Origin of the sequence: Kitasatospora misakiensis (genome assembly GCF_042656005.1) — a bacterium.
GTDB lineage: Bacteria > Actinomycetota > Actinomycetes > Streptomycetales > Streptomycetaceae > Kitasatospora > Kitasatospora misakiensis.
On sequence record NZ_JBHSOF010000001.1, the window covers coordinates 395,894 to 453,564 of the forward strand.

Consider the following 57,671-nt stretch of genomic DNA (forward strand, 5'->3'; position numbering starts at 1 on the left):
CGGCACGGCCACGCCCTGGCCGGGGGCGGACCGGGTCGGCTTCCACCCGGCACCCGGCGAGCGGACGGCGATGGGCTGGGCCGTCGACCCGTCGGGCCTGCACGAGCTGCTGACCGGACTGGCCCGCCGCCACCCGGGCCTGCCGCTGATGGTCACCGAGAACGGCGCGGCCTACGAGGACGAGGTCGGCGCCGACGGCACCGTCGACGACCCGGAGCGCACCGCCTACCTCCACTCCCACCTGGAGGCCGTCCAGCGCGCGGTGGCCGACGGCGCGGACGTGCGCGGCTACTTCGCCTGGTCCCTGCTGGACAACTTCGAGTGGGCGTACGGCTACGCGAAGCGCTTCGGCCTGGTCCACGTCGACTACGCGACCCTGAACCGCACCCCCAAGTCCAGCGCCCGCTGGTACGCCCAGGTCGCCCGGAGCGGCGAGCTGCACCCGCCGGCCGAAGGCTAGCCCGCCGCGGGGAGACATATAGAGGCGGCCGGTTCCGGGCAGGGTGCCCGGAGCCGGCCGCCTTGGCGTGGAACCGCTTCATGAGTCGCGCGTCATGGACGCAGGGGACGCAGGGGACGCAGGGGACGCACGGGACGCACGGGACGCCGGAGCCCCCGGTGCCGGTCGGCACCGGGGGCTCCGTGCGGTCCCTCACCGCGCGGGAGTGAAGCCTCCCTGGACGGTCGCGGAGCCGTCGGCCGACTTGGCCTCGACCCGGTAGCTGTCGCCCGCGGCGCCGCGGGCTCCCGTCGCGTGGTTGTACTGACCGGCGAACTCGTGCTGGCCGGCCGGTACCGTCTTGCCGGGCTTGAGCACCCAGCGGTAGACCAGCGCCCCGCCGGACTCCTGGACGGTGACGTTGAAGTCGTCGGGCGGCAGGGTCCGCCAGTTGCCGGCGTCCCGCACGTCGCCGGTCTGCGCGACGCGCAGCTCGACGGTGAGCGAGGTGAGCGGCTGGCTGGTCTTGAGGGTGAGGTTGTTCTGTCCCCAGTAGATGGTGCTGTGCGGGTCGATCGATCCCTCCGACCACAGCGGCCCGTTCTGGGTCCGGTTGCTCGCCGTCGGGGACGGGCGCGGACCGGCCGGGCTGGTCGCGGCCGGCGCCGGTGCCGGGGCGGCCGCGCTCGGCGGATCCGCGGGGGTCGGCTCGGGGGCGGTCGTGGTCGTGGTCGCGGGGGCGACCGGAGCGGTGGTGGCGGTGTCCGGCGGCGGGGTCCGGACGATGCCGGCGACCGCGAGACCGCCGGTCGCCAGGATGCCGGCGGTGGCGAGGCCCGCCAGCGCGGCCTTGGGCCACGACCGCAGGCCCGATCGGGTGCGGTGGCGGGCCGGAGGTCCGGCCATGCCGCGCTCGACCCGGGCCAGGATCCGTGCGCGGTCGGGCTGGTGGGCCTCGGCGGCCTCGCGCAGCTGCCAGGTGATGTGCTCGTCGTTCACCGGTTCCTCCTTCCTGTCACCAGTTCGCCGACCGCGTGTGCGCCGAGTGCCTTCTGCAACTCGGCCATTCCCTTCGAGGTCTGGCTCTTCACCGTACCGACCGATATGCCGAGCGCGAGGGCGGTGTCCTTCTCCGACAGGTCGAAGGCGTGGCGCAGTACCACACAGGCCCGCTTGCGGAACGGCAGTCGGTCCAGCGCCGTGCGGACGTCCAGCACGGCGGCCATGTCCGGGCCGTCGGTTCTCTCGGGCGCGCGGGACCAGAACAGCAGGACCCGTCGGCGCTCGCGGATCGCGCTGCGGATCCGGGCCCGGGCCATGTTGGCGACCACCCCGCGCGCGTACGCGAGCGGGTGCTCGGCCGCGCGGAGCCGGTCCCAGCGTTGCCACAGGGCGAGCAGGGCGTCCGCGGCGATGTCGTCGGCCGCGTCCCTCTCACCGGTGAGGAGGTGGGCGAGACGGGCGAGTTCGGCGTGGTGGCGTTCGAAGAAGTCGTGGAACTCCACGGACGCGTCATCGAGGAGCATTTCCCCCGGTCGCCCTCTCCCTGTGTGAGCGTTAACAAGAGGCACGAGCGTATCAGTGCCCTTCGGCGGGCCCGTGAGGTGGCCGCGCCGGCCGGAGAACGCCGTCGGCCGGCGGGTGAGCGGCGCACTCAATGCCGCGCGAACTGGACGCGGGTGGCTTGCACGGCGTCCGGTTTCACCGCGAGCCCGTCGACGGTCAGTTGCTCGCCGTAGATGTCGGTGACCCTGATCGGTCCGCCGCACCCGGTGCCGTCGGGGGAGAGGAAGTAGTTGTAGTCGGAACGCGACAGTGACTGCCAGCCGCCGCCGGCGGTCTTGACCTCCAGTGTCGCCACGGGGTTCCGGTGGCCGATCACCTGGATCCCGCACCACCACTGGGAGGACCCGGTCTTGTACCGGACGGACATCGTGCCCGGCGCCGTGTCGGGGCTCAGCAGCGACCAGGTGACCGCGAGGCGGCCCACCGAGAGCTCGGCGAGCTTGCTGAAGGCCTCGTGGCTGAGGTCGAGCTGCCCGGGCGCGCAGGGCAGCGGGCACTCGTTGACGATGCGCACCGTGATGCTGGCGCCGTTGGCGGCGCGGACGAGCACGGACGCCCCGCAGGCCTTGGAGGACTCGTAGTCGGTGTGGTTCATCGCCGCGATCATGAGATCACCGGACGGGCCGAAGGAGCAGGCGCCGTTTCCGTCGGCGGCGTCGTAGGAGGTCGCGACGCCCTGGTAGCTCGCGCCGGGCTTGATCCGGCCGGCCAGCGAGGCGGCGACCGGGGCGGTCCGGGCGGCGCTGGTGGCGGCCGAGGGCGACGGCGACGCGGCGGCCGTGGTGGCCGACGGCCGCGGCGTGGGGGTGCCCGAAGGCGACGGGGTGCCGGTGGCCGAGGGCTTGGCCGGGGTACCGGCGGCCGAGGACGGCGCGGGGGAGGCGGTGGCCGAGGAGGGGGCCGGGGAGGCGGCGGCCGAGGTCGGCGCGGCCGGGGGCGTGGTGGCGGCGGGGTCGGTGGAGCCCGACGGGGTGCCCGGCTCGGTGGCGGCGACGGACGCGGCGGCCGCCAGCCCGGTGCCGGCGTCACCGTTGCCGCTGCCGCCGCCCGGCAGGAGCACGAAGGCCAGGCACACCAGCACACCGACCGCCACCAGCGCCATCGGTATGCCCATGACCAGTCCGCGCCTGCGGTCTGACTGCGGGGCGGCGTGCTTCGTTGCCCTCATTGCCATCCATTCGGTTGATCGACTCGACGTTGCACTGCCCAGTGGGCGCCGGGGAGCGGAAAGGTTGCCGCGCCGGCGAAAGTTTTTTTCCGACGTTCGCCCGGGCCGCCCCGTGGGTGGGCGACGCGGGGTCGATCGGACGCCCCCAGGGGTGTTCGCCCCTCGGTGTCACCCGTCAGTTGCCGCCGCCGGCGAAAGGGTTGCCGCCCGGCCGAAGATTTTTTCCCCGCGTCCACCGAGGGGTGCCTCTCCCGAGCGGCACCCCTCCGGCTTTTCTCACAACCGGGTGTCAGTTCCGCCCCCCGGATGGGTGTGATCCGACCGAGAGTCCACTGATACGCGCGGTCGATTTCCTTGGGGGCACCGGGGCGAGAAGCCCCGGGAATGCCGGAACAAGCCAAGGAGCACGTGTTGTCCACCGCTCTCGTCCCGACGGCCGCAGCCGACGCGGATCGCCGCAAGAAGGCCCCGCTCCGGGGCCGCCGCCGGATCCTGACCGTCGCGAGCGTGCTGCTCGCCCTCGCGGGCGGCACGGTCGCCGAATCCGCCCCCGCGTTCGCCCAGGCCCCGTCGGGCGCCTGCACCCAGACCTGCAACAACCCGCCGGGTGGCATCAGCCCGCAGGACTGGAACGCCGCGCTCGAAGCGGCGGACTTCTGGGCCAACCACCGGATCGACTGGCAGACCAACACCTGGAACCAGGGCAGCAGCTACGTCTGGCTCACCCCCGCGCAGAGCGCGGGGTGGCCCGGTCAGGCGACCGGCAACCGGTGGTTCGGATACTACGAGCCCAACCAGCCGAACCAGCACGTTCAGTTCATCTACTACGGCGGCAGGTTCGACGACCGGGACGGGCTCCTCGCCTGGTACGAGCACCAGCGGGGTGTTTCGGACTCCCAGGCCTGGTCGACCTACACGGACCGGTGGGGCAACACGCACTACTCCCCGTTCGTCGAGTACGACATCGACTACTACCCCAACGCGCAGGTCCCGCGGAACGCGCGGAGGATCGTTCGCAACGTCAACAACGGCAACGTCTACGCCACGTTCGACCACTACCAGTCGTTCGAGTACCTCGGCCACTTCTAGGCACGGGGAACGCTGACCGGACGGTGTGGTGCGGCGGCCGGGCGACCCGGCCGCCGCACCACCCCCGAGAACCGAGAGTGAGAAGACCGCCATGGTCGGTACGACCACATGGATCCGCCCGCTGGCCGAGGCCGGGGACGACCTCCCGGCGCACTGGGAGGTGTCCGGCTCCGCCTGCCGCACCACCCAGGGCCTGTTCGCCGCATGGGCCGGGGCCCTGCGGTTCCCGGACTACTTCGGCCACAACTGGGCCGCCTTCAACGACTGCCTGCGGGACGCGCTGTCGGGGGTCGGCACGACCGGCGGGGCGTCCGGGCCGGCGACCCTCGTCGTCCGGGAGGCCGGCGGCCTCCTCGCCGACGAGCCGGCGAAGGCACTGGGCATCCTCCTGAGCGTCCTCGCCGACCACGCGGACCTCGCCGGTGCCGGTGGTGGGCCGGCTCTGCTCCTGCTTCTCGACGACGAGCCGGAGCCGCTGCTCGACCTGGGGCGGCGCCTGGCGGCCGTCGGGTGGGAGACGAGCATCCCCGGCTCAGGCGCGTAGCTTGTAGCCGAAGCCGCGGACCGTCTCGATGCGGTCGCGGCCGACCTTGGCGCGCAGCCGCATCACCTGGACGTCCACCACGTGGGTGTCGCCGGACCAGGCGTAGCCCCAGGCCCGGTCCAGCAGGATCTCCCGGGTGAGCACCGTGCCGGGGGAGGCGACGAACTCGCGCCACAGCTTCAGCTCGGTGGTGGTGAGGTGGACGCGCTCCCCGTCCCGGTACACCTCCAGTGACGCCGGGCAGTACACCAGGTCGCCGAACCGGAGCGCACCGCTGCCCGGCCGCCGGTCGGTGACGGTCCGTCCTCGCGAGTCGGGCTCCCCGGGGGCGGGCAGGGCGCTGTCCTCAGGCTCGGTACCACCGCCGGTGTCGGCGGTTTCGAGGGCGAAGCCGACCGCCTGGCAGGGAGTGCTGTGCGCGCCGCCCTGGGTGAAGGCCTTCGCGTACGCGGCCTCGCCCAGCGCGTCGACGAGGGTCCGCTCGCACCGCGTGTGCTGTTCGGCCGGCTGCGGCCCGAACGCCGCGATGGAGCTGCCGGCGTCGCGCCACAGGACGTCCGCCGCGCCGAGCAGCCGGGCGGCCCGCTGGTGGGAGCCGCCGTCGGCGGCGGCCCAGGCGAGCAGCTCCAGCATCCTGGCGAGCATCGCGTGGTCCCGGAAGCCCCGCATGTTCTCCAGTGCGGCCCTGACCAGGGACTCGGTCCGCTTGCGGTCGCCTCGGTCCCAGGCGTGGTGGCCGAGGGCCAGCTGTACCTGGGCCCGCCCCCACCGCTCACCGCTCGCCTCGGCGGCGGTGACGACCCGACCCCCGGTCTCCGCTGCCCGGGGGTCGCCGGCGTACGCCTGGACACCCGCCAGCGCGACCAGCCAGGAGGTCGCCTCGCGCTCGTCGCCCAGTGCCGCCGCGGTGGTCCGGGAACGCTCGTACCGGCAGATGCTCTCGTCCGGGCGCCCCCGGTAGTGCGCCGACACCCCGCGCAGGCCGCTCGCCTGGTTCCGCACCCACGGGTCGTCCAAGGACTCGCCCAGGGCGTCGGCCTCGTCCAGCCAGCGGTCGGCCGTCTCCAGGTCGCCCTGGGTCTGCGCCACCCAGACGGCGGAGAGCAGCGCGCGGGCCCGCTCGTGGCTGGGCTCGGCGGAGGCGGCGAGGGCCCGCTCGAACTGGCGGCGCCCCTCGCTGAGGAAGCCGCCGGTGCACCAGTGCCAGCACAGGGCGCCGACCAGGGCGAACCGGGGCCGCGGATCGCCGTCGTGGTCGAGGGCGGCGAGCAGGTTGGTGTGCTCGGCGCGCAGCCGGGCCAGCTTCTCGGCCTGGCCCGGCCCGTACCACGTCCGGTCGATCTCGCGGGCGAGGGCGAGGAAGAAGTCGCGGTGCCGGCGGCGCAGTTCGTCCTGCTCGCCGGACTCCGCGAGGCGTTCCCGGCCGTACTCCCGGATGGTCGCCAGCAGCCGGTAGCGCGGGAGAGCGTCGTGCTCGTAGGCCAGGACCAGGACGACGGACTGGGCGACCAGCCGGTCGAGGAGGTCCAGCACCTCGGCCTCGGCGATGCCGTCGCCGGAGCAGACGGCCTCGGCGGCCTCCAGGCTGAACCCGCCGGCGAAGACGGTCAGCCGGTCCCACAGCAGCCGCTCGGCCGGGGTGCACAGCTCGTGGCTCCAGTCGATCACCCCGCGCAGGGTGCGGTGGTGGGCCGGTCCGGTCCGGCTGCCGCCGGTGAGCAGCGCGAAGCGGTTCTCCAGCCGGTCCGTGAGCTGTCCGACGGTGAGTGTGCGCAGCCGGGACGCGGCCAGCTCGATCGCCAGCGGCAGCCCGTCCAGCTCCGCGCAGAGGCGGGCGATCCCCGGGCGGTCCGCCTCGTCGGCCTCGTCGGCAGCGTCGACGCGGAAGTCCGGTCGGACGGCGGTGGCCCGGTCCCGCAGCAGCTCCACGGCCTCGTCCTCCGGAAGCGGGGCGAGCGGGAAGACCTGCTCGCCGGGGACGTCGAGGGTGTGGCGGCTGGTGGCGAGGATGCGGAGCCCGGGGGCGGCGGCCAGGAGCGTGGTGGCCAGCTCGGCGCAGGAGTCGATGAGGTGCTCGCAGTTGTCGAGCACCAGCAGGGTCCGCCGGTCGGCCAGGTAGGCGGCGAGCCGGTCCAACGCGGGCAGCGCCCCGAGGTCGGGCACCCGCAGCGCGCTCGATGCCACGGCCGCCACCGCCGAGGGACCGCTCACCGGGGCGAGGTCCACCAGCCAGACCCCGTCCGGGAAGGCCGTACGGGCCGCGGTGGACACCTCCAGCGCCAGCCGCGTCTTGCCCACCCCGCCCATGCCCGTGAGCGTGACTAAGCGCCGGGTGTCCAGCAGGCGCCGGATCTCGTCGATCTCCTGTCGCCTGCCCACGAAACCGGTGAACGGGGCGGGCAGGTTTCCCAGCGCGTCGGCGATCATGCTGGTCCCCCCTCTCTTGCACAGAACCGGAACCAGTCTGCACTGGTTCCGGTTCCTGCCACGTTACGGAGACGGAAACATGACAGGACGGGCGCGGTGTGGGAACACCGCGCCCGTCCTGCCGTGCTTCGGATCCGGGTCAGGAACCGGCCCGGCGCTTGTTGTAGACGTCGAAGCCGACGGCCGCGAGCAGCACCAGGCCCTTGATGACCTGCTGGTAGTCGGTGCCGACGCCGACCAGCGACATGCCGTTGTTGAGCACGCCGAGCACCAGGCCGCCGATGATGGCGCCCATCACGGTGCCCACGCCGCCGCTGGCCGAGGCGCCGCCGATGAACGCGGCGGCGATCGCCTCCAGCTCGAAGTTGATGCCGGCCTGCGGCGTGCCGGCGTTGAGCCGGGCGGCGAAGACCATCCCGGCCAGCGCCGCCAGGACGCCCATGTTGGTGAAGGCGAGGAAGACGACCCGCTTGCTCTTCACACCGGACAGCTTGGCCGCCGGCTCGTTGCCACCGATCGCGTAGGTGTGCCGGCCGATGATCGAGTTGCGCATCAGGTAGCCGAAGCCGACCAGCAGCGCGCCGAGGATCAGCAGCACGATCGGCACGCCGTGGTAGCTGGCGAGCAGCATGGTGAAGGTGGCCACGGCCGCGGTGATCACGGCGAGCTTGGTCAGGAACAGCGCGAGCGGGAGCACCTCCAGCCCGTACGAGGCGGTCTGCCGCCGGCCGCGCACCTCCTGGAGGATCGCGACGGCGAGGACGCCGAGGCCCAGCAGCAGGGTGAGGTTGTGGTAGTTGGTCTGCGGGCCGACCGCGGGGAGGAAGCCGCTGCTGATGTTCTGGAAGCCCTTGGGGAACGGCGCCACCGACTGGCCCTGCAGCAGGATCTGGGTGCCGCCGCGGAACAGCAGCATGCCCGCCAGCGTGACGATGAACGACGGGATCCCCAGGTAGGCGATCCAGAAGCCCTGCCAGGCGCCGGCCAGGGCCCCGATCAGCAGCGCGGCCGTGAGCGCCAGGGGCCAGGGCACCTGGTGCTTCACCATCATCACCGCGGCGGCGGCGCCGACGAAGGCGGCCAGCGAACCGACCGAGAGGTCGATGTGCCCGGCGATGATGACGATCATCATCCCGATCGCCAGGATGAGGATGTAGCCGTTCTGCTGGATCAGGTTGGTGATGTTGAGCGGCTGGAGCAGGATGCCGTCCGTCCAGATCTGGAACAGCACCACGATCAGCGCGAGGGCGACCAGCATGCCGTACTGGCGCACGTTACCGCGCAGCGCTCGGGCCAGTACGCCGCCGAGCGAGGGGCCGGGGCCGGCCTGCGGCGCCTTCGGGGACGAATCCGGGATGATCTCCGTCTGGGCCATGCCTCACACCTGCTCGTTGCTGGATGCGGCGCTCATGGTCATGAGCCGCATAAGGGATTCCTGGGTGGCGTCGGCGCGGGCGACCTCGCCGGTGATCCGGCCTTCGGCCATGGTGTAGATCCGGTCGCACAGGCCCAGGAGTTCGGGAAGTTCGGACGAGATGACGAGGACGGCCTTGCCCTCGGCGGCCAGTCCGGCGATGACCGTGTAGATCTCCGCCTTCGCGCCGATGTCGATGCCGCGGGTGGGCTCGTCGAGGATCAGCACCTCAGGCTCGGAGAAGATCCACTTGCTGAGGACGACCTTCTGCTGGTTGCCGCCGCTGAGCGTGCCGGTCCCGGTGAACACCGTCGGGGCCTTGATGTTCATGGTGCGCCGGAAGGACTCGGCGACCTTGGTCTCCTCGTGCCGGTTGACCCGGCCGTACGAGGCGACCTTGCCGAGCGCGCTCAGCGAGATGTTCCGGCTGATGTCGTCGATCAGGTTGAGGCCGAGGTGCTTGCGGTCCTCGGTGACGTACGCGATGCCGTGCCCGATCGCCTCGGGCACCGTCCGGGTCCGGATCTCCTCGCCGTGCAGGCGGACCGTGCCGGAGGCCCATCGCCCGTACGAGCGGCCGAAGACGCTCATCGCCAGCTCCGTGCGACCGGCGCCCATCAGGCCGGCGATGCCGACGATCTCACCGCGCCGCACGTTCAGCGAGGCGCCGTCGACCACCATGCGCTGCTGGTCGACGGGGTGCCGGACGCTCCAGTCCTCGACCTCGAAGGCGACCTCCCCGATCTCGGGGGTGCGCTCGGGGTAGCGGTGCTCCAGGTCGCGGCCGACCATGCCGCGGATGATCCGGTCCTCGGAGATGCCCTCGGCGCCGATCGCGATGGTCTCGATGGTCTGCCCGTCGCGCAGGATGGTCACGGAGTCCGCGACCCGGGCGATCTCGTTCAGCTTGTGCGAGATGATGATGCAGGCGATGCCCTGCGCCTTGAGCTCAAGGATCAGGTTGAGCAGCTTGCGACTGTCCTCGTCGTTCAGCGCGGCGGTCGGCTCGTCCAGGATGAGCAGCTTGACCTTCTTGGCCAGCGCCTTGGCGATCTCCACCAGCTGCTGCTTGCCCACGCCGAGGTCGGAGATCCGGGTGTGCGGGCTCTCGTCCAGGCCGACCTGGCGGAGCAGTTCGGCGGCGTGGGTGAGCGTCCGGCGCCAGCTGATGATGCCGCGGGCGGCGTGCTCGTTGCCGAGGAAGACGTTCTCGGCGATGGACAACTGGGGGACCAGTGCCAGCTCCTGATGGATGATCACGATGCCGCGCTGCTCGCTGGCCCGGATGTCCTTGAACCGGCAGGGCTCGCCCTCGAAGAGGATCTCGCCCTCGTAGCCGCCGTGCGGGTAGACGCCGCTGAGTACCTTCATCAGGGTGGACTTGCCGGCGCCGTTCTCGCCGCAGATGGCGTGCACCTCACCGGGGGCGACGGTCAGATTGACCTCGGAGAGCGCCTTGACCCCGGGGAACGACTTGCTGATCGACCGCATTTCGAGAACGGGTCCAGCCATGGTTGTGCGTCCGTATCGTTCGGGGCGGTGCGGAGTGCGGGGAGCCCCCGCACTCCGCACGGCCGGTTCGGCAGGGGCCCGTCGATCGGGCCCCACGGCTACTTGAGCTGGTCCGCGGTGTACTGACCGCTGTCGATCAGGGCCTTCTGGTAGCTGTCCTTGTCGACGAGCACCGGCTGGAGCAGCTGCGCCGGCACGACCTTCACGCCGTTGTTGTACTGGGTGGTGTCGTTGACCTCGGGCTTGCCGCCGGTCAGCAGGGCGTCGCCCATCTGGGCGGTCACCTTGGCCTGCAGGCGAGCGTCCTTGTAGATGCTCATGGTCTGCTCGCCGGCGATGATCGACTTCACCGAGGCCAGCTCGGCGTCCTGCCCGGTGATCACGGGCAGCGACTTGCCGCTGCCGTAGCCCACGCCCTTGAGCGAGGAGATGATGCCGATCGAGATGCCGTCGTACGGGGAGAGCACCGCGTCGACCCGGGCCGAGGTGTAGGCCTTGCTCAGCAGGTTGTCCATCCGGGACTGGGCGACACCGCCGTCCCAGCGCAGCGTGGCGACCTGGTTGAACTCGGTCTGGCCGCTCTGCACGACCAGCTTCTTGTCGTCCAGGTACGGCTTGAGGACGCTCATCGCGCCGTTGAAGAAGTAGCTGGAGTTGTTGTCGTCCGGCGAGCCGGCGAACAGCTCGATGTTGAACGGGCCCTTGCCGTCCTTGAGGCCGAGCTTGTCGACGATGTAGCTGCCCTGGAGGACACCCACCTTGTAGTTGTCGAAGGTCGCGTAGTAGTCGACGTTCTGCGTGCCGCGGATCAGCCGGTCGTAGGCGATCACCGGGATGTGGGAGTCGGCGGCCTTCTGCAGCACGTTGGTGAGCGAGGCGCCGTCGATCGCGGCGATCACCAGCAGCTTGGCGCCCTTGGTGATCATGTTCTCCACCTGGGAGACCTGGTTCTCCACCACGTTGTCGCCGAACTGCAGGTCGGTCTTGTAGCCCTTGGCCTGGAACTCCTTGACGATGTTGTTGCCGTCGTTGATCCAGCGCTCCGAGGACTTGGTGGGCATGGCGATGCCGACCAGCCCGCCCTTGGCGTCCCCCTTGGCCGAGGCGTCGCCGCCGACGCCGTTGGCGCTCTGGCCGCAGGCCGCCAAAGAGAGCAGCAGGCCGGTGGCGACGAGGCCTGCCGAGATCTTCCGCACAGTTCCCCTCCAGTGATGTTCGGCGACCGTCGCGGGCCCTGACCGGGCAGGCGGAGCGGTCGATCGGGATGGGCCGGAAACGGCCCCGGATCGGCTGGAGCGGGGCTCCGACCTCAATGTGTCACGAGTGTTAACGCTCACAATGTAACCGTCAAGTAGCCCTGGATCACGGTTCGGTACCCGAGGTGTGGGAATGCCGGGGAGGTGGCCACCGCCGAAGCGGAAGGGGCGCCGTCCGGTGTGCGACCGGTCGCGTACTGTGGTCCAAACCGAGGAGGGAACCACGAGTGGGAACCGATAGTGCCGGGACGGACCAGCGCCAGCCCGTGATGGCGGATGTGGCGAAACTGGCCGGAGTGTCCCACCAGACGGTGTCCCGCGTGCTCAACGGTGCCCCGCACGTACGGCCGGACACCCGCGACCGGGTGCTGGCCGCGATCCGGGAGCTGGACTACCGGCCCAACTCCGCCGCCCGCGCCCTGGTCACCCGCCGGTCGCAGACGCTCGGCGTGGTCAGCTTCGACTCGACGCTCTACGGCCCCGCCTCGATGCTGGACGGCATAGAGCGGGCCGCGCGCAGCGCCGGGTACTTCGTGAGTGTGACCAGCCTGCGCTCCCTGGACGGCCGTTCGGTCCAGGAGGCGGTCGACCGGCTGCGCGACCAGGGCGTGGAGGGCGTCGTCGTGATCGCGCCGCAGACCTCCGCCGTCAGCGCGGTGGCCCGGCTCTCCAGCTCGGTGCCGGTCGTCGCGGTCGGCTCGGGCGACCAGGCCCAGGTGCCCATGGTGTCGGTGGCCAACGCCGACGGCGCCGGAGCGGCCACCCGGCACCTGCTCGACCTGGGGCACCCCACCGTGCACCACGTGGCGGGCCCGGCCAACTGGCTGGAGAGCCACGACCGGGAGGAGGGCTGGCGCCGCACGCTGGAGGAGGCCGGGGCACCCGTGCCGGAGGTGGAGCGCGGCGACTGGAGCGCCCGCTCGGGCTATCAGGCGGGTCTGCGGATCGCCGGACAGCGGGACGTCACCGCCGTCTTCTGCGCCAACGACCACATGGCCCTCGGCCTGCTGCGCGCGCTGTACGACGCCGGCCTGTCGGTGCCGGACGACATCAGCGTGATCGGCTTCGACGACATCCCGGAGGCGGCCTACTTCATCCCGCCGCTGACCACGGTGCGTCAGGACTTCGGTGAACTCGGCCGCCGGGCACTGGAGATGCTGGTCGACGAGCTGGACGGTACGGCCCTCTCCCGGACCCATGTGCAGATCTCCCCGGAGATCGTGCTGCGGCTCAGCGTGGGACCGGCCGGGCGCGGTTGACCGGCGGCCCGGCCGCGCCTCCCCGGCCGTCCGGAGTGCCGCGGCCGGGTGCCCGGGAGGCCTGTGGCGACTCCCTTGACACTGAGATTGTTAGCGCTAACAATCCAGGTGAGCGTTCACAGGAACGCCTCTCCGAAACTCCGCAGGCCGGGTGCAGCTGCCCGCTTCTACGCTCCCGGCCGGCGGATTCTCGCTCCGTCCTCCTGAGGGGGAGCCGGCGGAGCGAAGTCTGTCGCCGGTGCGCTCCGCCTTGCCCCGGCTGAGGATCGCACCGGCGACAGGCCAATCCGAGGGCCTCCACCCCAGGCCTCCCGTACGAAGGATGAGCAAGTGACCGTGAGCCCTGCCGCCCACGATGCGGAGCGATACGCCGTCGGCGTCGACTTCGGAACCCTCTCCGGCCGCGCCGTCGTGGTCCGGGTGCGGGACGGTGAAGAGGTCGGCACCGCCGTCCACGAGTACCCGCACGCGGTCATCGAGAGCGAGCTGCCCGGCACCGGCCGCCAGCTCCCGCCGGACTGGGCCCTGCAGCACTTCGAGGACTGGCGCGAGGTGCTGCGCACCGCCGTCCCCGCCGCACTCGCCGCCTCCGGCGTCGACCCCGCGGACGTCATCGGGATCGCCACCGACTTCACCGCCTGCACCGTCCTGCCCGCCCTGGCCGACGGCACCCCGCTCGCCGAGCTTCCCGCGTGGGCGGACCGTCCGCACGCCTGGCCCAAGCTCTGGAAGCACCACGCGGCCCAGGGCCAGGCGGACCGGATCAACGAGCTGGCCCACGCCCGGGGCGAGAAGTGGATCTCCCGCTACGGCGGCCGGATCTCCGCCGAGTGGCAGTTCGCCAAGGCGCTCCAGGTCCTGGAGGAGGACCCGGCCGTCTACGCCGCCACCGAGCGCTGGATCGAGGCGGCCGACTGGATCGTCTGGCAGCTCACCGGCACCGAGAGCCGCAACACCTGCACGGCCGGTTACAAGGGCATCCACCAGGACGGCGGCTACCCGAGCGAGGACTACCTCGCCGCGCTCCACCCCGACTTCGCCGACTTCGCCCGCACCCGCCTGGAGCACCCGCTCTCCACGCTCGGCTCCCGGGTCGGCTCGCTCACCGCGCGGGCCGCCGAGTGGACCGGCCTGCCGGAGGGCATCGCGGTCGCCGCCGGCAACGTCGACGCCCACGTCGCCGCCCCGGCCGCCCGCGCGGTCGACGACGGCCGGCTGCTCGCGATCATGGGCACCTCCACCTGCCACGTCGTGAACGGCGCGACCCTCGCCGACGTCCCCGGCATCTGCGGGGTCGTCGAGGACGGCATCGTCGCCGGCTCCTACGGCTACGAGGCCGGCCAGAGCGCCGTCGGCGACATCTTCGCCTGGTGGCTGCGCCAGGGCGTGCCGGCCGAGTACCTGGCCGAGGCCGAGGCCACCGGCGAGGACCTGCACCGGCTGCTGACCCGCAAGGCCGCCGCCCAGCCCGTCGGCGGGCACGGCCTGGTGGCGCTCGACTGGATGAACGGCAACCGCTCCACCCTGGTCGACCACCACCTGTCCGGCGTGATCGTCGGACTCACCCTGACCACCCGCCCCGAGGAGATCTACCGGGCCCTGCTGGAGGCCACCGCCTTCGGCACCAGGGTCATCGTCGAGGCCCTGGAGGGCGGCGGGGTCCCCGTCACCGAGTTCATCGTCACCGGCGGCCTCAAGAAGAACGCGCTGCTGATGCAGATCTACGCCGACGTGCTGCGCCGCCCGGTCTCGGTCGCCGAGTCGGAGCAGGGCCCCGCGCTCGGCTCCGCGATCCACGCCGCCGTCGCCGCCGGGGCGTACCCGGACGTGCGGACCGCGGCCGCCGCCATGGGCCGGGTGCAGCAGGGCGCCTACCAGCCCGACCCGGCCACCGCCGACGTGTACGACCTGCTCTTCGCCGAGTACCGCGCCCTGCACGACCACTTCGGCCTCGGCGCCGACAAGCTCCTGCACCGCCTGCGGGACATCCGCAACGCCGCCCTCACCACCCCGAGCGAGGCCCAGTGAACGCCATCGACCTCATCCGCCGCCAGGTCAGCGACCTCCACCAGGAGCTCGTCCGCTACCAGTTGGTGGTCTGGACCGCCGGCAACGTCTCGGCGCGCGTCCCCGGCGAGGACCTGCTGGTCATCAAGCCCAGCGGCGTCTCCTACGACGAGCTGACCCCGCAGAACATGATCGTCTGCGACCTGGACGGCAACGTCGTCGAGGGCGACCACGCGCCCTCCTCCGACACCGCCGCCCACGCCTACGTCTACCGGCACATGCCCGAGGTCGGCGGCGTGGTCCACACCCACTCCACGTACGCCTGCGCCTGGGCCGCCCGCGGCGAGGCCGTGCCGTGCGTACTCACCGCGATGGCCGACGAGTTCGGCGCCGAGATCCCGATCGGCCCGTTCGCCCTGATCGGCGACGACTCGATCGGCCGGGGCATCGTGGACACCCTCAAGGGCCACCGCTCGCCCGCCGTCCTGATGAAGAGCCACGGTGTGTTCACCATCGGCAAGGACGCCAAGGCCGCCGTCAAGGCCGCCGTGATGTGCGAGGACGTCGCCCGCACCGTGCACATCTCCCGCCAGCTCGGCGAACCCCTGCCGATCGCCCAGGCGGACATCGACAGTCTCAACTTCCGTTACCAGAACGTCTACGGCCAGCCCCAGGGCCGGTGAGGAGCCACCCCATGAAAAGCCTATGGAAGGCCGCGAGGTCTGGTTCCTGACCGGTAGCCAGGGGCTGTACGGCGAGGACACCCTGCGCCAGGTCGCCGAGCAGTCCCAGCGGATCGCCGAAGCCCTGAACCGGGACCAGCTCCTGCCGGTCAAGGTCGTCTGGAAGCCCGTCCTCACCGACGCCGGCGCGATCCGTCGGATCTGTCTGGACGCCAACTCCGCCGACGACTGCATCGGCCTGATCGCCTGGATGCACACCTTCTCCCCGGCGAAGATGTGGATCGCCGGCCTGGACGCCCTGCGCAAGCCGCTGCTCCACCTGCACACCCAGGCCGATGTGGACCTGCCCTGGGACTCCATCGACATGGACTTCATGAACCTGAACCAGGCCGCCCACGGCGACCGCGAGTTCGGCTACATCCAGTCCCGTCTCGGCGTGCCGCGCAAGACCGTCGCCGGGCACGTCACCGACCCGGCCGTCTCCGCCCGGGTCGCCACCTGGGCCCGCGCCGCGGCCGGCCGCGCCGAGCTCCGCAGCCTGAAGCTCGCCCGCTTCGGCGACAACATGCGCGATGTCGCCGTCACCGAGGGCGACAAGGTCGAGGCCCAGCTCCGCTTCGGCGTCTCCGTCAACACCTACGGCGTCAACGACCTCGTCGAAGCGGTGGACGCCACGGAGGACGGCGACGTCACCGCGCTGGTCAAGGAGTACGAGGACCTCTACCGCCTCGCGCCCGAGCTGCGGGCCGGCGGCGAGCGCCACGACTCGCTGCGCTACGCCGCGCGGATCGAGCTCGGCCTGCGCACCTTCCTCGACGAGGGCGGCTTCCGGGCCTTCACCACCAACTTCGAGGACCTCGGCGGACTGCGCCAGCTGCCCGGCCTCGCCGTGCAGCGGCTGATGGCCGACGGCTACGGCTTCGGCGGCGAGGGCGACTGGAAGACCGCCACCCTGCTGCGCACCCTCAAGGTGGCGGCCACCGGACTGGCGGGCGGCACCTCCTTCATGGAGGACTACACCTACCACCTGGAGTTCGGCCGCGAGCTGATCCTCGGCGCCCACATGCTGGAGGTCTGCCCGAGCATCGCATCGGCCACGCCGTCCTGCGAGATCCACCCGCTGTCCATCGGCGGGCGCGAGGACCCGGTCCGGCTGGTCTTCGACGCCGAGCCCGGCCCCGCCGTGGTGATCGGCCTCGCCGACCTGGGCGACCGCTTCCGGCTGGTCGCCAACGAGGTCGACGTGGTCGCGCCGCCGCAGCCGCTGCCGCACCTGCCGGTCGCCCGCGCCGTCTGGAAGCCCCGTCCGGACCTGCACACCTCCACCGAGGCCTGGCTGACGGCCGGCGGCCCGCACCACACCGTGCTCTCCTCCGCGCTCGGCACCGAGGAGCTGGAGGACCTCGCCGAGATGCTCAGCGTGGAACTCCTGGTGATCGACGACGACACCAACATCAGGCGGTTCACCAAGGAGCTGCGCTGGAACCAGGCCTACTACCGGCTGGCCCAGGGGCTCTGACCACGCCGCGCCCCACCGCGCTCCGCCCCGGCGACGCCCGTCCGTACCCACGGACGGGCGTCGCCGCCGCACCGCAGCCCCGAAGGAACGGAGGAGTACCGTGCCGAGAGACGCACTCGTCTCGGAGGGCGAACTGACGGTCTCCCAGGAGACCGCCGCGACCCTGCCGGACGGACGTCCGGTCACCCGCTGGACCATCGGCTCCCCGCGGGGCGTCACCGCGGAGGTGCTCAGCCTCGGCGCCCGCCTCCAGGCCCTGTACGCGCCGGACCGCGACGGACGGTGGGAGAACGTCGTCCTCGGCTGCGACGGCGTCGAGGAGATGCTCGGCGAGGCCGCCTACCTCGGTGCGACGGTCGGCCGCTACGCCAACCGGATCGCCGACGGCACGGTGCCGGTGGACGGGACGACCCACCGGGTGGCGACCCAGGAGACCGGCCACACCCTGCACGGCGGCCCGGACGGTTTCGCCACCAGGCTCTGGGAGGGCGCGCCGGTCCGCGAGGGCCGGCGGGTCGGCGTGGCCCTGCGGCTGCGCAGCCCCACCGGCGACCAGGGGTTCCCGGGGGAGCTCTCCGTCGAGGTGACGTACCTGCTCGACCCGGCCGGTGAGCTCTGGATCGGCTACCGGGCGACCACGGACGCCCCGACGGTCGTCAACTTCACCAACCACGCGTACTTCAACCTGGCCGGCGAGGGCAGCGGGACGGTTCTCGACCACACGCTGCGGGTCGACGCCCCGGGCTACCTGCCCGTCGACGGGGAGCTGATCCCCACCGGCCCGGTCGAGCCCGTCACCGGCACGCCCTTCGACCTGCGCGAGGCGGCGGTGCTCGGCGAGCGGGTCGTCGACGGGCATCCGCAGATCGCCGGGGCCGGCGGCGGCTTCGACCACAACTGGGTGCTGGACGGCCACGGCTTCCGCCGGGTCGCCGTGCTGAGCCACCCGGCCGGCGGCCGGAGCGTCGAGTGCTTCACCACGGAACCGGGGATCCAGGTCTACACCGGGAACCACTTCGACGGCTCGCTGACCGGCCGCTCCGGCCGCCCGTACCGGAAGTACGCGGGCGTCGCGCTGGAGACCCAGCACTTCCCGGACTCGCCCAACCGTCCCGAGTACCCCTCCACCGTCCTGCGCCCGGGCGAGCAGTTCCGGTCGATGACGGTCTACCGCTTCTCGGCCGGGTAGTAGGGGCCCGGCCGGGGAAGGACGGGGGCGGTGGGCCGGAGGGGGCCCGCCGCCCCTCGTTGTGTTGGGGCCTGTCCGGCCGACCTCGCCCGGCGTCGCGCGCCCGGCGAGAGCGGCCGGACCGGACCTACCCCGCGACGAAGACCCGGACGTCCCAGGCGCCGAGGGAGACCGACCCGCCGGCCGCCACCGAGGCGCCGCCCAGCACATTGGTCAGGGCCACCGGCGCCTGGGCCCGGGCGGGCTGCCAGCTCCAGTTGTGGACCACGTGGACGCGGCGCCCGTCGGCGGCCGTACCGGTGGCCACGGTGACCGACGGGGGCAGGTCGCGCCAGCCGCTGACCGGGGTGGGCGCCAGCCAGGCGGCCAGGGCCCGGGCCAGGTCGCGGCCGGGCACCGCGCCGACGCAGGTCACCCGGCCCGCGCCGTGGGCGCGGGTGGTGACGGCGGACCAGCGGCCGAAGTGCGGGTGGTCGTACCCGGCCAGCGCCGTGGCGTCGGTGACCGTCAGGCCCTCGACCCACCGGGTCGCGGTGGTGCCCGCCGGGAGCTCCAGCGGACTGCCGGGGACGGCGCGCAGCGGGAGGTCCGAGGACAGGTTGCTGAACTCGTCGTACCAGGCGCCCGCGGCGGCCGCGAGGCGCGGCGGAGCGGTCTCGTGGCGCGCGCGCCCCTCCTGGTCGGCGTAGCCGGTGCGGGGCCCGAGCACGAGGTGGCCGCCGGCCTCGGCGTAGGCGACCAGCCAGTCCAGCAGCGAGTCCTCGGCGAGGTAGAGGCCGGGGACCATCAGCACGGGGTGGCGCCGGGCGGCCTCCTCGGGCGTCGGCCCGCTCCGTTCGCCGCGGGCGTCGTGCAGCTGGCGGGCGTGCAGGATCCGCACCTGGCGGCCGGCCTCGAAGGCGCCGCGGTAGAACGGGTCGACGATCCGGTGGTAGGAGGCCGGGTCCGCGCTGCCGTCCGGCTTCGCGATCGGCGGGTACTTCTGCATCAGCCACTTGCTCGGCATGGAGTACACCATCGCGATGTCGGCGTCCGGTTCGATCCCGGCGACCAGCTCGCCCGCCGTCTCGAACTCGACGCCCAGACGGGCGAGTTCGGCGTACACCCGGCCGGGCTTGCCGCTGTGCGGCAGGATGCCGCCCCAGTAGGTCTCGGTGCCGAAGTGCAGGGTGTGCCAGTGCCAGTACTCGATCATCCGGGCGCCGCGCGAGACGAGGGCCCAGGCGGCCTGCCGCCACTGGCCGTCGAAGGCGGGCCGGTTCTCCGAAGTGCCGCTGATGGCCTGGGCGTTGGTCTCGGTGACCAGGAAGGGCTCCTGGCGGGAGGAGAAGATCCGGTCGGCGCTCTGGAACAGGGCCCAGACACCGCTGGTCTTCCACCACTGCTCGTGGTCCTCGGGCGTCGGGTCGGGCAGCGCGAGGGCGTCCTGCATGTCGTAGTACGGGTTGCCCGCGGTGACGTCCAGGGCGTCGGTGGCCTCGTCGTCCTCCAGCGCGGGGTGGTTGTAGGCGAGGCAGGTGGTGACGAACTGGTCGGGGCGGGCGTACTCGCGGGTGATCGCGGCCTGCCAGGCGACGAACTCGGTGGTCTGGCGGGCCTGGAACGCCCGCCACGCGATGTCGTACTGCGGCTGCTGGTTGTCGTCGGGCCGCCACAGGTCGGCCCAGGTGGAGAGCCGGTGCGACCAGTAGACCAGGCCCCACTCCCGGTTGAGGTTCTCCACGTCGCCGTAGGTGTGGCGCAGGTGGTCGGCGAAGCGCTGGAAGACGCCGTTGTTGTGCGGCAGGCGCAGGCCGGGCTCGTTGTCGACCTGGAAGCCGATGACGGCCGGGTGCGCGGCGTAGCGGTCGAGGATCGCCCGGGAGACGCGTTCGGCGTGGTACCGGAAGGCGGGGTGGGAGAAGTCGGCCTCCTGGCGCGCGCCCCAGCCCATCCGCTGACCCGTCGCCCGGTCGGTGACGATCTCCGGGTACTGCCGGGCGAGCCACGGCGGCACGGCGTAGGTGGGCGTGCCGAGCACGACCGCGATGCCGCGCTCGTGGGCGCCGTCGAGGACGGGGGCCAGCCAGTCAAGATCGAACCGGCCGTTCTCCGGCTCCCAGGTGGACCAGACGGACTCGCCGACCCGGATGACGGTGAACCTCGCCGCGACCATCAGATCGAGGTCTTCCTTGAGCCGCTCGTACGGCTGGTACTCGTGGTAGTAGGCGGCGCCGAACAGGACGCGCGGAGGCAGCGGGGCCATGGGTGCACCTCGGGAGACGTGAGGGCCCCGGCTGCCGCTCCAGTAGTGGAAGGTGAGCGTCGCCGGCACGCCGTCCTTGAGGGACTTGAGGAACTCGGCGTTGAGCGTGGTGGTGTTGGCGTCGTACTGCGGGGCGAAGGAGGCGCCGAAGCCCGGGAACGCCGTCCAGCTGGCCGGGCCGGCGTTGGTGCCGTCGGCGTACTTGGCCTCCAGGGTGGCCAGCAGGTCACCGTTGAACTTGGTGGGGACGGTGAGCGCGGCGGTGGTCCCGGTGGCGTCCGACAGCTCCGGCTTGTCGGAGGTGTTCACGTTGAGCCGCCACGGCACGCCCTCGGAGAACCAGATCTCCACGGTGTCGTTGAGGCCGAGCTCGCGGTCGCCGGCCAGCTTGGTGAGCGCGGCCGCCGTCAGGGTGAGCTTGTTGTCCTTGATGGTGTAGTCGGGGCCGTCGCGCAGCGGGGTGTTGTCGTGCCAGACCGTCAGCGGCTTGGTGCCGTTCGGGTTGAGGTCGATCGTCCGGTCCTGGAGGGCGCCGGACTTCGGCAGGAAGAGGTTGTCGGTGGAGGCGGTGCCGGAGCGGGTCTCCCAGGACTGCTGGATGACGTCCATCAGCTCCGGGTCGCGCCACTCCAGGCCGGCCCGGTTCAGGAAGTTCGCGTCGTCCCACAGCGCGCCGGTGACCCCGCTGGAACGGATCTGGTAGCCCAGCTCCTCGTAGTACTTCTCCATCTCGCCGTGCTCGACGTAGCCCGAGTTCGGCTCGCTGAGCAGGCCGTACTCGCCCAGGTAGACCGGGATGCCCTTCTTGACGAAGGTGTCGCGCATCCGGGCGAAGGCCTCGGTCATGTCCTTGCGGGAGTTCTCGGAGTACGTGGTCTCGCCCGCGATGTTCACACTGAACGGCCAGTAGCCGTAGTAGTGCACGGTGGCGACCAGGTTGCGGTCGTGCAGCGAGTCGATGGTCTTCGCCAGGTCGTCCATCAGCGGCTGGGACGGCGTGCAGACCTGGGTCGGCAGGACCAGCAGGCGGTCCTTGTTCTTGCCGCCGGACTTGCGGACGATGGAGTGGAACGAGGTGTTGAGCTCGTTCATGTACTGGGTCTTCTGGGCGTCGGTCGCGTTGTTGAACTGCGGCTCGTTGACGCTCTCCAGGAGCAGCTTGCGGGGCTCGTCCTTGAAGGTGGTGGCGATCTGCTGCCAGGTCGCGTCGAACCGGGCGCGCACCTTGTCGTGGTCGGTCGCGATGTCGGCGATCCACTGCCAGGAGTCGTGGTGCACGTTGAGCTCGACGTAGAGGCCCTCGGCCAGGGCCAGGTCGACGACCTGCTTGACCCGCTTCATGTACACCGGGTCGATGGTGTACGGGGCGGTGGTCGACTGGTGGGTGTACCAGGTGACGGGGATGCGGACGCTGTTGAAGCCCTCGCCCACGAGGTGCTCGAACAGGGCCTTGCTGGCCAGCGGGTTGCCCCAGGAGGTCTCGTCGGGGATGGCGTCCAGGGTGTTGCCGAGGTTCCAGCTGGGCTGCATGTCGGCCACGGCGTCCATCGCGTTGCGCGGGACGCTGTCGGTGGCCGACTGCGATCCGGCCGGGGCGGCCGTCGCGGCTGTCGCGGTGCCGCCGACGAGGCTGCCGGCGGTGACCATGGCCACCACGAGGCCGGTCGTCCGGCCGAGTCGACGGCTGCGCGGGCGCGCGGTCACCTGGGGGTCGTTCACGGGTCGTCCCTTTTCTGAGCTGGGCGGGGGTGTGACTGCCGGTCAGGCGACCGTTCCGGTCACCGTGGTGCCGGTCTTCTTGACGTGGTACGTCGCGGTTTCGCCGCTGTAGAAGTGGAAGACCAGCGTCGCCGTGTCGCCCTCGCGGAGCGAGGCCAGGAACGCGGGGGTCAGGATGATCGTGCCGTTCGCGTAGTCCGGCGAGAAGGCCTGGTTGAACTCCTGGTACGGGGTCCAGCTGGTCGGGCCGGCGTTGGTGCCGTCGGCGTAGGTGGAGTGCATGGTCGCCAGGTCGTTGCCCCGGTACTGGGTGGGGACGGTGAACGCCTCGTTGGTGCCGACCGCGTCCGAGACCACCGGGGTGTCGTTGCTGACGACGTCGATGCTCCAGGGCAGCCCGCGGCTGAACCGGGCCTGGAGCGTCGCGTTGACGCCGTAGGCGCGGTCGCCGGCCAGGCGGGTGAGCGCCTTGGCGGTGAAGGTCAGCTGGTTGCCGGAGACGGTGTAGTCCTGTCCCGCGACCAGCTTGGTGTCGCCCTGCCAGATGCCCCGGAAGGCGAGGCCGTTGAGGTTCAGGGTGAGCGACTTGGCGGTGATCGGGCCGGACTTCGGCACGAAGACCTTGTCGAAGGAGGTCGAGCCCGAACGGGTGGTCCAGCTCGACTTGATCACGTCGAACAGGCCCTGGTCACGCCACTTGAGGGTGTCGCGGTTCAGGTAGGAGAACGGGTCCCACAGGGCGGTGGTGACGCCGTACTTGCGTGCCCCGTAGCCCACGTGCTCGTAGTACTTCAGCACCTCGCCCCGCTCGATGCGGGTGGGGTGGAACTGGTCGGGGTACGCGAGCAGGCCGTACTCGCCGACGTAGAGCGGGATGCCCTTGGCGACGAAGGTGTCGTGCATGGCGCCGAAGGTCTCCTCCAGGCCCTTCTGCGCGACGTCGTCGTACAGGATGCCGCCCGCGACGTTCACGCTGAACGGGTACCAGCTGTAGTAGTGCACGGTCGCCACGAGCTGACGGTCGTTCAGCGAACGGATCACGCTGTACAGGTCGTCCATGTAGGCCTGCGTGCCGCTGCCGGCCGGCGTGGTCAGGACGAGCATGCGCTTCGCGTTCAGCCCGCCCGAGGCGCGGACGACCTGGTGGAAGGAGACCTGGAGCTCCCTCAGCAGCTCCAGCTTCTGCGCGTCCGTGGTGTTGTCGAACTGCGGCTCGTTGATGCCCTCGAAGAGCAGGGTGCGCGGCTCGTCCTTGAACGCCGCGGAGATCTGCGTCCAGGTGGAGTTGAAGCGGTTGACCACGGTGTCGTGCTCGGTGGGCATCTTGTTGACCCACTGCCACGAGTCGTGGTGGACGTTGAGCACCACGTACAGGCCGCTCGCCTGCGCCCAGTCGACGATCTGCTTGACGCGGGTCATGTAGGTGGCGTCGACGGTCCACGGTGCGGTGGTCGACTGGTGGTCGCTCCAGCTCACCGGGATGCGGACGCTGCGGAAGCCCTGGCCGGCGAGGGTCTCGAAGGTCGCCTTGGTGGTCTGGCCGTTGCCCCAGGACGACTCGTTCGGGATCGCGTCCAGGGTGTTGCCGAGGTTCCAGCTGGGCTGCATCCGCGCGACGGCGTCCATCGGGTTCTCCGGAACCCGGACCGCCGGGCGCGACCCCTGGTGCTCGTCGGGCGCGGCGAGCGCGGCGCCGCCGGACAGGCCCAGCATGACGGTCAGCGCCGTCAGTACGACGGCCAGGCGGCCGGGGCCCCGGCCGCGGCGCTCGGCGGGTTGCTGTATGTCCTTCACGTGTCGTCCCTCTCGTGAGTGCGGGTGGTGCATTCCTGACAGGTGGTCATGAGGTCGTGGTCATGACGTCTTGGTCATGAGGTCGACTGCGGCGCGTAGTCGAACCAGTCGAAGTGGACGGTGCCGGCCGCGGCGTACATGCCGATCACCCGGCCGGTGAAGCCGCCGGCCACCTCGGTGGACAGGTAGCGCCCGTCGAGCGAGGCGAGCGCGGTGAAGGTGCCGTCCGGCTGCTCGAAGCCGAGGACGACCAGGTCGGGAGCGGTCCGCGCGTCCTCCGGCGGGTGCGGGCCGGTCTCGACACCGAGGACCACCGGACCGGCCGGCACCGGGGCGGACGCCACTTCGGTGCGCAGCGGGCCGATCCGGGCGAACACCGTCACCCGGCCGTCGCCGGCCTCGATCTCGTAGTGATGCCGCTCGTCCAGCCGGACGACGAGGCCGCCGCGCCCGCCGGCGGGGTCGATCAGGGTGCGCGCCGAGCACTCCACGTGCTGCTGGCGGCGGCCGACGAAGACCAGGTCGGGCTCGTCGGGGGAGGCGCCGGCGGCGTGCAGGGTGAGCCAGCCGGAGCGCTCCTTGGTGGTGACCAGCCGCTCCGGGCGCTCGCGCAGCGAGATCCACCGGGGGTGCAGTTCGGCCTGCTCGAAGTCGTCCCGGACCGGCTCGGCGGGCACGGGGTGCAGCGGCCAGGCCGGCGCGGGCAGTTCCAGGGAGAGCGGGCCGACCACCGGCCAGTCGTCGACCCACTCGACCGGGGCGAGGAAGGTCTCCCGCCCCATCACGTGCCAGCCGGGGGTGCCGCCGCCCGGCCGGACGCCGAGCAGCACCATCCACCAGGAGCCGTCGGCGGCCTGCACGAGGTCCGCGTGGCCGGTGTTCTGGATCGGGTGGTCGGTGCTGCGGTGGGTGAGGACCGGGTTGTCCGGGCACGGCTCGAACGGGCCGGTGGGCGTGCGGCCTCGGGCGATCGACACGCCGTGCCCGCGCTCGGTGCCGCCCTCGGCGATCAGCAGGTACCAGTACTCGCCGATCCGGTACAGGTGCGGCGCCTCGGGGGCCTTGCCGCCGACGCCGGACCAGGTCCGCTCCGGCTCGCCGAGGGTCTCGCCGGTGTTCGGGTCGAGACGGACCTGCGCGATGCCCGCGACGGTGCACCACAGGGTGCCGTCCTCGTCCCAGGCGAGGTCGGGGTCGATGCCGGGCACCCCGGGCAGCGGGACCGGGTCGGACCAGGGGCCGGCCGGGTCGGTGGCGGTGAAGAGCATGTTGCCGCCGCCGCCGATGATGGTGACGATCAGCCAGAAGCGGCCGTCGTGGTGGCGCAGGGTCGGGGCGTAGATCCCGGCGGAGGAGGGCACGTCGGGGTCCAGGTGCAGCTGGCTCGGCCGGTCCAGGGCGTTGCCGATCTGGGTCCAGTTCACCAGGTCGCGGCTGTGGAAGACCGGGATGCCGGGGAAGTACTCGAAGCTGGAGCAGGCGAGGTAGTAGTCGTCGCCCACGCGGCAGACGCTGGGGTCGGGGTGGAAGCCGGGGATCACCGGGTTGGTGATGGTGGCACCGGGCTGGGGCTGGTCTGACACGTGGTCGGTTCCTTTCGGCGGTTCGTTGTGCGGGGGTGGTGCCCCGGGCCGACGGTGCGGGCCCGGGGCACCACCGGTCGGTCCGGGCTACCCGATCGCGCAGGCCGCGCCGTTGACCCAGAAGGCGGACGGATTGGCGTTACTGCCGGACCAGGTGGCCTTGAAGCCCCAGGAGGCGCTTCCGCCTTGGGGGATCGAGGCGTTGTAGGAGACGTTCCCGGCGTTGACGCTGGGGCCGCTCTGCGTCACCGTGGCGTCCCAGCTGCTGGTGATCGCGGTGTCGCCGGGGAAGTTGAAACCGAGCGCCCAGCCGTTCACCTGGCCGAGGGAGTTGTTGACGACGGTGATGCTGCCGACCATGCCGCCGGGCCACTGGTTCTTGTTGTAGACGACCCGGCAGGGCGCGCTGGTCGGGTGCATCTCGACGACCGTGATGCCGTAGGCGGGCACGGTCTGGGTGGTCGGGCTGCCGCTCTGCGCGGTGCCGATCGAGTGGCCGTTCTTCAGGTACGAGTAGACCGTCGGGGTGGCGGAGGAGGCGGTGAACCCGGTGTAGGAGAGGTTCACCGTGGCGTCGTTGCGCGGGTCCTTGTTGATCAGCATCACGGCCACGTCGCCGTTGGCGCGGCGGACGGCGTGCGCGGTGAGCAGCGAGTTCGAGCTGGCGGCCTTGACCAGGGTGTCACCGGGCTTCCCCAGCTTGCCGACCATCGCGGTGCCGTAGTAGGCGGGGAAGGGGGTGTTGGCGGGCGGCTCGCAGCTGGCTCCGCTGGAGACGATCCCGTAGTCGTTGTACTCGGTGGCGCCCTCGACCTGGGTCAGGTTGGTGCAGTCGACGCCGTTGTGGAGGGCCCACCAGTCGACGTTGAACGCGCCGTTCTCCATCCAGGTGAGGAACGTGTCCGGCGCGAACAGCCCGTTCGGCGAGGTGTCCCGGTAGGTGGTGGTGTTGGCCTCGGTCACCGCGATGCCGACGTTGGGGGCGTTGGTCCCGGCGTACTGGTTGATCAGCGAGCGCAGGGCGCCGGCGATCTGCGGGATCTCGGTCTGCGGCCTGGTGAGCAGGTCGGCCTGGCTGGTGCCGGCGGGGTAGGTGTGTACGATCGTGAAGTCGATCTTCGAGCCGGCGATCGACATGACCGTGTGGTTCCAGTCCATGGTGTCGCCCGGGCCGACGATGCCGTCCGGCCAGCTGCCGGGGGTGGTGAGCACGGCGCCGATCTTGACGGTCGGGTCGACCGCCTTCATCGCGTCGATGTACTGCACCAGGTTGGTCGCGTAGGTCGTGGCGGTCTTGCTGCTGTGGGTGTCGTACTCCCAGCCGTTGCCGTTGCTGTACAGCCCGTTGCCGTAGACCTCGTTGCCGACCTCCCAGTACTTGATGCCGAAGCCCTTGGTGAGGTTGGCGTACCGGACCCAGTCGGCGGCCTCCTGGGGGGTGCCGGAGCCGTAGTTCACGGTGATGATCGGCTGGGTGCCGGCGGCGCGCATGGTGCCCATGAAGGCGTCGAAGCCGGTGTTCGGGGCGACGTACGCACCGCCTTCGGCGGTGCCGGTCTTCCAGTGGTAGTGGTCGGAGTGGCTGCCGCCGGGGTAGCGGACGGCACCCATGCCGGCGTCGCGGAGCAGGCCGGGGGTGGCGGAGTCGTTCATCGCGGCGTCGAAGACCGCGGTGTTGATGCCGACGCCGGTGGCGGGGATGGTGGCGAGCTGCAGGGCGGCGTCGACCGACACCGACGCGGAGTTCGCGATGGTGGCGCTCGGCGCGGCGGCGGCGGTCGGCGCGACCGCGGCGATGGCGCCGGAGACCGCGAGCGCGAACGCCGCGGCGACCGCGATGGCGCGATCATGACAGGGGCGGATTGACCTTTTCATGCGTCCCTCCAGGGTGGGTGGGGGTGCGCGGTGTTCCGTGGGGTGCGAACTCCCGCGCTCTGGACGGCGGACCCGACGCGGCTTTGTGATGTCGGGACCGGACGCGAAACATGCTCCGTTCGGGGTCTGCGGGCGGAGCGCGCGCGCTCCTCGGGGGAATCGTCAACTCCCCTCCGGCGCCGTGCAGGTGAGGCGGAGCAGGACGGCGGACGGTGCGGTCGGCAGGGTCAGGGTGAGCGTGGCGCCGTCCGGGCGCCAGACGGTGCCGGCCTGGCTGGAGGCCGGGTAGAGCACCTCGGCGCGGACCTCGGCGCCGAGCAGGTGGGGCAGGTGGAGCTCCGTGACGGCCTCGGCTCCGGGGCGGCGCCAGACGGTGAGGTAGGTGGTGGCCGGTGTGCGCAGGGCCAGGGCGATCCACGGGTCGTCCCAGGCGGGGAGCCCGAGCGGCCAGGCGGGCACGGCGTGCGGCAGGTCCGCGCGGACGGCCTTGTACACGGACACCGCCTCGTGGACCAGGTCGCGTGCCTCGGGCCCGAGTTCGGTGAGCCGGCCGGAGAGGTGGACGCGGCCGAGGAGGGCGCCGGCCATGGTGAAGGCGACCTCGTCGAGGGTGTCCCCGGGCTGCGGGTACGCCCAGACGGCGCCCTGTTCGGGGGTGACGGCGGTGGGGGCCGCCGCCGCGATGGGCGGGTAGAGCAGCAGGTCCTGCTGGTCGCTGGTGGACTGCAACTGGAGCCGGGAGAGCAGGGCGTGGTCCATCCGCATGCCGCCGGAGGCGCAGTTCTCGATCACCAGGTCCGGGTACCGGTCCAGGATGCCGTCCAGCCAGTCGAGTTGGGCCCGGTTGTGGCCCAGCAGCCCGGCCGCCGGGGCCTCGCCGGGGTGGGCGCTGGTGCCGGCACCCGGGTCGGTGTTGTGGTCGAGCTTGAGGTAGCCGACCCCCCACTCGCCGACCAGGCGGTCCACCACGCCGTCCAGGTGGGCGCGGGCGGCGGGGTGGCGCAGGTCCAGGTGGTGGCGGCCGCCGCCCTCCTCGACGCGTCGCCCCTCGCGGCGGAAGAACGCCTCCTCCGGCAGGGACTTGGCCACCGGGCTGGAGACCCCGACCGCCTCCGGCTCCAGCCACAGGCCGGGGACCATCCCCCGCTCCCGGATCCGGTCCAGGACCTCGTGGATCCCGTCCGGCCCGGGGAACCGGGAGGTCGACGGCTCCCAGGCGCCGACGGTCTCCCACCAGTTCTCGTTCTCGTCGGCGTACCAGCCGGCGTCGATGACGAAGTACTCCGCGCCGGCCTCGGCGGCGGCGTCGACCAGCGGCAGCAGCTTCGCGGTGGTGGGGTCCCCCATCAGGCAGTTCATGTAGTCGTTGAAGACGACCGGCAGCCGGCAGAGGTCGGCGTGCGGCCGCCGGGTGGCCCGGCGGTACCGGGTGAGGGCGGCGAAGGCGCCGTCGGGGCCGCCCTCCGCGCTGTACGCCAGGGACACCGGCACGGTGCGGAACTCGGCGCCGGGCGCCAAGGGGTGGCGCCACCCGTGATCGGCGTCCTCGGGCCCGTACAGCGCCGCGTACGCCGTCTCGTCGCGCACCCCGCACTCCCAGCGCCAGCCACCGCCGTTGTGCTCGATCTGCCACAGCCAGGTCCGGCCGGACCCACGGTCCGTCAGGCCGCCCATCGGCAGGTGTCCGCAACTGGACCAGACGCCCTGTCCGGCCACGACGTGGGAGCTGCGGCCGGCCCGGTAGTGGTAGCGGCCGCCGCGGTCGGGCGAGGACGTCCGCAACGGCCGGCGCTGCCAGCGGCATTCGGCGAACCAGTCGTTCTCCGCCCACAGCAGCTCGGCGTCGTCCAGCGCCGCCGGGCCGCCCCCGGTGAGGCAGCCCGCCACGAGTGAGCCGACCGACTCCAGGTGCAGCGTCGCCGGTCCCTCGTTGCGCAGCACCACCTCGCTGCGCAGCACCGGCAGACCGTCCGGGGAGCGGAGGAGCAGCTCGGCGGTCAGGCCGGTCTCCGGGTCGTGGAGTTCGACGGTGAGCTCGTGCCAGTCGCCGTCCCGGGTCGAGCGGTGGGAGCGGTGGCGCAGTCGCGCGCCGAGCGTGGTGTCGATGAGGTGCCGCCCCGACCAGTGGCGGCCGAGGCCGGCGGTCGTCACCTCCACCAGCGGCAGCGCGGCGGCCGGGCGCGGGTCGCCGAGGCCCTCGCCCGGCGCGCCGAGGCGGACCAGGCGGGGGGTGCGGTGCTCGCCCAGTGCGATCTCCAGCTCCAGGCCGTGGTGGCCCCAGTGGATCTTCTCGTGCGGGTCGGCCATGGCGGCCCTCCTCGGTGGGGCGGGGGAGATCGGGGGAGTACTTCGGAACGCGCTCAGAACACGGTCAGAACGCGCTCAGAACGCGCGCAGGACCGCGCAGCCGCCGGCCGGCAGCTGCTCCAGCAGGCCGTCCGTGATCAGGTCGTGGGCCGGCTGCGGCAACGGCACGGCCTCGGAGCCGTGGTTGATCAGCACGTGCCAGCTCCGGCCGTCCTGCCCGTGACGGGTGACGGTCTCGACACCGCCCGGCAGGCCCGGCAGGCCCGGGGCGACCCCGGCCTCCGCGAGCAGGCGGCCGACCAGCGCGGTGTAGCCGGCGTCGTCGATCCGGGTGGAGAGGTACCAGCCCCGGCCGGAGCCGAACCCGTGGCGGGTGACCGCCGGGCTGCCGGCCAGCATGCCGTGGGTGTAGGCGGCGAGCGCCTCGGCGCCCTCGGTGCGCAGGGACTCGCTCCAGGAGCCGGCCGTCGAGCCGTCGGAGAGCGCGAGCTCCTCGCCCTGCCGCAGCGGTCGGTGCTCCTCGACCCGGATGCCCAGCGCCTCGCGCAGCGGGGCGGCCGGGTAGCCGCCGAGCCGGGCGTGCAGGCGCTCGTCGACGAGGCCGCTGAAGTACTGGACGAGCAGGGTGCCGCCGCCCTCGACGTAGCGGCGCAGGTTCTCCGCGCCCGCGTCGGTGAGCAGGAACAGCGCCGGGGCGATGACGACCTTGTAGCGGCTCAGGTCGTGCTCGGGGTGGGCGAAGTCGACCGTCGTGCCGGCGTCCCACAGGGCCCGGTGGGCGCGCTGCACCGCGGGGAGGTAGTCGAGCTCGGACGAGGGGAGTCCGTCGACCTTCATCGCCCACCAGGCGTCGGAGTCGTGCAGCACGGCGACCTCGGCCCGGACGGTGGAGCCGGCGAGCTCGCCGAGCCGGGCGACGGCCTCGCCGGTCGCCGTGACCTCGCGGAAGGTGCGGCTGTCCGGCCCGGCGTGCGGGACCATCGACGAGTGCCACTGCTCGGCGCCGGCCTTGGACTGGCGCCACTGGAAGAACAGCGCGCCCTCCGAGCCGCGGGCGATGTGGCTGAGCGAGTGGCGCAGGATGTCGCCCGGTTCCTTGGCCAGGACGCGGCCGCCGGCGTAGACGGTGTTGGTGCCCGACTCCATCAGCAGCCAGGGGGCGCCGCCGGCGAAGGAGCGGGCCCGGTCGGCGTCGAAGGCGGCGTGGGCGGCGGCGCCGATGCCGGGTGTGGTCGGGTAGTGGTTGACCGTGACCACGTCGACCTCGCGGGCGAAGGCCCACAGGTCCAGGTTCTGGTAGCCGGGCAGCATCAGGTTGGTGGTCACCGGGCGGTCGCTGTGCGCGCGGATCGCGTCGCGCTGCTCGCGGTAGGCGGCGAGGGTCTCGTCGGACCAGAAGCGGCTGTAGTCCAGGGCCTGGCCGGGGTTGCGGTGCCACTGGCTCTTGCGGGGCGGCAGGATCTGCTCCCACGAGGTGTAGCGCTGGCTCCAGAAGGCCGTCTCCCAGGCCGCGTTGAGGGCGTCCAGGGAGCCGTGGCGGTTGCGCAGCCAGACCCGGAAGGCGGCGGCGGCGTGGTCGCAGTGGCAGAGCGAGACGTACTCGTTGTGCACGTGCCACAGGGCGAGCGCCGGGTGGTCGCCGTAGCGTTCGGCGAGGGCGGCGGCGATCCGGCGGGCGGCCAGGCGGTAGGCGGGGGCGACGACGCAGTAGGTGTCCCGGCTGCCGTGGACCAGGCGGACCCTGTCGGGGCCGACCGGCAGGGCGTCCGGGTGGGCCAGGGTGAACCAGGGCGGCGGGGAGGCGGTGGGGGTGGCCAGGTCGACGGCGACGCCGGCCGCGTGCAGCCGGTCCATGTGGGCGTCGAGCCAGCCGAAGTCGTAGCGGCCCTCCTCGGGCTCCATCAGGGCCCAGGAGAAGACGCCGACGGTGGCCAGGTTGACGTGCGCCCGGCGCATCAGCTCGTCGTCCTGCTTCCACACCTCCGCGTCCCACTGCTCGGGGTTGTAGTCCCCGCCGAAGGCGAGGCCGCCGAGGCGGTCGGTGAGCCGGCCGATGTCCATCTCTGAACCGTCTTTCGGGTAGTGGTGTCAAATGCGCTGCGGAGCCGGGGCGGTGCTCTCGCGGACCACCAGCTCCGGCGGCATCAGCAGCAGTTGGTCCGCCGGGCGGTCGCCCGCGGTGGTCGCGGCGATCCTCGCCATGACCTGGTCGACGGCGACCTGTCCGAGGTCCTTCTTCGGGCTGGTCACGGAGGTCAGCCGGGGCGAGTGCTGCTCCGCCAGGGGGTCGGGGCAGATGGCGACGACGGAGGCGTCCTCCGGCACGGTCCGCCCGCTGGCGCGCAGCAGGCTCAGCAGCGGGCCGATCGCGGTCTCGTTCTGCACGACGAACCCGGTGGTGTCCGGGCGGTCGGCGAGGATGCGGGCCAGGGTGCCCGCGGTGCTCTCGTAGGTGCCCTCGCACGGCCGGTGGAGGACGCGCAGTCCCCGCCGCTCGGCGCGGGCGCGGAAGCCGTTCAGGGTGCGCTCGGCGTAGCCGGCGTGGCGCCGGTAGACGCCGCTGCTGTAGCCGATGAAGGCGATGTCGCGGTGGCCGAGGTCGGCCAGGTGGTCGGCGCACAGGGCGCCCGCGCTGGCGAAGTCGTGGTCGACGCAGGAGAGGCCGGCCGGGTCGTCGGGCAGGCCGATGAGCGCGGCCGGTATCCCCTCGGCGCGCAGGACCGGGACGCGCTCGTCGTCCAGCCGGACGTCCATCAGGATGACGCCGTCGGCGAGTCCGGTGGCGGCGACCCGGCGGACCCCTTCGGGCCCTTCGTCGTTGGTGAGCAGCAGGACGTCGTAGCCGTGTTCGCGGGCCGCCACGGTGACGGCGATGGCGATCTCCATCATGGTGGGCACGTGCACCTCGGTGTGGAGGGGCACGACCAGGGCGATGATGTGCGAGCGCTTGCCGGCCAGGGCCCGGGCGCCCGCGTTGGGGTGGTAGCCGAGGTCCGAGATGGCCCGCTCGATGCGGATCCTGGTCTCGTCGGAGATCGGGCGCTTGCCGCTGAGGGCGTAGCTGACCGTGCTGGACGAGACGCCGGCGTGCCTGGCCACATCGGCGAGTGTCACCATCGCTCTGCTTCCTTCGTGTCGGTTCCGGTCGGGAGCGGCCCGGCCGCGCGGCGGGGAGGCCGCACGCGCGGGGCCGCTCCCGGTCTGGGGTGCCCGGTCCGGCTCAGCCCTTGATCGCACCGGTGAGGACACCGGCACGCAGGTGCTTCTGGACGAACGGGTACACGATGACCAGTGGTACCAGGGTGAGGACCACGACCGCCATTTGCAGGGACAGCGGGGCGGTCTGCGCGTGGGTGCTCCCGAAGCCGGCGTTGACCGAGCCGGGCAGGCCGATGCCGCGGTTGACGTAGGTGAGCAGCACGTACTGGAGCGGCCACTTCTCACTGTCCGTCGGCATGTAGAGCATGACGTTGAAGAAGGAGTTCCAGTAGCCCACCCCGTAGAACAGCGCGGTGACGGCGGTGACGGCCCGGGAGGTCGGCAGGACGACGGACCACAGGATCCGCCACTCCCCGGCGCCGTCCATCCGGGCGGCGTCGATGAGTTCGGAGGAGGTGTCCTGGTAGAAGGCGCGCAGTACCAGGATGTTGAAGACCGAGACCGCGCTCGGCAGGATCAGCGACCACCACTGGCCGTAGCCGCCCAGCTCGGTGACCACCAGGAAGCTGGGGATCAGGCCGCCGCTGACGAACATCGTGACGATCAGCAGCATCAGGATGAAGCGGTGTCCGAACGACCGGGACCGGGAGAGGCCGTAGGCGCAGAGGACGGAGATGATCATGGAGACCACGGTGCCGACCACGGTGACCCCGAGGCTCACCATCAGGGCGCGGACGACCGTCGAGTCGCTGAGCATCTGGCGGTACGTCTCGGTGGTCAGCCCGTCCGGCCAGATCACCAGGCCGCCGGCCCGGTTGACGGCCCCGGGGGTGGAGAAGCTGGTCAGCACGATGATCCAGAGCGGGACCAGGATGACGGCCAGCGTCCCGCCGAGCGTGAGGCCCTTCGCGGTCTGGCCGAGCTTGGTCGGCGGCTCGTCCCAGGGTGGACGGGCGGAGCGTGCTCGGCGTCGGGCGGCCGCTGCCGCCCCGCGGCGCTTCTCGCCCCGCGAACCCATGGTGAGTGCGTTGGTCATTTGCGATACAGCCCGTCCTCGCCGAAGGCGTGCGCCAGCTTGTTGGCACCCCAGATGAGCAGGAGGGAGACCACGCTCTTGAAGAGCCCGGCCGCCGCACCGTAGCTGTAGCCGCCGGTGGCGATGCCGTAGTAGAAGGAGAAGGTGTCCAGCACGTCGGCGGCCTCGTGGCCGACGGCGTTGCGTTGGATCAGGAACTGCTCGAACCCGACGGACAGGGCGTTGCCGAGCCGCAGGACCAGCATCAGCACGATCACCCCGCGCAGGCCCGGCAGCGTGATGTGCCACATCCGCCGCATCCGCCCGGCGCCGTCCGCGGCCGCGGCCTCGTACAGCTCGCTGTTGATCGCGCTCAGCGCCGCGAGGAAGACGATGATCCCCCAGCCGGCCTCCTTCCAGATGCCCTGGGAGGTGACCAGCAGCGCGAAGGTGTCCGGGTTGGTCATGATGTCCCAGGTGCTGATGTCGTGCTGGCGCAGGAACTGGTTGAGCACGCCGGCGCCGCCGAGCATCTGCTGGAAGATCGTGATGGCCAGCACCCAGGAGAAGAAGTGCGGCAGGTAGACCACGGACTGGAAGAAGTTGCGGATCCGCTCGCTGATCACCGAGTTGAGCAGCAGGGCCAGCGCGATCGGGATCGGGAAGAAGAGGATCAGCTGGACGAAGCTGAGGTACAGGGTGTTCTTCAGCGAGTCCCAGAAGGCCGGGTCGCCGAACAGCTGCTGGAACTGGTCGAAGCCGACCCATTCGCTCTGCCAGACCCCGACCAGCGGGTCGTACTCCTGGAAGGCGGTGACGATGCCGAACAGCGGCGCGTAGTTGAACACCAGGAGCAGGACGACCGCGGGGACCGTCATCAGCAGGAGGGACTTGTCGCGCCGCAGCCTCACCCGCCAGTTGAGCTCGGCCGGCTTGGCGGGTTTGGCCGGTTTGACGGGCTTGGCGGGGCGCTCCTGCTGCGCCGTGCTCACTGGCCCGTGCCGTACTTGTTGAGGACGTTCTCGGTCATCCACGCCTTGAGCCGCTCCCCGGGGCCGGACCGCCAGCTGGAGATGACGTCCTGGACCTCGGAGACCTTCTTCTTGCCGCGGTAGCACTCCTTGACGGTGTCGGAGACGCTCTGTGCCGCCTCGGCCGCGGCGATGGACGGCGGCATGCTGTAGTTCATGCCCCAGAAGATCGGCTTGGTGAGGTACTTGACGTTGGCGCCCTGCCAGGCCGCGTAGTCCTGGGTGACCTGGTCGCCGCCGGGGTTGCTGATCACCGCGGAGGGGGCGGTCAGGAACGGGAAGGTCTGCGCCTGGACGTCCTTCTTGCCCTCCTCGGTGAAGGTCGGCACCCCGTTCTCCCGGTTGTGGTGGACGCCCTCGACACCGAAGTTGATCAGGGTGTACTCGGCGGTGCCGTAGGGGGCCGCGAGGTAGTTCGCGACCGAGAGGAGCTCCTCGATCTGCTCGGGCTTCAGGTTGGCGTTGAGGTAGCTGATGATGCCGGTGGAGGCGCCCATGTAGATGGCGGGCGTGCCCTTGCCGTCGTGGGTGATGGTGTTGAAGGCGCCGCGCCGGTAGTTCGGGTCCGCGGCGATGCCGGACTGGTGGTCGGCCAGGTTCCAGGCGCCCGTTCCGCCGCCCGAGATGAGCGACTTGCCGCTGAAGAAGCGGGTGCCGCCCTTCTCGTCGCCCGCCAGCGCGTCGGGGTGCACGTAGCCGGCGCCGGCCAGGCGGTTGTGCCAGTCGAGGGCCTCCAGGAACTCCTGGGTCTCGAAGAGGTGGACCAGCTTGCCGCTGCCGTCGACCTTCCACTTCAGCGGACCGCCCCAGGCCGTGTAGAGGTAGGTCCACACGTCCTCGAAGGCCCACACGCCGCGCTTGGCGTCGGTCAGCTCCTTGCCGAGGTTCATCAGGTCGTCGGCGGACTTGACCTGGTCGGCCGTGATGCCCCGGGCTTCGAGGATGTCCCGGCGGTAGAAGGTGCAGCCGGAGATGGCGAAGTTGGTGGAGAAGGAGGGGATCCCGTAGAGCTTGTCGCCCCAGGCCCCGACCTGCCAGGCACCGGTGGGGAGGGCGGCCAGGTTCGGGTACTTCTTGATCTTGTCGCCGGACAGGTACGGGGTGAGGTCCGCGAGCTGGGTGCCGGTCAGGCCGCCGAGGTTGAAGTTGGGGTTCCACCAGGTCGGCAGGGTGATCCAGTCCGGCAGCTTCTTGGCGGCGGTCATCGTCGGGACGATGGTGTTGTAGTTGTTCCCGTCGGCCGGCTTGATGGTCAGCTCGACCCCGAGGGCCTTGTTCATCGCCTGGTAGAAGGAGTTGTCGACCGGCGGGTTGGTGCCCCACAGCGGCGTGACCGCGGTGTAGCTGCCGCCCTTGCCCGGTATGCCGGAGACGCTGGTGGGCGGGGAGGTCGGGTAGGAGAGGTAGGCGGGGTCGGTCGCGGCACCGGGGCCGCCCTGGACGGGGGCTATGTCCGGCTTGACCGCGTTGGCGTTCGGCACGTAGGCCGGCAGGGCCGCCTTGAGGCCCTCCGTGGAGTTCAGAGCGGCCTTCTTGGTCGAGCCGCCGCCGCAGGCGGACAGGATGGGAGCCATGGCGGCTGCGCCCGCGACCGTGGCGGCGGTGCTCAGGAAGCTCCTGCGGTTCAACCCGGATCTCATGGTGGGTGGCCTCTCCGTTGAAGCGTCGAAGCGTCGAAGCGCTTGGATGTTTCGGCGAGACTAACCACGCGTTTCCTGTTGGGCAAGAGGATGAACAAATGCAAAATCGTTTGTGTCCTGGGGTGTTGACACGGCCACAGGAGCGTGTCAGCGTCGAAGCGCTTCGACGAACGACCACCGCGCCCATCCCGCCCGAGGGGTATTACACGTGAGTTCCGTGCCCGTTTCCGCAGCCGACCTGCCCGTTTTCCGTGATCCCGCGCTCCCGCTGCGCAAGCGTGTCGACGACCTGCTCGACCGGCTCACGCCCGAGGAACGGCTCGCGATGCTGCACCAGTACTCGCCGGCCGTGCCGCGCCTCGGCGTCGCCGCCTTCCGCACCGGCAGCGAGGGCCTGCACGGCGTCTCCTGGCTCGGCGTGGCGACCGTCTTCCCGCAGGCCGTCGGCCTCGGCGCCAGCTGGGACGAGGACCTCGTGCGCCGGGTCGCCGAGGCGGTCTCGACCGAGCTGCGGGCCTTCCACTACCACCGCCCGCCGGCCATCGGCAGCCCCGAGCGCGGCGCCAACTCGCTCCAGGCCTGGGCCCCCGTGCTCAACCTGCTGCGCGACCCGCGCTGGGGGCGCAACGAGGAGGCCTACTCCGAGGACCCGGTGCACACCGCGCGGGTCGGCGAGGCGTTCTGCAAGGGACTCGCCGGCGAGCACCCGACCTACCTGCGGACCGCCCCGGTGATCAAGCACTTCCTCGCCTACAACAACGAGGACGACCGCTGCACCACCTCCTCCGGGCTGCGCCCGCGGGTCCTCCACGAGTACGACCTGGCCGCCTTCCGCCCCGTCGTCGCCTCCGGCGCCGTGACCGGCGCGATGGCCGCCTACAACCTGGTCAACGGCCGCCCCTGCCACGTGAGTCCGCTGATCGAGGACGAGCTGCGCCGCTGGGCCCGGCCGACCGGCCACGAGCTGTTCGTGGTCAGCGACGCCGAGGCCCCCTCCAACCTGGTCGAGATGGAGTTCTACTTCGACGACCACGCCGAGGGCCACGGGGCGGCGCTCAAGGCCGGCATCGACAGCTTCACCGACCACGGCGAGGACAGCGAGACGGTCGTCGGCCGGCTGCGGGAGGCGCTGGAGCGCGGCCTGATCGACCAGGCCGACGTGGACCGCGCCGTCCATCGGCAGCTGGAACTGCGCTTCCGGCTCGGCGAGTTCGACCCCGAGCTGGACCCCTACGCCGGCACCGGCCCGGAGGTCATCGACAGCCCCGAGCACCGGGCGCTGGCCCGGCAGGCCGCGATCGAGTCGACCGTCCTGCTCAAGAACGACGGCGTGCTCCCGCTCGACCCGGCCCGTACGAAGCGGATCGCCGTCATCGGCCCGCTCGCCGACACGCTCTTCGAGGACTGGTACAGCGGCACCATGCCGTACCAGGTGGGCATCGCCTCCGGACTGGCCGCCGCCGTCGACGCGCAGGGCGGCGAGGTGGTCCGGGTGGACGGCTCCGACCGGATCACCCTGCGCTCGCGCACCACCGGCGAGCTGCTCGCCAAGACCGCCTTCGACGTGACCGACTGGGGCGGCGGCGCCAGCACGCTGCGCGACGCCGACACCGGCCACTACCTGAGCCTCCAGGACGACGACGCCCTCGCCGCCGACCAGGACATCATCAAGAGCTGGTTCGTCAAGGAGACCTTCCGGCTCGAACCGGCCGGCCCGGACACCGTCCTGCTCCGCTGCGTGTTCAACGGCCGCTACGCCGCCGTGGACCCGAACGACGGCCGGGTGACCGTCACCGCCGAGACCGCGGCCGACGCCGAGCACTTCCAGCGCGAGCTGGTCCGCGACGGCCGGGCCGAGGCCCGGGCCGCCGCCGAGACCGCGGACGTCGCGGTCGTCGTCCTCGGCAACCACCCGATGATCAACGGCCGCGAGACCGAGGACCGCGCCGACATCGACCTGCCCGAGGGCCAGGAGGAACTGCTGCGCGCCGTCGCGGCCGTCCGCCCGAACACCGCCCTGGTCGTGATGAGCAGCTACCCCTACGCCCTCGACTGGGCCGACGAGCACCTGCCCGCCGTGGTGTGGACCTCCCACGGCGGGCAGGAAACAGGACACGCGCTGGCCGCCGTGCTGCTCGGCGAGGCCGAGCCCGCCGGCCGGCTGCCGCAGACCTGGTACCGGGGCGACGACCCGCTGCCCGCCCCGCTGGACTACGACATCATCAAGGCGGGCTGGACCTACCAGTACCACCGGGCCGCCCCGCTCTACCCCTTCGGGCACGGGCTCTCGTACACCGCCTTCTCCTACCGCGACCTGAGCCTGTCGCAGCCGTCGATCGGCCAGGACGGCTCGGTCGACGTCACCGTGACCCTGGAGAACACCGGGCCGCGGACCGGCAGCGAGGTCGTCCAGGTCTACCTGCGGGCCCTGGGCGCCCGCTACGAGGCGCCCCGGCTGCGCCTGGCGGACTTCCGGAAGGTCCGGCTGGAGCCGGGGGAGGCCCGGGAGCTGACGTTCCGGGTGACCGCCGAGCAGCTCGCCCACTGGGACGTCGCCACCGGTGCCTTCACCGTCGCGCCCGGCGCCCACGAGGTGATCGTCGCCCGCTGCGCCGAGGACCCGGTGCTCACCGCGCCGCTCACCGTGACCGGCGACGCCGCCGCGCCCCGGGCGGCCGTCGGACACCGGATCCTGGCCGTCGACTTCGACGACTACGAGGACGTCACCATCGTCGACGCCGGCCGCACCCACGGCGACGCGGTCACGCCCACCGAGCCCGCCCAGCCGGCGACGCTGCTCTTCCGGGACACCGACCTCTCCGGAGCCGCGTGGATCGAGGTCGAGACCTCCCGCGTGGACGCCGGATCGGACCCGGCCCGGGTCGAGCTGCGGGCGGGCGAGCAGCTGCTGGCCGAGATCGAGGTGCCCGTGACCGGGGACCGCTACACCTGGACGCCCCTCACCGCGGAGCTCGCCGCCCCGCTCGACGGCGTCCACGACCTGGCCGTGACCCTGCACGGCGACTTCCGGCTCACCGCCTTCCGCTTCGGCGCGGCGCGCTGAGGCCTCCCGGGGCGTGTTCGCGGGGTCTCGACGCGACCTTGCAGGCCGACCTTGCAGGCCGACTTCGTAGGGCTTCCTGCGGAGTGATTTTGTAAGGCGACTTTGCAAAGCGGCTTCGCCGAGCGACGCTGTGAACACGCCCCGGCCCTCACCACCGACCGGCGGCCCGCCCCCCGAGGGGAGGGGCGGGCCACCGAACCGCCTCGCCACCCACCATCCTGGAGGAACCCCCCATGACGCCAACGGACCTCGGACTGGACGAACTCCAGGCCTACCGACCGGAGCTGCCCGAGCCGCAGGACTTCGACGAGTTCTGGCAGCGGACCCTCGCCGAGGCCCGCGCGCACGGCGACGCGGTCAAGGTCGAGCGCGTCACCGCCCAGTGGGGCCTGCACACCGTCGAGGTCGACGACGTGCGGTTCCCCGGCTGGAACGGCGAGCCGGTGGCCGCCTGGCTGCTGCGCCCGCGCGGCGCGACCGGGCCGCTGCCCGTCGTCGTGACCTACATCGGCTACTGCGGAGGCCGCGGCCGGCCCACCGAGCACCTGTTCTGGTCCGCCGCCGGCTTCGCCGAACTCGTCGTCGACAGCCGGGGCCAGGGCCGCGACACCCCGGACCGGGGCGAGGGCGACGGCACCCAGTGGGTCGAGGGCTTCATGACCAAGGGCATCGACTCCCCCGAGAACCACTACCACCGCCGGCTGATCACCGACTGCGTGCGCGCCGTGGACGCCGTCGGGCAGCTGCCCGGTCTCGACCCCGACCGCGTCGTGGTGACCGGCGGCAGCCAGGGCGGCGGCCTCGCCCTCGCCGTCGCCGGGCTCACCGGCGACAAGGTGTCGGCCGTGATGCCGGACGTGCCGTTCCTCTGCCACTTCCGCGAGGGCGCCCGGACCTCCCTGGACGGGCCGTACCAGGAGATCGTCAAGTACCTGCGCTGGCACAGCCAGGACCGCATGGAGCCGACCTTCGAAACCCTCGACTACTTCGACGGGATCAACTTCGCCAAGCGGGCCACCGCGCCGGCCCTGTTCAGCGTCGGCCTGATGGACCCGGTCTGCCCGCCCCGCACGGTCTACGCCGCCTTCAACCACTACGCGGGCGAGGACCGCGCCATGACGGTGTGGCCCTTCGCCGACCACGGCGGCGGCTGCGGCGCCAACCCGCCCGCCCAGCTCTCCTGGCTGCTCGACCGAGGGTCGGCGCCCGAGCTGTGAGCACCCCGACCTACCCGGACCTGCCGGCCGGCTTCCAGTTCGGCGCGGCCACCGCCGCCTACCAGATCGAGGGCGCCCACGACGAGGACGGCCGCGGCCCGTCCATCTGGGACACCTACAGCCACACCCCGGGCCGCACCCTCGACGGTGCCACCGGCGACACGGCCTGCGACCACTACCACCGCTACCCCGAGGACGTCGCCCTGCTGCGGGAGCTCGGCGTCGACAACTACCGCTTCTCCATCGCCTGGCCCCGCCTGCTCCCGCAGGGCACCGGCCCGGTCAACCCCAAGGGCCTGGACTTCTACGACCGGCTGATCGACGAACTGCTGGCCGCCGGGATCGCACCCGCCGCCACCCTCTACCACTGGGACCTGCCGCAGGCCCTGGAGGACCGGGGCGGCTGGCGGGTCAGGGAGACGGCCGAGGCCTTCGCCGAGTACGCGGCCCTCGCCGCCGAGCGCTACGGGGACCGGGTCGAGCGCTGGATGACCCTCAACGAACCGTTCTGCTCCGCCTTCCTGGGCTACGGCCTGGGCCGGCACGCGCCCGGCGCCCAGGAGGGCCGCGGCGCCCTGGCCGCCGCCCACCACCTGTTGGTCGGCCACGGCCTCGCGGTCCGCGAACTGCGCGCCGCCGGCGCCCGGCAGATCGGGATCGCGCTCAACCCCGACCGCCTGCACGCCGCCTCCGACCGGCCCGAGGACCTCGCCGCCCTGCGCCGGGCCGAGGTCCTGCACAACGAGGTCTGGACCGAGCCGCTGTTCGCCGGGCGCTACCCCGCGTACGAGGCCGAGACCTGGGCGGGACTCGCCGACGGCCCCTGGCGCCGGCCGGGGGACCTCGAACTGATCGGCGCCCCGCTGGACTTCGTCGGCGTCAACTTCTACCGGCCGATCACCGTCGAGGCCGCCCCGCACGACGAGGCCGACCCCGAGCTGCGCACCGCGGTGGACATCGGCGTCGCCGAGCCGAACCCGTACGGCACCCGGCTCACCACCATGGGCTGGCCCGTCGTGCCCACCGCGTTCACCGAGCTGCTCCGCGACCTCGACGCCCGCTACCCGGGGCTCCCGCCGATCTGGATCACCGAGAACGGCTCCGCCGAGAGCGACAGCCTCACCCCCGACGGCCGGGTCCACGACGCCGAGCGCGTCGACTACCTGGCCGGCCACCTCGCCGCCGTCGCCGACGCGATCGCGGCCGGGGTCGACGTGCGCGGCTACTTCCTCTGGTCCCTGCTGGACAACTTCGAGTGGGCCCGCGGCTACGAGCAGCGCTTCGGCCTCGTCCACGTCGACTACGACACCCTGACCCGAACCCCCAAGGACAGCTACCACTGGTACCGGGGCCTGATCACCGCGCACCGCGCGCGGACGGAGGAACCAGCCCGATGAAGTTCACCGACGGCTACTGGCTGATGCGCCCGGGCGTCACCGCGCGCTACGCCACCGAGGTCGCCGACGTCCGCACCGGCGAGGACCGGATGACCCTCTACGCGCCGGTGAAGCACGTGCGCCGCCGCGGTGACACGCTCAACAGCCCGCTGCTGACCATCGAGTGCTGGTCCCCGGCCGAGGGCGTGATCGGGGTGCGCACCACCCACCACGCCGGATCGGTGCAGCGCGGCCCGGAGTTCGCGTTCCCCGGCTCCGAACAGGGCGCCGGGAAGGTGCGCCGGGACGGCGACGTGGTGGAGCTCTCCGCCGGCGAGCTGACCCTGCGGGTGGACACCACCCAGCCGTGGCACCTGGAGTTCAGCGCGGACGGCCGGGTGCTGACCACGGTCGGTGAGCGCGGCACCGGCTTCGTCACCGACGCCGAGGGCCGCCACCACATGCTCGGACAGCTCTCGCTGGGCGTCGGCGAGCTGGTCTACGGCCTGGGCGAGCGGTTCACCCCGTTCGTCAGGAACGGCCAGGTGGTGGACATCTGGCAGGCCGACGGCGGCACCAGCAGCGAACAGGCCTACAAGAACATCCCGTTCCACCTGACCAACAAGGGCTACGGCGTCTTCGTCAACCACCCCGGCAAGGTCAGCTACGAGGTCGGCTCCGAGTCGGTCGGCCAGGTGCAGTTCAGCGTCGAGGACCAGTCGCTGGAGTACCTCATCGTCTACGGCCCCACCCCCAAGCGGATCCTGGAGCGCTACACCGCGCTCACCGGCCGCCCCGCGCTGCCGCCGGCCTGGTCGCTCGGCCTCTGGCTGACCACCTCGTTCACCACCGACTACGACGAGGCCACCGTCAACCGCTTCGTCGGCGGCATGGCCGAGCGCGGCATCCCGCTGAGCGTCTTCCACCTCGACTGCTTCTGGATGCGCGAGTACCAGTGGTGCGACTTCGTCTGGGACCCGGACACCTTCCCGGACCCGGCCGGCATGCTGGCCCGGCTCAAGGAGCAGGGGCTGCGGATCTCCGCCTGGATCAACCCGTACATCGCGCAGAAGTCGGAGCTGTTCGCCGAGGGCATGCGCGAGGGCTACCTGGTGCGCCGCCCCGACGGCAGCGTCTGGCAGTGGGACCTCTGGCAGCCGGGCATGGCCCTGGTCGATTTCACCAACCCCGCCGCCACCGCCTGGTACACCGGCAAGCTGCGCACCCTGCTCGACGTCGGCGTGGACTGCTTCAAGACCGACTTCGGCGAGCGCATCCCCACCGACGTGGTCTGGCACGACGGCTCCGACCCCGAGCGGATGCACAACTACTACACCCACCTCTTCAACCGGGCCGTCTTCGAGCTGCTCACCGAGGTACGCGGGGAGGGCGAGGCGCTGCTGTTCGCCCGCTCCGCCACCGCCGGCGGCCAGCAGTACCCGGTGCACTGGGGCGGCGACTGCGAGTCCCACTTCAACGCCATGGCCGAGTCGCTGCGCGGCGGTCTCTCCCTCGGCCTGTCCGGCTTCGGCTTCTGGAGCCACGACATCGGCGGCTTCGAGGGCACCCCGACCCCCGCGGTCTTCAAGCGCTGGACGCAGTTCGGCCTGCTCTCCTCGCACAGCCGGCTGCACGGCAGCAAGTCCTACCGCGTGCCGTGGGACTTCGGCGACGAGGCGGTGGACGTCACCCGCGAGTTCACCCTGCTCAAGCACCGCCTGGCGCCCTACCTCCAGCGCGCGTCCCAGCAGGCGCACGCCACCGGCATCCCGGTGATGCGGGCAATGGTGCTGGAGTTCCCGGACGACCCGGCCGCCGCCACCCTCGACCGGCAGTACATGCTCGGCGACGACCTGCTCGTCGCCCCGGTCTTCACCGAGGACGGCACGGTCGAGTACTACGTGCCCGAGGGCACCTGGACCAACGTCCTGACCGGACAGCAGGTCACCGGCCCGCGCTGGGTGCGCGAGCAGCACGGCTTCCACACCCTGCCGCTGCTCGCCCGCCCCGACTCCGTGATCCCGTTCGGCGCGGACGACCAGCGCCCGGTCTCCGCCTGGGCCGAGGGCGTCGAGCTGCGCGTCCACGCCTTCGCGGACGGCGCCGAGCGCACCGTGGTGATCCCGCGCAGCGACGGCCCCGGCGAGACGGCGCGCTTCCACGTGACCCGCAGCGGCGACCGGCTCACCGTCACCACCGACAGCCCGCTCCCGTGGCAGCTGCGGATCGGCGGCCCGGACGGCACCCTGCACACCCAGCCGGCCGGCACCTCCGAGGCCCACCTCCCGTACCCGGCCTGACACCGCCACCTCGGGGCGGGGCCCCGCGCGCCACCGCATCGGCGCGCGGGGCCCCGTCCCGTTTCCGCCCTACGCCGGGAAGTGCCCCATGCAGAGCCGCACCAAGCGCCACCTGACCTCCGCCGAGCTCGACGCCCTGCTGCGCGGCTCCGCCGGCCTCGGGTGCCGCCTCGAACACGAACTGACCGACGGCTGGTTCAACAGCGCCTACCGCGTCCAACTGGACGACGGCCGACCCGCCGTCGTCAAACTCGCCCCGCCGGCCGACGCACCGGTGCTCCGCTACGAGCGCGGCATCCTCGGGACGGAGGCCATGGTCTACCGGCGGCTCGCGGCCCTCCCGGCCGGCGCCGTCCCCGGGCCCGAACTGATCCACGCGGACGAGGAGTTCCTCGTCCTGTCGGTACTGGAGGGAACCCCCTGGGACAAGGCGGGCGCCCAGCTCCCGCCCGGTGCCGAGCCGGCGCTGCGCCGCGAACTCGGCGCGATCACCGCCCGCCTGCACACCCTGGCCCCGGCGGACGGCCGCTTCGGGTACCCGGCCGCTGAATCGGCGCTGTCCGCCGCCGACTGGCGCACGGCCTTCACCGCCATGGTCGAGGCCCTCCTCGACGACGCCGCCCACTGGGGTTCACCGCTGGACCTGCCGCCGGGCGACATCCGCGCACTGGTGTCCGACGGCGGGTACGCCCTCGACCAGGTCACCGAGCCCCGCCTCGTCCACTTCGACCTCTGGCCGGGCAACATCTTCGTGGACCCGATGGGCCACAGGATCACCGGCCTCATCGACCACGAGCGGGCGTTCTGGGGCGACCCGGCCGCGGAACTGGTCTCCTTGGACTTCGGCGGCGGCACCGGCCCGGACAGCGACCTCGTCGCCGGCTATGCCGAAGCCGGCGGCAGCCTCGATTTCACCCCCGCCCTGCACCACCGGCTGGCGCTGTACCAGCTGTACCTGGCCCTGCTGCTCGTCGTGGAGTGCGCCCCGCGCGGCTACGAGGGCGACCACCTCGCGTTCTGCCGCCGGCTGCTCGTGGAGGCCGTCGCCCGGCTCCGCGCGCTGGGTTAGCGAAGACCGGATCGGGAAGCGGCCTCCGGCTGACCTCGCCTGAATCCGCCACCCGAAGTGGGCGCCGAGGCGGCGGATGTTGAGAAGGACGGGCCCGCGTCGTTGGTCGCGGGCCCGCCTCAGGCGGCTTCGGCTTGGTCCAGCCCGGCAGCACCCGGTTGCGCGAGCCAGACCAGCCGCGAGGTGATCCCCGGCCGCCCGGCGAAGTGGCGCAAGGCTCGTTCGGGGGATACGAGGGTCATCCGCGCCCGCCCGTCGATGCCGATCACGTGCGTCGGCCCGTCGCTGTCCACGAGCCCCCAGGCCACGACCCATCCGTCGGCGTCGGCAGGGCCCTCGCCGCACACCTGCACGACGGCGAACAGTCGGGGTGCGGTGTCGAGCACGAGCTCGCACAGCTCCTGGTCGAACGGGTCGGGAGCGGTCGGCGCGAGCGCGGCCGGGCGAGGGTTTTGCGAGGGCTCAGTGGTCATGGAAGTCTCCTGCCTCAAAGCATGGTTGAGCCAACGGCCAGCGCCTTTGGTAACTGGCCCATGACATACGGTAGCGTAGTGATGGCAGACCTGCCATGAAGTTCGTTGCAGTCCTGCCATTTCACTCCAGATGGTGAACGAGAGGATCGCGATGTCATCGAGCGGCGCCCCGACGTTGCGGCAGCAGCGCCTCGGGTTTGAACTGCGCAAACTCCGCGAGAAGGCTGGGTTCAGCTCAACGGCCGCAGCCGCCCGGGTGGGGGTGGCCCAGGCTCACATGAGTCGAATCGAGGCGGGCCGCTACGCGGTGAGTGCAGAGCGGGTCCGCGCGTTCGCTCATGCGTACATGTGCGGGGACGAGGGCCTGATCGACGCTCTCGCCGGTATGACGGGAAGGCGAGTTCGGGGGTGGTGGGAGGAGTATCGCGACATCCTGCCGTCCGGCGCTCTCGATCTTGCCGAAACGGAACACCACGCCACCGCGATGCGCATCGCCTCGGTGATTCACATCCCCGGCCTGCTCCAGATCGTCGACCAGGTACGTGCGCTCGGAAGCATTGCGGTACCCCCGCTGGCTCCGCATGAGATTGAGCATCGGGTGTCATTCCGGATCAAGCGGCAGGTCGTCCTCTATGGCCAGCAGGCGATCCCGCTCACGGCGATCGTTCATGAGGCAGCCCTGCGGATGGGGTTCGGTGGACCTGCTGTGGCTCGCGCACAGCTCAGGCACCTCATCGAGGCGAGCACCCGCGACAATGTCTCGGTGCTCGTCATTCCCTTCGGTGCGGGCACGCTCCCCGGCTCCGGGCAGTCCATCGTCTACTGCTCCGCTGCTGTGCCCCAACTCGACACCGTGCAGCTCGACACGTATCACGGCTCCGAGTTCCTTGATGCCCAAGCGCAACTGGTGAAATACCAGCAAGTCCTGGACATCATGGAAGCCTGTGCCCTGAGCCCCGCGAAGTCACGTGATCTCATTGCCCGCATCGAGAAGCAAACCTGAGAGGAAGCGCCGTGTCAGCTTTCAAGTGGCAGAAGTCCAGCTACAGTTCCGAGTCGCTCAACTGCATCTATCTCGCCGTGGCCCCCGACCGCAGCGTCAAGCTCCGCGAGAGCGATGACCCCGAGATCATCGTCACCACAACGCCCGGCAAGCTCCGCGCCCTCCTGCGCGGCATCAAGGACGGCGAGTTCGACCACCTGACGACGTAACGAGAACCGACGCGGGAAGCGCGGCGCCCATCGGGTCTAGACCGCAGCTGTGCCGCGCCGTTCTGCGACCGCGACGGCCCGGAAGGCCTGCGAGCGTTCATACGGACAATCCCTGAGTCCATGGACGACGAAATCGAGAATGCCCTGGATTCCCTCGCGGAATCCAGGGCATTCCGGTAGCTCGCAGGTCAGCCTTGTCGGGGTTTCCGGTGGCGGCCAGCAGGTTTACGAGGCGGCGGTGATGGTGCGGCAATCATCCCGTCGCCTTTGATCCCGTGGAGGATGCGCTGGGTGGTGGGGTAGTCGTCGGCGACGGCATGGGGTGTCCACTCGACCCCATCCCAGGAGAGGATCAGCCGGGGCTCTGTCGGACGGACGTGCGTGGCGCGGCTGCCGTCCAGCATGACAGCTTTCAGTTCGCCGAGGGGCCGCCGCATTGCGTCCCGCCGTGCTGCCCACTGGTCCAGCGGCTCGTCCTCGTCCACCGGCTGCTCCTCTCCTCGGGGATGGCCAGGGTAACGACTCAGGACGAGGGCCAGGTGATCGTCTGCCGGTCCGGGGTTACGGTGATCTCGAATCGCTCCAGCGGAGGAGATCCGTCCGCACGCCATTGGGTCACGTGTTCTTCGATCGAATCCCAGAGGTGAGCTGGACCGCCCTGCCGGACCGTCCAGCGGTGCCCGTCCTGCCGGAGAGCGGCCCAGGCCCCGGCTTCCACGTCGAGCAGGATGCGCTCGGTTCGGCCGTCGCGGGACAGCGTGAAGTGCTGAGTGCGTGGCGCGGAGAGCTGAGCGACGAACCGAGCGGTCCAGTCGTCCAGTACCTCGGAGCCGAGCGTGGTAGGGCGCTCCTCGCCGTCGTCGAGGTCGGGAAGCAGGCCGAGGGGCGGCGGAAGCTGGGGCCGGGCGAGCATGAAGGAGATCTGCCCGCCGAGGAACCGGCCGGTGGCCGTGCCGTCTTGGCGCACGGTGAGTCGGGCCAGCTCGGAGGAGTACAGCCAGCCGCACAGGGTGGCCAGGATGATTCCTCCGGGCCGGGTCTGCTCGATCCACTCCGGCGGGATCTCCAGCACGCCGCAGGTCACGGTGACGCGATCGTAGGGAGCGCTGTCCTTGTGTCCGAGCAAGCCGTTGCCCACCACCAGGTTCGGTCGGTAGCCGCAGGCTCCGAGGGCGTTCTGCGCCCGCAGGCTCACATCCTGGTCTACTTCGACCGAGGTCACCAGCTCGTCGCCGAGCCGGTGGCACAGGAGGGCGGTGGAGTAGCCGGTACCCGTGCCGATCTCCAATACCCGCTGGCCGTCCGAGACGTGGAGGTCTTCGTGCATTCGGACGACCAGGTTCGGCATGGTGCTGGAGGAAGTCGGGGCGCGCAGGATCTCCCCCCGGATGTCGCCCGGCACGATGGTCCCGGCGATTTGAGTCACCAGTGACTCATCGGCGTAGCAGCGTTCCAGCCAACCATCGGTTCCCGGCATCACCGGTCGCCACGCGGTCGGCACCGAGCCCGGCACCGCCTCGAAGAAACCTCCCCGCAGGAACTCCTGACGCGGTACCGCCTCCACCGCTCGCCGCCACGGCTCGCTACGCAGGCCTCCGCCGGCGACGAGCTGGTCGGCCAGCCGCGTGCGCAACTCGACGTCACTGGTCATCCGGTCTTCCTCTCCGCGAGCTGCGCGAGCTCGCCCACGCCGGTCAGCAGACGTCGGCCGACGGCTTCGGAGTGGCAGGTGTCATTGTGCAGCCTGACGGCCGACCGCAGCTCGCGGACGACAGTCTCCACCAGGTCCCCGCCGGCCAGCACGTCGCCCGCCAGCCGCAGGCCGTGGACGCGGCGGAGCAGGGCCTCCGCGTCTGCTGCTCCGACGGTGGCTCCAGTCGTCGTCGCGAGCGGGGACAGCTCGGTGTCGGCGGGGAGAAGGCGGGCGACCACCTCGGCAGAGGAGACGGGCGCGGTCACCTTGAACCGGCGGGCGGCCTTGGTGGCGGCGCGGGCGCGGCGAAGCCGGGACTCGTCCAACTCCAGCACATCGGCCAGGTAGGGAAGGTATTGCGGTCCTGGGGTGCGGCCTTCGTACTCGGTCTCCCACCGCCACACATCGGTGCGGCTCGGGGCATAGCCGGAGGCGTCTGCAAGCTTGCGTGCCACGTCCTCCTCGGAGAGCCCGAGGTACTTCCGGCGGCTGGCGATCAGCTCGCCGATCCGCTCCCCGCTGCTGTTGCCATCGGTCATGACCGTCTCCTTGTCGCCGCCGCGTACGCGGACCGTACCTGCCCTGACCGGATGGCACAGACTGTTCGGTCTACCAAAGTTGACGAAGAGTCAGTCCGTCTGATCGACTGCTTGAGTCCGAAGGGTTCTACGACCGGGTGCAGGTCGTAGAGAAGGACCTCCCCGACGCCGAGCCCCTCGGTGCCCGGTGCGACGCGGTCGGGACGACCTGCTCCTGGCACTACAACTGCTGCTCGTCGTCGAGTGCGCCCCGCGCGGCTACGGGGGCGACCACCTCGCGTTCTGCCGCCGGATGCTCGCGGAGGCCGTCGCCCGGCTCCGCGCGCTGGGTTAGGGGCGGGGTCCGGCGTATCGGAAATGTATGTGGACGGCCTAGCTTGGCCCGCAAACGGGGTGGGGCCGCGGATTCGACGTCGATGGAGACGGTGTGCTGGGCATGATCACCGGGCAGTTGCGCCGACAGGCCGCACGGACCCTGACCCTGTTGCTCGGTGTGCTGGTCGCCACGACCGGGTTCACGCTGCTGACCGGTTCCGTGGAGACCTCGCGGCTGGAGGTGCGGGCCTCCGCGGACGCCGGCTTCCGGGCCGCGTACGACGTACTGGTGCGGCCCAAGGGGGCGCGGTCGGAGCGGGAGGCCGCCACCGGGCAGGTGCGGCCGAACTTCCTGTCCGGACAGTTCGGGGGGATCACCTCCGCGCAGTGGCAGCAGATCACCGGGATCAACGGGGTGGAGGTGGCCGCGCCCGTCGCGATGCTCGGGTACGTCCAGGCCGGCACGTCCACCCGGGTCGACGTGACCGCACAGCTCGATCCCGCCGCCGACCGGCAGCTCCTGCGGCTGCGCAGCACCTGGCACACCGACCGGGGGCTCAGCGAGGCGCCGGACCCCGGTGCCACGTACGTCTACGTCACCAGCCGTCCGATCGTGCTGCCGGACGGTGAGACCACCCGCGACGCTCCGGACTGGTCGCGCCTGTACAGCTACCAGGGCCGCGTGCTGCCCGAGCTCGGGCTCGCCCTGAGCCGGGAGCGGACGGTGTGCGCCGGCGGGGAGATGCCGCCGTACGAGGCGCTGCCGGACGGGACGTTCCAGCCGCTGTGCGCGATCCGGAAGGTGGCCGGCATCGAGGGCCAGACCAGGCCGGACCTGCTCGACCCGGCGCAGCGCAGCCACCTCGTCGTGGTGCGGCGCGAGCCGGACGGCACCTTCACCAGCGGGACGGAGGTGCACAACCGCACGACCGGTAGCCGGGCGGAGGTCACCGTCGACTGGCCCATGACGCTGCTGCTCGCCGCCGTCGATCCGGCGCAGGAGGCCCGGCTGGTCGGGGTGGACCGGGCGGTCGTCACCGGGCGCTACCTCCAGGAGGGCGAGCAGCCCGTGGTGCGGGAGGAGGCCGGCACCCGGCTCGCCACCATCCCCCTGCTGACCACCACCCGGCCCTATCTGGACGAGCAGGTGACCACCACGGTGAGCCGGGCGACCGGTCCGCTCCCCGGGCTCGCCGGGCGGAGCGCGGAGGACCTGCGGCAGCTGCTGGCCGCCCTGCCCGTCGGCCCCGGGCAGTCCACCGGGGCGGTGGACGCGGACGAGGTCTTCCGGCGCTCCGTCGCGGACGGCACGATGAGGGTCAACCCCTTCGTCGTCCTCCAGGCCGGATCGCCGGGCTATCCGGACGGCGGTGCGCTGCGGCCACCGGCCGTCGCCCAGGACAGCGCCGAGCTGTGGCGGCCGAAGACGCTCGGCGGCGATCTGCCCCCGTGGTTCGTGCAGGACGACGCCTTCCGGCCGTTGACCCGCGTCCCCCCGGCCGAGCACCGCTTCCCGGGCTTCGAGGTCGTCGGGAGCTACGACCTCGACCGGCTGACGAGCTTCTCGAAACTCTCCGAGGTGCCGCTGGAGACCTACCGGCCGCCGACCGCCCACGCCGCGGACGACGCGAGCCGCGCGGCGCTGGGCGACCGGGCCCTGGAGCCCAACAGCAACCCCGCCGGCTACCTCGCCACGCCGCCGCAACTGCTCACCACCCTGCAGTCGGTGGAGGAACTCACCGGCCCGGACTACCCGCACGCCGCGGACCCGATCTCGGCGGTGCGCGTCCGGGTCTCCGGCGTGACCGGGACGGACGCGGCCTCCCGGGAGCGCATCCGCAAGGTCGCCGAGGCGATCACCAACCGGACCGGCCTGGAGGTGGACATCACGGCCGGCTCCTCGCCCGCGCCCCAGCGCGTGGAGCTGGCGGGCGGCAGGTTCGGCCGGCCCGCGCTCGCGCTGACCGAGAACTGGACCGCCAAGGGCACCGCCGTCGCCCTGGTGGAGGCCGCCGACCGCAAGAGCGTGCTGCTGTTCGGGCTGGTGCTGGTGGTGTGCGCGATGTTCCTCGGGAACGCCGTGGCCGCCTCCGTACGGACCAGGCAGCGGGAGTTGGCCGTGCTCGCCTGCACGGGCTGGACGGGCGCGCGGCTGGCCGGCCTGGTGCTGGGGGAGGTCGCCGTGATCGGCGTCGCGGCCGGGGCCGCCGGGGCCGGGCTGTCGTTCCCGCTGGGGCGGGCGCTTGGCCTGGAGGTCTCCACGGGGCGGGCCCTCCTCGCCGTACCGCTGGTGCTGGCCACCGCCCTGCTCGCCGGCGCCGTGCCCGCGGTACGGGCGGGGCGCTCGTACCCCGCGCGGGCGCTGCGGGGCGCGGTGGCGGGGCCGCGGCGGGCCCGGCGGGCCGGGCGCGGTCGCACCCTGGCCGGGCTGGCGGTGACGGCGGTGCTGCGGACTCCGGGGCGGTCGGCGCTGGGGGCGCTCGCCCTGGCGGTCGGCGTGGCCGCGGTGTCGCTGGTCACCGCGATCACCTGGACCTTCCACGGCACCGTCCAGGGCACGCTGCTGGGCGACGCGGTCTCCCTGGAGGTGCGCGGCGTGGACGTCGCGGCCGCCGTGCTCACCGTCGCCCTCGGGCTGTTCTCGCTCGCCGACGTGCTCTATCTCGACGCCTGTGAACGGGACGGCGAGTTCGCCGTGCTGCGGGCCTGCGGCTGGGCGGACACCGAGGTGATGCGCCTGGTGGCGGTGCAGGGCACGCTCATCGGGGCGGCGGGCGCCCTGGTGGGCGCCGGTACGGGGCTCGCGCTGACCGTGGCGTTCGCCGGCACGATCCCGGCGGGCCTGCCGGGGGCGGTGGCGCTGGTCGCGGCGACGGGCGTCCTGGCGGCGGTCGCCGCGAGCGCCGCCGCGGCCGCGATCGCGGTGCGGCGCTCGCCCGCGGGGCCGCTCGCCGAGGACGGCTAGGGACACCGCGCTCACCCACCGGTAACGAGGAACGGAGACACCATGAAGGACGGCGCGTCGGTCCAGGTCGAGGACGTCCGCAAGAGCTTCGGCACCGGGGACGGCCTGATCGCCGCCCTCGACGGCGTCAGCCTGGACGTCCCGGCCGGGCGCAGCGTCGCGCTCGTCGGCGCCTCCGGCTCCGGCAAGTCCACGCTGCTCCACCTCATCGGCGCCATCGAGCAGGCCGACGCGGGGCGTGTGGTGGTGGACGGCCAGGACGTCACCAGGCTGGGGCGGCGGGCCGCCGCCCACTACCGGCGCACCGTCGGGTTCGTCTTCCAGCGGTTCCACCTGCTGCCCGGCCTGAGCGCCCTGGACAACGTGCTCGCCCCGTTGCTGCCCCGCAGGGCGGACTTCGACCGTGACGCCCGCGCGCGCGAACTGCTGGCGGCGGTCGGGCTGGCCGGGCGCGAGAGCGCGCTGCCCTCGCAGCTCTCCGGCGGCCAGCAGCAGCGGGTCGCGGTGGCCCGGGCCCTGATCGGCCGGCCCCGGCTGCTGCTCGCGGACGAACCGACCGGCAGTCTGGACTCGGCAACCGGGGAGCAACTCATGGACCTGGTGGGCGCGTTGGCCGCCGAGTACGGCTGCACCCTGCTGGTGGCCACCCACGACCCGGGCGTGGCGGCACGCTGCGCCGAGGTGGTGCGGTTGCGGGACGGCAGGCTCACCCGGACGGCGGCCGGCGGTTCCTGACACCCGGGTGTCGTACCCGGGTACGACACCCGGGTACGCGGGTGAACGGCCCGCGTATCGGCGATGTATGGCGGGCGTATGTCGCCCTCGTAACGTCCTCCATGAACGCCGCCGCTCGATGTCGCGGCGGCCGACAGTGGAGGTTCCACCATGCGCACTCTGAACCGTCTCACGGACTCGCTCCTCAGCCGGGTGGTCCCGCGCGCCGAGGCCGAGGCCAGCACCACCGAGTACTGGTGCCGCCGCGATATCACCTGCGGCCCCAGCTACCCGAGCGCCAAGTCGAACCAGCGCCGCTACTGCGACTCGCCGGGTAAGAACTGCACCCCGTGGGAGCACTACTCCTGCTGCGTCTGACCCTCGGTACGACCGGTCCCGCCGCCCCTCGGGGCGGCGGGACCGGCCTTTCTGCCGAAGACCACCGCCACCACCGCGTCCAGGGGCACCAGCCCCACCGCGCGCGAGTCCGTGCTCACCGCCGCGTTGTCGCCCAGCACCGCGATCCGGCCCGGCGGGACGGGGCCCGGATGTCCGGGCACCCCGGCCGGTATCGGGTGGCCCGGCAGCGCCGCCACCCGCTTCACCCACAGGCCGTCCCCCTCCGCGACCGGGCCCACCAGCCTTGCCCCGTCCGGGAGTTGGATGGGCAGCACGACCACCTGGCCGACCTGCGGCCGGGCGCCCGAGCGGCCCCGCCGGCGGCGGGCCAGGACGACCTCGCCGTCCCGCAGGGCCGGCTCCATGCTGCGGCCCCGGACCGTCACCAGGAGCAGCCAGCGGCCGAGCAGCCGTTTCACCTCGCCACCTCCGGCTCCGGCTCCTGGTCGTCCAGGAACCCCGCCGCCTGCCGCCGGAACAGCGCCGCGTACCGGCTGTCCGGCAGCCCCATCAGCTCCTCGTGCGGGCCGTCCTCGGTGACCGCCCCGCCGTCCAGCAGCACGATCCGGTCCGCCGCCCGTACCTCGCTGAGCCGGTGCGAGACCAGCAGCCTGGTCCGGCCCCGCCCCATCCCGCGGATGACGTCGGCCACCTCGGCCTGCGCCTGCGGGTCCAGGCCCGAGGTCGGCTCGTCCAGGACGAACAGGTCCCGGTCGGTCCGCAGCAGCGCCCGGGCCAGGGCGACCCGCTGCCACTGGCCCCCGGAGAGGACGACGCCGCTGTCGCGGTCGTGCTCCCCGAAGAACCCGCGGGTGAGCATCGTGTCGTAGCCCGCCGGGAGCGCGGCCAGGACCGGGTGCACACCGGCCTCCCGCGCGGCCTCGACGACCCGGGTGCCGGGCGTGCCGTCGGGGGCCTTCGCCGGCCGGGCCGGGTCGCCCAGGGCGATGTTCTCCGCCGCCGTCATCTCGTACGACACGAAGTCCTGGAACACCACGCTGAGCCGGTCGCGCAGCGACTCGGGCGTGAACTCGCGCAGGTCCGTGCCGTCCCACAGGATCCGGCCGCGGTCCGGCTCGTAGAACCGGCACAGGAGTTTGACCAGCGTGCTCTTGCCCGCCCCGTTCACTCCGACCAGTCCCACGCTCTCCCCGGCCCGCACCGTCAGGCTCACGCCGCGCAGCACCCAGGGCAGGTCCGGGGCGTAGCGGAACCAGACGTCCTCCAGGACGAGCCGGTCGCGCAGCGGGCCGGCGGTGCGCCGTCCGGGCGCGGACCGCGCGCCGTCCTCGACCACGGTCACGTACTCGGCGAACACCAGCAGGTGCTGGTTGCCGTTGGCCACCGCCGTGACCGCCGAACCCAGCCCGCCCTGGACCGAGGCCACCGCCGCCAGGAAGACCGAGAGGTCGCCGACCGTCAGCGCACCGGCCGACACCCGGCCCGCCGCCCAGAGCAGCCCGCCGCCCGCGATGCCCGAAGCGAGCAGGGTCGGAAGGGCGTTGGCGCTCAGCCGCTGCACGTCCAGCCGGTGGCGGATGCGGTTGACGGCCCGCCGCTCGGCGAGCATCCGCTGCCGCAGCAGGTCGCCGATCCCGAACAGCCGGATCTCCTTGGCCGCCGTCTCCCCGCCGAGGAGCGTGGAGAAGAACGACTCGCGGCGCTCCCCGGCCGTGATCCCCCGGAACGCCCGGGCGGTCGAGTGGGCCAGCCGGAGCTCCGCGAGCAGCTTGGGCACGGCACCGAGCAGGACCAGCCCGGCCAGGACCGGACTGACGGCGGCCAGCACCACGGCGAACCCGGCCAGGGTCCACCCCGAGCGCAGCACGATCAGGGCGCACTGCACGAGCTGCACCGGGGTGTCCTGACCGGACTGCTGCGCCAGCCGCAGGCGGTCGAGCCGGGCCGGGTCCTCGTAGAGGCCGAGGCCGGGGTGGGCGTTGACCGCCGCGAACAGGCGGTCCTGCGCGGTCAGTGCCACCGCCCGGGAGAGCACGCCCTGGCAGAGGCCGTCGACGTACGGCACGAGCGCCAGCACCACGCCGATCACGGCGAGTGCGGCGGCGGGGGCGGTGACCGAGCCGGCGACCGAGCCGGCGGCACCGGTACCGGACCCGGCGCCGGTGAGCCGGTCGACGAGCTGTTTGGTCAGCCACGCCGCCGCGATCGGGCCGGTGGCCTCGACCGCGGCCAGCAGCAGGGTCGCGGCGAGGGCACGCCGGTGGGCCCCGAGGGCGAGCCGCACCGCCGTCGCCGTGACCCGGCGCCGAGTGGGCTCCGCACGGCCCGGATCCGGCCGCTGCGTGGAGTCCGTCATGCGACCGGCTGGGGCTTGATCCCCGCCTTGGCGATGAGCTCCGGCATGCTGACCGCCGACCAGCTGATCGCCATGCCCGCGGCCGTGTCGTCGAGACCGCAGACCAGGGGCAGTCCGTCCACCCGGAAGACGTCGGTCCACGGCGTGATGTGCGGGTCCTTGGGGCCACCGACGACGACCCGGGCCACAGGGTCCAGGGCCTGGGCGAAGCGCGCGTTGTCCTCGGGGGTGCCGTCGGACAGGACGGCGAGCACGCGGTCACGCCCGCCCGGCTCCTGGGCGGCGTGCCCGGCGACCAGCGGCAGCAGTTCCTCGCAGGGCGCGCAGCCGGGCGCGAAGAAGGCGACGAGGGTGGGCCGGCTGCCGTCCGGGATGTCCAGCACCGTACCGGCCGTGAGCCGGTGGGCATCGGTGATGCCGGTGGGCCGGGCGGGCGCGGCGGCTGTGCGGGGGCGGGCCTCGATCTCCTTCAGGCGGCGGATGACGCCGTAGAGGAGGAGGAGGTTGAAGAGGCCGAGGACCAGGCCGAGAACCGAGAGTCCGAGGGACATGGGAGCTCCTACCGGGTGGGAGTGTCGAGGACGCGGGGCGTGCTGGAAGGGACGGCGGTGCCTTCGGGGACGGCGGTGGCCTCGGGCTCGGCACCGACGGGCGGAGCGAACAGGTCGGCGATGTCGTCCAGGCCGATCACGACGACGGCCAGCACCAGGCCCGCCGCGACGGCCACCACCAGCCCGCCGCCCTCGGCCCGTCCGGGGCCGGAGGCGGCCAGGGCCAGGGCCAGCGCGCCGACGGCGGCCAGCAGCAGTGCGGCGTTCCTCGCCAGGTGCAGGGCGCCGAGGGGGCGCCCGGTACGGCCGAAGCAGGCGCAGGCGATGGGCGGGCCGTCGCCGGTCACGGCCCGGAGCACGCCGAGGGTGAGCGCGGTCAGCAGCAGCGCGGCGAGCAGCAGCCCGGCGGTCCCGAGCGGGGTACCGGGCAGGAACAGCAGGACGGCGGCCGTCACCTCCGCCGCGACCGTCAGACGGGCCAGCGGGCGGCGGACGCGCGCGCGGATGCCCATGTCGGAGAGCGTGGTCAGGAACGCCCGGAATCCGGCGGGGCGGGCCTTGCCCGCGGCGGACGTGGTGAAGACGACCGCCAGCAGGATGTGAGATGTCGTCAGCAGGCCGTGCATGGGACTCCTCTGCGTGATCGGGCGCGGTCCCGCGACGCGGTGCGGAGGGACCGGACCGGGCGGGCTTGAACTGAACGGGGCCGAACTGAACGGGGTCGAACCGAACGGGCCGGACGTGGGCCGGCGGATGCGCTGTGCGCCGGGGGTGGGTCAGCCCGCCAGCAGTTGGCGGTGCAGCCGTCCCAGGGAGGGATCGGGCTCGGTGCCGAGCTCGCGCCGGAAGACGGTGCGCGCCGACTCGAAGGCGTCCGTCACCCGGCCCGGCTCCCCGAGGTCGTGATGGGCGCTCAGCACCAGCAGCCAGCTGCGGATGCGCAGCGGCTCCGTCGCCAGCACCTGCCCCGCCGTCCGCAGGGCGGAGTGCGGCCGGCCCATCCCCAGCCAGGCTCCGGCGAGGTCCT

At 72.2% G+C, this 57,671-nt stretch carries 45 protein-coding genes (2 of these 45 running past the window's edge); 19 read left to right on the top strand and 26 right to left on the bottom strand.

Annotated elements, in window-relative coordinates; translation table 11 throughout:
- Window positions 1-460, top strand: the final stretch of a protein-coding gene (locus ACFP3U_RS01580) for a GH1 family beta-glucosidase (protein WP_380223230.1). Its footprint begins 992 nt before the window's first position; the window shows 460 of its 1,452 coding nt (coding positions 993-1,452); its start codon lies off the left edge, out of view; its stop codon occupies window positions 458-460.
- A gap of 192 nt (window positions 461-652) precedes the next feature.
- On the opposite strand, the gene ACFP3U_RS01585 is transcribed toward ACFP3U_RS01580, so the two are convergent.
- The 3 genes from ACFP3U_RS01585 to ACFP3U_RS01595 form a co-directional block, all read right to left on the bottom strand.
- Window positions 653-1,438 (bottom strand): hypothetical protein, encoded by a 786-nt coding sequence (locus ACFP3U_RS01585; RefSeq protein WP_380223231.1) that lies wholly within the window; start codon window positions 1,436-1,438, stop codon window positions 653-655.
- Window positions 1,435-1,965: a SigE family RNA polymerase sigma factor gene (locus ACFP3U_RS01590; RefSeq protein ID WP_380223232.1), complete on the bottom strand. Its 531-nt coding sequence runs from the start codon at window positions 1,963-1,965 to the stop codon at window positions 1,435-1,437. The genes ACFP3U_RS01585 and ACFP3U_RS01590 overlap by 4 nt, the downstream gene beginning before the upstream one ends.
- Before the next feature lie 128 nt (window positions 1,966-2,093).
- Window positions 2,094-3,119, bottom strand: a complete 1,026-nt coding sequence (locus ACFP3U_RS01595) for an expansin EXLX1 family cellulose-binding protein (protein ID WP_380223233.1) — start codon at window positions 3,117-3,119, stop codon at window positions 2,094-2,096.
- A gap of 465 nt (window positions 3,120-3,584) precedes the next feature.
- Between ACFP3U_RS01595 and ACFP3U_RS01600 the strand changes: the two genes are divergently transcribed.
- Both ACFP3U_RS01600 and ACFP3U_RS01605 read left to right on the top strand, forming a co-directional pair.
- A complete protein-coding gene (locus ACFP3U_RS01600) occupies window positions 3,585-4,262 on the top strand; it encodes a hypothetical protein (RefSeq protein WP_380223234.1) in 678 nt (225 codons plus the stop codon).
- A gap of 91 nt (window positions 4,263-4,353) precedes the next feature.
- Complete coding sequence (locus ACFP3U_RS01605; protein ID WP_380223235.1) at window positions 4,354-4,806, top strand: barstar family protein; 453 nt, start codon at window positions 4,354-4,356, stop codon at window positions 4,804-4,806.
- Here the strand turns inward: ACFP3U_RS01605 and ACFP3U_RS01610 are convergent.
- The 4 genes from ACFP3U_RS01610 to chvE form a co-directional block, all read right to left on the bottom strand.
- Window positions 4,795-7,233, bottom strand: a complete 2,439-nt coding sequence (locus ACFP3U_RS01610) for an ATP-binding protein (RefSeq protein ID WP_380223236.1) — start codon at window positions 7,231-7,233, stop codon at window positions 4,795-4,797. The genes ACFP3U_RS01605 and ACFP3U_RS01610 overlap by 12 nt on opposite strands.
- 139 nt (window positions 7,234-7,372) lie before the next feature.
- Entirely contained in the window at window positions 7,373-8,608 is a 1,236-nt protein-coding gene (gene mmsB, locus ACFP3U_RS01615; RefSeq protein ID WP_380223237.1) for a multiple monosaccharide ABC transporter permease, read from the bottom strand.
- Window positions 8,609-8,611: 3 nt separating this feature from the next.
- Window positions 8,612-10,159, bottom strand: a complete 1,548-nt coding sequence (gene mmsA / locus ACFP3U_RS01620; protein ID WP_380223238.1) for a multiple monosaccharide ABC transporter ATP-binding protein — start codon at window positions 10,157-10,159, stop codon at window positions 8,612-8,614.
- A 98-nt stretch (window positions 10,160-10,257) separates the two neighbouring features.
- Window positions 10,258-11,355, bottom strand: a complete 1,098-nt coding sequence (chvE, locus tag ACFP3U_RS01625) for a multiple monosaccharide ABC transporter substrate-binding protein (protein WP_380223239.1) — start codon at window positions 11,353-11,355, stop codon at window positions 10,258-10,260.
- 329 nt (window positions 11,356-11,684) lie between these two features.
- On the opposite strand from chvE, the gene ACFP3U_RS01630 reads away from it, so the two are divergent.
- The 5 genes from ACFP3U_RS01630 (at window position 11,685) to ACFP3U_RS01650 (ending at window position 18,072) form a co-directional block, all read left to right on the top strand.
- Window positions 11,685-12,674, top strand: coding sequence for a LacI family DNA-binding transcriptional regulator (locus ACFP3U_RS01630; RefSeq protein ID WP_380223307.1), 990 nt, complete (start codon window positions 11,685-11,687; stop codon window positions 12,672-12,674).
- Window positions 12,675-13,004: 330 nt separating this feature from the next.
- Window positions 13,005-14,702 carry a ribulokinase gene (locus ACFP3U_RS01635; RefSeq protein WP_380223240.1) on the top strand — a complete coding sequence of 566 codons (1,698 nt, stop codon included), beginning with the start codon at window positions 13,005-13,007 and terminating at the stop codon, window positions 14,700-14,702.
- Window positions 14,699-15,364 (top strand): L-ribulose-5-phosphate 4-epimerase, encoded by a 666-nt coding sequence (locus ACFP3U_RS01640; RefSeq protein ID WP_380223241.1) that lies wholly within the window; start codon window positions 14,699-14,701, stop codon window positions 15,362-15,364. The genes ACFP3U_RS01635 and ACFP3U_RS01640 overlap by 4 nt, the downstream gene beginning before the upstream one ends.
- Before the next feature lie 22 nt (window positions 15,365-15,386).
- Entirely contained in the window at window positions 15,387-16,883 is a 1,497-nt protein-coding gene (gene araA / locus ACFP3U_RS01645; RefSeq protein ID WP_380223242.1) for an L-arabinose isomerase, read from the top strand.
- Window positions 16,884-16,983: 100 nt separating this feature from the next.
- Window positions 16,984-18,072, top strand: a complete 1,089-nt coding sequence (locus ACFP3U_RS01650) for an aldose epimerase family protein (RefSeq protein WP_380223243.1) — start codon at window positions 16,984-16,986, stop codon at window positions 18,070-18,072.
- Between the two features lie 127 nt (window positions 18,073-18,199).
- Here ACFP3U_RS01650 and ACFP3U_RS01655 read toward each other — a convergent pair whose 3' ends face one another.
- The 10 genes from ACFP3U_RS01655 to ACFP3U_RS01700 form a co-directional block, all read right to left on the bottom strand.
- A complete protein-coding gene (locus tag ACFP3U_RS01655; protein WP_380223244.1) occupies window positions 18,200-22,036 on the bottom strand; it encodes a beta-galactosidase in 3,837 nt (1,278 codons plus the stop codon).
- Window positions 22,037-22,078: 42 nt separating this feature from the next.
- A complete protein-coding gene (locus ACFP3U_RS01660; protein ID WP_380223245.1) occupies window positions 22,079-23,830 on the bottom strand; it encodes a cellulase family glycosylhydrolase in 1,752 nt (583 codons plus the stop codon).
- A gap of 74 nt (window positions 23,831-23,904) precedes the next feature.
- Window positions 23,905-25,413, bottom strand: a complete 1,509-nt coding sequence (locus tag ACFP3U_RS01665) for a glycoside hydrolase family 43 protein (protein WP_380223246.1) — start codon at window positions 25,411-25,413, stop codon at window positions 23,905-23,907.
- An 87-nt stretch (window positions 25,414-25,500) separates the two neighbouring features.
- Window positions 25,501-27,288: a cellulose binding domain-containing protein gene (locus ACFP3U_RS01670; protein WP_380223247.1), complete on the bottom strand. Its 1,788-nt coding sequence runs from the start codon at window positions 27,286-27,288 to the stop codon at window positions 25,501-25,503.
- Window positions 27,289-27,450: 162 nt separating this feature from the next.
- Complete coding sequence (locus ACFP3U_RS01675) at window positions 27,451-29,595, bottom strand: alpha-galactosidase (protein ID WP_380223248.1); 2,145 nt, start codon at window positions 29,593-29,595, stop codon at window positions 27,451-27,453.
- Window positions 29,596-29,670: 75 nt separating this feature from the next.
- On the bottom strand, window positions 29,671-31,656 hold the full coding sequence (locus ACFP3U_RS01680) for a beta-galactosidase (RefSeq protein WP_380223249.1): 1,986 nt from the start codon (window positions 31,654-31,656) through the stop codon (window positions 29,671-29,673).
- Between the two features lie 27 nt (window positions 31,657-31,683).
- Entirely contained in the window at window positions 31,684-32,712 is a 1,029-nt protein-coding gene (locus ACFP3U_RS01685; RefSeq protein ID WP_380223250.1) for a LacI family DNA-binding transcriptional regulator, read from the bottom strand.
- A gap of 103 nt (window positions 32,713-32,815) precedes the next feature.
- Window positions 32,816-33,790, bottom strand: a complete 975-nt coding sequence (locus ACFP3U_RS01690) for a carbohydrate ABC transporter permease (protein WP_380223251.1) — start codon at window positions 33,788-33,790, stop codon at window positions 32,816-32,818.
- Entirely contained in the window at window positions 33,787-34,761 is a 975-nt protein-coding gene (locus ACFP3U_RS01695; protein ID WP_380223252.1) for an ABC transporter permease, read from the bottom strand. Before ACFP3U_RS01695 ends, ACFP3U_RS01690 begins: the two co-directional genes overlap by 4 nt.
- Window positions 34,758-36,428 carry an ABC transporter substrate-binding protein gene (locus ACFP3U_RS01700; RefSeq protein WP_380223253.1) on the bottom strand — a complete coding sequence of 557 codons (1,671 nt, stop codon included), beginning with the start codon at window positions 36,426-36,428 and terminating at the stop codon, window positions 34,758-34,760. The genes ACFP3U_RS01695 and ACFP3U_RS01700 overlap by 4 nt, the downstream gene beginning before the upstream one ends.
- Before the next feature lie 229 nt (window positions 36,429-36,657).
- Between ACFP3U_RS01700 and ACFP3U_RS01705 the strand changes: the two genes are divergently transcribed.
- The 5 genes from ACFP3U_RS01705 (at window position 36,658) to ACFP3U_RS01725 (ending at window position 45,466) form a co-directional block, all read left to right on the top strand.
- Window positions 36,658-39,504 (top strand): glycoside hydrolase family 3 C-terminal domain-containing protein, encoded by a 2,847-nt coding sequence (locus ACFP3U_RS01705; protein ID WP_380223254.1) that lies wholly within the window; start codon window positions 36,658-36,660, stop codon window positions 39,502-39,504.
- 233 nt (window positions 39,505-39,737) lie between these two features.
- The gene (locus tag ACFP3U_RS01710; RefSeq protein WP_380223255.1) at window positions 39,738-40,721 is read left to right on the top strand and encodes an acetylxylan esterase; all 984 of its coding nucleotides are present in this window, start codon (window positions 39,738-39,740) and stop codon (window positions 40,719-40,721) included.
- Window positions 40,718-42,118, top strand: coding sequence for a GH1 family beta-glucosidase (locus tag ACFP3U_RS01715; RefSeq protein ID WP_380223256.1), 1,401 nt, complete (start codon window positions 40,718-40,720; stop codon window positions 42,116-42,118). The genes ACFP3U_RS01710 and ACFP3U_RS01715 overlap by 4 nt, the downstream gene beginning before the upstream one ends.
- A complete protein-coding gene (yicI, locus tag ACFP3U_RS01720; protein ID WP_380223257.1) occupies window positions 42,115-44,397 on the top strand; it encodes an alpha-xylosidase in 2,283 nt (760 codons plus the stop codon). Before ACFP3U_RS01715 ends, yicI begins: the two co-directional genes overlap by 4 nt.
- Before the next feature lie 88 nt (window positions 44,398-44,485).
- Window positions 44,486-45,466, top strand: coding sequence for a phosphotransferase family protein (locus ACFP3U_RS01725; RefSeq protein WP_380223258.1), 981 nt, complete (start codon window positions 44,486-44,488; stop codon window positions 45,464-45,466).
- A gap of 119 nt (window positions 45,467-45,585) precedes the next feature.
- Here the strand turns inward: ACFP3U_RS01725 and ACFP3U_RS01730 are convergent, their stop codons facing one another.
- Window positions 45,586-45,939, bottom strand: a complete 354-nt coding sequence (locus ACFP3U_RS01730; protein ID WP_380223259.1) for a hypothetical protein — start codon at window positions 45,937-45,939, stop codon at window positions 45,586-45,588.
- A gap of 130 nt (window positions 45,940-46,069) precedes the next feature.
- On the opposite strand from ACFP3U_RS01730, the gene ACFP3U_RS01735 reads away from it, so the two are divergent.
- Both ACFP3U_RS01735 and ACFP3U_RS01740 read left to right on the top strand, forming a co-directional pair.
- Window positions 46,070-46,942, top strand: a complete 873-nt coding sequence (locus ACFP3U_RS01735; RefSeq protein ID WP_380223260.1) for a helix-turn-helix domain-containing protein — start codon at window positions 46,070-46,072, stop codon at window positions 46,940-46,942.
- An 11-nt stretch (window positions 46,943-46,953) separates the two neighbouring features.
- Entirely contained in the window at window positions 46,954-47,151 is a 198-nt protein-coding gene (locus ACFP3U_RS01740; protein ID WP_380223261.1) for a DUF397 domain-containing protein, read from the top strand.
- A gap of 188 nt (window positions 47,152-47,339) precedes the next feature.
- Here ACFP3U_RS01740 and ACFP3U_RS01745 read toward each other — a convergent pair whose 3' ends face one another.
- The 3 genes from ACFP3U_RS01745 to ACFP3U_RS01755 are packed head-to-tail and all read right to left on the bottom strand — an operon-like array spanning window position 47,340 to window position 49,383.
- Window positions 47,340-47,636, bottom strand: a complete 297-nt coding sequence (locus ACFP3U_RS01745; RefSeq protein ID WP_380223262.1) for a DUF6087 family protein — start codon at window positions 47,634-47,636, stop codon at window positions 47,340-47,342.
- Between the two features lie 38 nt (window positions 47,637-47,674).
- Complete coding sequence (gene tgmC / locus ACFP3U_RS01750; RefSeq protein ID WP_380223263.1) at window positions 47,675-48,802, bottom strand: ATP-grasp peptide maturase system methyltransferase; 1,128 nt, start codon at window positions 48,800-48,802, stop codon at window positions 47,675-47,677.
- On the bottom strand, window positions 48,799-49,383 hold the full coding sequence (locus ACFP3U_RS01755) for a hypothetical protein (RefSeq protein WP_380223264.1): 585 nt from the start codon (window positions 49,381-49,383) through the stop codon (window positions 48,799-48,801). The genes tgmC and ACFP3U_RS01755 overlap by 4 nt, the downstream gene beginning before the upstream one ends.
- A 187-nt stretch (window positions 49,384-49,570) precedes the next feature.
- On the opposite strand from ACFP3U_RS01755, the gene ACFP3U_RS01760 reads away from it, so the two are divergent.
- The 4 genes from ACFP3U_RS01760 (at window position 49,571) to ACFP3U_RS01775 (ending at window position 53,755) form a co-directional block, all read left to right on the top strand.
- Window positions 49,571-49,717: a hypothetical protein gene (locus ACFP3U_RS01760; RefSeq protein ID WP_380223265.1), complete on the top strand. Its 147-nt coding sequence runs from the start codon at window positions 49,571-49,573 to the stop codon at window positions 49,715-49,717.
- Between the two features lie 102 nt (window positions 49,718-49,819).
- Window positions 49,820-52,663, top strand: a complete 2,844-nt coding sequence (locus tag ACFP3U_RS01765) for an FtsX-like permease family protein (RefSeq protein ID WP_380223308.1) — start codon at window positions 49,820-49,822, stop codon at window positions 52,661-52,663.
- Between the two features lie 42 nt (window positions 52,664-52,705).
- Complete coding sequence (locus ACFP3U_RS01770; protein WP_380223266.1) at window positions 52,706-53,398, top strand: ABC transporter ATP-binding protein; 693 nt, start codon at window positions 52,706-52,708, stop codon at window positions 53,396-53,398.
- A 150-nt stretch (window positions 53,399-53,548) separates the two neighbouring features.
- Window positions 53,549-53,755: a hypothetical protein gene (locus ACFP3U_RS01775; RefSeq protein WP_380223267.1), complete on the top strand. Its 207-nt coding sequence runs from the start codon at window positions 53,549-53,551 to the stop codon at window positions 53,753-53,755.
- Here ACFP3U_RS01775 and ACFP3U_RS01780 read toward each other — a convergent pair.
- The 5 genes from ACFP3U_RS01780 to ACFP3U_RS01800 all read right to left on the bottom strand — a co-directional run.
- Window positions 53,737-54,195 (bottom strand): S26 family signal peptidase, encoded by a 459-nt coding sequence (locus ACFP3U_RS01780; RefSeq protein ID WP_380223268.1) that lies wholly within the window; start codon window positions 54,193-54,195, stop codon window positions 53,737-53,739. The genes ACFP3U_RS01775 and ACFP3U_RS01780 overlap by 19 nt on opposite strands.
- Entirely contained in the window at window positions 54,192-56,093 is a 1,902-nt protein-coding gene (locus ACFP3U_RS01785) for an ABC transporter ATP-binding protein (protein WP_380223269.1), read from the bottom strand. The genes ACFP3U_RS01780 and ACFP3U_RS01785 overlap by 4 nt, the downstream gene beginning before the upstream one ends.
- A complete protein-coding gene (locus tag ACFP3U_RS01790) occupies window positions 56,090-56,644 on the bottom strand; it encodes a thioredoxin domain-containing protein (protein ID WP_380223270.1) in 555 nt (184 codons plus the stop codon). Before ACFP3U_RS01790 ends, ACFP3U_RS01785 begins: the two co-directional genes overlap by 4 nt.
- Before the next feature lie 8 nt (window positions 56,645-56,652).
- Window positions 56,653-57,270: a MauE/DoxX family redox-associated membrane protein gene (locus tag ACFP3U_RS01795; protein ID WP_380223271.1), complete on the bottom strand. Its 618-nt coding sequence runs from the start codon at window positions 57,268-57,270 to the stop codon at window positions 56,653-56,655.
- A 150-nt stretch (window positions 57,271-57,420) separates the two neighbouring features.
- On the bottom strand, window positions 57,421-57,671 hold the 3' end of the coding sequence (locus ACFP3U_RS01800) for an AfsR/SARP family transcriptional regulator (RefSeq protein WP_380223272.1). Its footprint extends 487 nt past the window's final position; only the last 251 of its 738 coding nucleotides appear in the window; its start codon lies off the right edge, out of view; it ends in the stop codon at window positions 57,421-57,423.

Coding starts and splice junctions, on each gene's coding strand:
- yicI (WP_380223257.1), top strand. CDS start 42,115: ATGAAGTTCACCGACGGCTACTGGCTGATGCGCCCGGGCGTCACCGCG.
- ACFP3U_RS01605 (WP_380223235.1), top strand. CDS start 4,354: ATGGTCGGTACGACCACATGGATCCGCCCGCTGGCCGAGGCCGGGGAC.
- ACFP3U_RS01775 (WP_380223267.1), top strand. CDS start 53,549: ATGCGCACTCTGAACCGTCTCACGGACTCGCTCCTCAGCCGGGTGGTC.
- ACFP3U_RS01790 (WP_380223270.1), bottom strand. CDS start 56,644: ATGTCCCTCGGACTCTCGGTTCTCGGCCTGGTCCTCGGCCTCTTCAAC.
- mmsB (WP_380223237.1), bottom strand. CDS start 8,608: ATGGCCCAGACGGAGATCATCCCGGATTCGTCCCCGAAGGCGCCGCAG.
- ACFP3U_RS01670 (WP_380223247.1), bottom strand. CDS start 27,288: ATGAAAAGGTCAATCCGCCCCTGTCATGATCGCGCCATCGCGGTCGCC.
- ACFP3U_RS01755 (WP_380223264.1), bottom strand. CDS start 49,383: ATGACCGATGGCAACAGCAGCGGGGAGCGGATCGGCGAGCTGATCGCC.
- ACFP3U_RS01765 (WP_380223308.1), top strand. CDS start 49,820: ATGATCACCGGGCAGTTGCGCCGACAGGCCGCACGGACCCTGACCCTG.
- ACFP3U_RS01710 (WP_380223255.1), top strand. CDS start 39,738: ATGACGCCAACGGACCTCGGACTGGACGAACTCCAGGCCTACCGACCG.
- ACFP3U_RS01675 (WP_380223248.1), bottom strand. CDS start 29,595: ATGGCCGACCCGCACGAGAAGATCCACTGGGGCCACCACGGCCTGGAG.
- araA (WP_380223242.1), top strand. CDS start 15,387: ATGGAAGGCCGCGAGGTCTGGTTCCTGACCGGTAGCCAGGGGCTGTAC.
- ACFP3U_RS01610 (WP_380223236.1), bottom strand. CDS start 7,233: ATGATCGCCGACGCGCTGGGAAACCTGCCCGCCCCGTTCACCGGTTTC.
- ACFP3U_RS01630 (WP_380223307.1), top strand. CDS start 11,685: ATGGCGGATGTGGCGAAACTGGCCGGAGTGTCCCACCAGACGGTGTCC.
- ACFP3U_RS01685 (WP_380223250.1), bottom strand. CDS start 32,712: ATGGTGACACTCGCCGATGTGGCCAGGCACGCCGGCGTCTCGTCCAGC.
- ACFP3U_RS01770 (WP_380223266.1), top strand. CDS start 52,706: ATGAAGGACGGCGCGTCGGTCCAGGTCGAGGACGTCCGCAAGAGCTTC.
- ACFP3U_RS01725 (WP_380223258.1), top strand. CDS start 44,486: ATGCAGAGCCGCACCAAGCGCCACCTGACCTCCGCCGAGCTCGACGCC.
- ACFP3U_RS01590 (WP_380223232.1), bottom strand. CDS start 1,965: ATGCTCCTCGATGACGCGTCCGTGGAGTTCCACGACTTCTTCGAACGC.
- ACFP3U_RS01680 (WP_380223249.1), bottom strand. CDS start 31,656: ATGGACATCGGCCGGCTCACCGACCGCCTCGGCGGCCTCGCCTTCGGC.
- ACFP3U_RS01785 (WP_380223269.1), bottom strand. CDS start 56,093: ATGACGGACTCCACGCAGCGGCCGGATCCGGGCCGTGCGGAGCCCACT.
- ACFP3U_RS01730 (WP_380223259.1), bottom strand. CDS start 45,939: ATGACCACTGAGCCCTCGCAAAACCCTCGCCCGGCCGCGCTCGCGCCG.
- ACFP3U_RS01735 (WP_380223260.1), top strand. CDS start 46,070: ATGGTGAACGAGAGGATCGCGATGTCATCGAGCGGCGCCCCGACGTTG.
- tgmC (WP_380223263.1), bottom strand. CDS start 48,802: ATGACCAGTGACGTCGAGTTGCGCACGCGGCTGGCCGACCAGCTCGTC.
- mmsA (WP_380223238.1), bottom strand. CDS start 10,159: ATGGCTGGACCCGTTCTCGAAATGCGGTCGATCAGCAAGTCGTTCCCC.
- ACFP3U_RS01690 (WP_380223251.1), bottom strand. CDS start 33,790: ATGACCAACGCACTCACCATGGGTTCGCGGGGCGAGAAGCGCCGCGGG.
- ACFP3U_RS01595 (WP_380223233.1), bottom strand. CDS start 3,119: ATGGGCATACCGATGGCGCTGGTGGCGGTCGGTGTGCTGGTGTGCCTG.
- ACFP3U_RS01795 (WP_380223271.1), bottom strand. CDS start 57,270: ATGCACGGCCTGCTGACGACATCTCACATCCTGCTGGCGGTCGTCTTC.